The organism is Sphingomonas sp. PP-F2F-A104-K0414 (assembly GCF_004340945.1).
Classification (GTDB): Bacteria; Pseudomonadota; Alphaproteobacteria; order Sphingomonadales; family Sphingomonadaceae; genus Sphingomonas.
This window is the reverse complement of sequence record NZ_SLYD01000007.1, coordinates 169396-227066: the sequence shown is the minus strand read 5'-3', so window position 1 is coordinate 227066 and position 57671 is coordinate 169396. Positions and strand designations below refer to the sequence as shown.

46 protein-coding genes (2 of these 46 only partly in view) are annotated in these 57671 nt (G+C 66.3%); 25 read left to right on the top strand and 21 right to left on the bottom strand.

All coding sequences use genetic code 11. The annotated features are described in order from the left end of the window. Window positions 1–1971, top strand: partial view of a TonB-dependent receptor gene (locus C8J46_RS17150; protein WP_132741647.1) — the 3' portion only. It extends 1170 nt beyond the left edge of the window; the window shows 1971 of its 3141 coding nt (coding positions 1171–3141); its start codon lies off the left edge, out of view; its stop codon occupies window positions 1969–1971. A 94-nt stretch (window positions 1972–2065) separates the two neighbouring features. After that, window positions 2066–3538 carry a sulfotransferase gene (locus tag C8J46_RS17145; protein WP_132741645.1) on the top strand — a complete coding sequence of 491 codons (1473 nt, stop codon included), beginning with the start codon at window positions 2066–2068 and terminating at the stop codon, window positions 3536–3538. Window positions 3539–3647: 109 nt separating this feature from the next. Here C8J46_RS17145 and C8J46_RS17140 read toward each other — a convergent pair whose 3' ends face one another. The 4 genes from C8J46_RS17140 to C8J46_RS20930 are packed head-to-tail and all read right to left on the bottom strand — an operon-like array spanning window position 3648 to window position 7378. Then, the gene (locus C8J46_RS17140; RefSeq protein WP_132741643.1) at window positions 3648–5234 is read right to left on the bottom strand and encodes an alpha-L-arabinofuranosidase C-terminal domain-containing protein; all 1587 of its coding nucleotides are present in this window, start codon (window positions 5232–5234) and stop codon (window positions 3648–3650) included. 7 nt (window positions 5235–5241) lie between these two features. Next, window positions 5242–6168, bottom strand: coding sequence for a Gfo/Idh/MocA family oxidoreductase (locus C8J46_RS17135; protein WP_132741641.1), 927 nt, complete (start codon window positions 6166–6168; stop codon window positions 5242–5244). Window positions 6169–6170: 2 nt separating this feature from the next. After that, the gene (araD1, locus tag C8J46_RS17130; RefSeq protein ID WP_132741714.1) at window positions 6171–7163 is read right to left on the bottom strand and encodes an AraD1 family protein; all 993 of its coding nucleotides are present in this window, start codon (window positions 7161–7163) and stop codon (window positions 6171–6173) included. 56 nt (window positions 7164–7219) lie between these two features. Beyond that, window positions 7220–7378, bottom strand: a complete 159-nt coding sequence (locus C8J46_RS20930) for a hypothetical protein (protein ID WP_165886606.1) — start codon at window positions 7376–7378, stop codon at window positions 7220–7222. 108 nt (window positions 7379–7486) lie between these two features. On the opposite strand from C8J46_RS20930, the gene C8J46_RS17125 reads away from it, so the two are divergent. Both C8J46_RS17125 and C8J46_RS17120 read left to right on the top strand, forming a co-directional pair. Beyond that, window positions 7487–8272: a FadR/GntR family transcriptional regulator gene (locus C8J46_RS17125; RefSeq protein WP_132741639.1), complete on the top strand. Its 786-nt coding sequence runs from the start codon at window positions 7487–7489 to the stop codon at window positions 8270–8272. Between the two features lie 176 nt (window positions 8273–8448). Next, the gene (locus C8J46_RS17120; protein ID WP_132741637.1) at window positions 8449–9801 is read left to right on the top strand and encodes an amidohydrolase family protein; all 1353 of its coding nucleotides are present in this window, start codon (window positions 8449–8451) and stop codon (window positions 9799–9801) included. Between the two features lie 30 nt (window positions 9802–9831). On the opposite strand, the gene C8J46_RS17115 is transcribed toward C8J46_RS17120, so the two are convergent. Beyond that, window positions 9832–10533 (bottom strand): VIT family protein, encoded by a 702-nt coding sequence (locus tag C8J46_RS17115; protein WP_132741635.1) that lies wholly within the window; start codon window positions 10531–10533, stop codon window positions 9832–9834. Beyond that, complete coding sequence (locus C8J46_RS17110; protein ID WP_132741633.1) at window positions 10534–11184, bottom strand: BON domain-containing protein; 651 nt, start codon at window positions 11182–11184, stop codon at window positions 10534–10536. Window positions 11185–11357: 173 nt separating this feature from the next. On the opposite strand from C8J46_RS17110, the gene C8J46_RS17105 reads away from it, so the two are divergent. From C8J46_RS17105 to C8J46_RS17090, 5 genes are all read left to right on the top strand, one after another. Further along, a complete protein-coding gene (locus C8J46_RS17105) occupies window positions 11358–12176 on the top strand; it encodes a universal stress protein (RefSeq protein ID WP_132741631.1) in 819 nt (272 codons plus the stop codon). 3 nt (window positions 12177–12179) lie between these two features. Next, a complete protein-coding gene (locus C8J46_RS21425) occupies window positions 12180–12314 on the top strand; it encodes a hypothetical protein (protein ID WP_279388908.1) in 135 nt (44 codons plus the stop codon). Window positions 12315–12438: 124 nt separating this feature from the next. After that, on the top strand, window positions 12439–14013 hold the full coding sequence (locus tag C8J46_RS17100) for a PAS domain S-box protein (RefSeq protein ID WP_165886605.1): 1575 nt from the start codon (window positions 12439–12441) through the stop codon (window positions 14011–14013). Then, a complete protein-coding gene (locus C8J46_RS17095; protein WP_132741629.1) occupies window positions 14006–14638 on the top strand; it encodes a response regulator in 633 nt (210 codons plus the stop codon). The genes C8J46_RS17100 and C8J46_RS17095 overlap by 8 nt, the downstream gene beginning before the upstream one ends. Before the next feature lie 69 nt (window positions 14639–14707). After that, a complete protein-coding gene (locus C8J46_RS17090; protein WP_132741627.1) occupies window positions 14708–15148 on the top strand; it encodes a hypothetical protein in 441 nt (146 codons plus the stop codon). A gap of 71 nt (window positions 15149–15219) precedes the next feature. On the opposite strand, the gene C8J46_RS17085 is transcribed toward C8J46_RS17090, so the two are convergent. From C8J46_RS17085 to C8J46_RS17070, 4 genes are all read right to left on the bottom strand, one after another. Then, window positions 15220–15504: a hypothetical protein gene (locus C8J46_RS17085; RefSeq protein WP_132741625.1), complete on the bottom strand. Its 285-nt coding sequence runs from the start codon at window positions 15502–15504 to the stop codon at window positions 15220–15222. A 129-nt stretch (window positions 15505–15633) separates the two neighbouring features. Further along, window positions 15634–16674 (bottom strand): acetate kinase, encoded by a 1041-nt coding sequence (locus C8J46_RS17080; RefSeq protein ID WP_132741623.1) that lies wholly within the window; start codon window positions 16672–16674, stop codon window positions 15634–15636. Further along, on the bottom strand, window positions 16662–19058 hold the full coding sequence (locus tag C8J46_RS17075) for a phosphoketolase family protein (RefSeq protein ID WP_243643470.1): 2397 nt from the start codon (window positions 19056–19058) through the stop codon (window positions 16662–16664). The genes C8J46_RS17080 and C8J46_RS17075 overlap by 13 nt, the downstream gene beginning before the upstream one ends. A 115-nt stretch (window positions 19059–19173) precedes the next feature. Then, entirely contained in the window at window positions 19174–19857 is a 684-nt protein-coding gene (locus C8J46_RS17070) for an NAD(P)H-dependent oxidoreductase (protein WP_243643469.1), read from the bottom strand. A gap of 317 nt (window positions 19858–20174) precedes the next feature. Between C8J46_RS17070 and rpsU the strand changes: the two genes are divergently transcribed. Beyond that, window positions 20175–20375 (top strand): 30S ribosomal protein S21, encoded by a 201-nt coding sequence (gene rpsU / locus C8J46_RS17065; RefSeq protein WP_132741706.1) that lies wholly within the window; start codon window positions 20175–20177, stop codon window positions 20373–20375. A gap of 65 nt (window positions 20376–20440) precedes the next feature. Here the strand turns inward: rpsU and C8J46_RS17060 are convergent, their stop codons facing one another. Next, window positions 20441–21367 carry an L-lactate dehydrogenase gene (locus tag C8J46_RS17060; RefSeq protein ID WP_132741621.1) on the bottom strand — a complete coding sequence of 309 codons (927 nt, stop codon included), beginning with the start codon at window positions 21365–21367 and terminating at the stop codon, window positions 20441–20443. Window positions 21368–21618: 251 nt separating this feature from the next. On the opposite strand from C8J46_RS17060, the gene C8J46_RS17055 reads away from it, so the two are divergent. Then, on the top strand, window positions 21619–21984 hold the full coding sequence (locus C8J46_RS17055; protein ID WP_132741704.1) for a DUF4440 domain-containing protein: 366 nt from the start codon (window positions 21619–21621) through the stop codon (window positions 21982–21984). A gap of 29 nt (window positions 21985–22013) precedes the next feature. Here C8J46_RS17055 and C8J46_RS17050 read toward each other — a convergent pair whose 3' ends face one another. The 5 genes from C8J46_RS17050 to C8J46_RS17030 are packed head-to-tail and all read right to left on the bottom strand — an operon-like array spanning window position 22014 to window position 29790. Beyond that, window positions 22014–23507 (bottom strand): mannitol dehydrogenase family protein, encoded by a 1494-nt coding sequence (locus C8J46_RS17050; protein WP_132741619.1) that lies wholly within the window; start codon window positions 23505–23507, stop codon window positions 22014–22016. After that, on the bottom strand, window positions 23504–24916 hold the full coding sequence (gene uxaC, locus C8J46_RS17045; protein WP_132741617.1) for a glucuronate isomerase: 1413 nt from the start codon (window positions 24914–24916) through the stop codon (window positions 23504–23506). The genes C8J46_RS17050 and uxaC overlap by 4 nt, the downstream gene beginning before the upstream one ends. Beyond that, window positions 24913–26202 (bottom strand): MFS transporter, encoded by a 1290-nt coding sequence (locus tag C8J46_RS17040; RefSeq protein ID WP_243643473.1) that lies wholly within the window; start codon window positions 26200–26202, stop codon window positions 24913–24915. The genes uxaC and C8J46_RS17040 overlap by 4 nt, the downstream gene beginning before the upstream one ends. Further along, window positions 26196–27407: a D-mannonate dehydratase ManD gene (gene manD, locus C8J46_RS17035; RefSeq protein WP_132741615.1), complete on the bottom strand. Its 1212-nt coding sequence runs from the start codon at window positions 27405–27407 to the stop codon at window positions 26196–26198. Before manD ends, C8J46_RS17040 begins: the two co-directional genes overlap by 7 nt. Before the next feature lie 10 nt (window positions 27408–27417). Continuing rightward, window positions 27418–29790 (bottom strand): glycoside hydrolase family 3 N-terminal domain-containing protein, encoded by a 2373-nt coding sequence (locus tag C8J46_RS17030; RefSeq protein WP_132741700.1) that lies wholly within the window; start codon window positions 29788–29790, stop codon window positions 27418–27420. A gap of 151 nt (window positions 29791–29941) precedes the next feature. Between C8J46_RS17030 and C8J46_RS17025 the strand changes: the two genes are divergently transcribed. The 4 genes from C8J46_RS17025 to C8J46_RS17010 all read left to right on the top strand — a co-directional run bounded on the left by C8J46_RS17025 (window position 29942) and on the right by C8J46_RS17010 (window position 35701). Further along, the gene (locus C8J46_RS17025; protein ID WP_132741613.1) at window positions 29942–32065 is read left to right on the top strand and encodes an alpha-glucuronidase family glycosyl hydrolase; all 2124 of its coding nucleotides are present in this window, start codon (window positions 29942–29944) and stop codon (window positions 32063–32065) included. Between the two features lie 46 nt (window positions 32066–32111). Continuing rightward, window positions 32112–33125 (top strand): sugar kinase, encoded by a 1014-nt coding sequence (locus C8J46_RS17020; protein ID WP_347812386.1) that lies wholly within the window; start codon window positions 32112–32114, stop codon window positions 33123–33125. Between the two features lie 117 nt (window positions 33126–33242). Further along, window positions 33243–34454: an endo-1,4-beta-xylanase gene (locus C8J46_RS17015; RefSeq protein WP_243643468.1), complete on the top strand. Its 1212-nt coding sequence runs from the start codon at window positions 33243–33245 to the stop codon at window positions 34452–34454. After that, on the top strand, window positions 34451–35701 hold the full coding sequence (locus C8J46_RS17010) for an SGNH/GDSL hydrolase family protein (protein ID WP_132741611.1): 1251 nt from the start codon (window positions 34451–34453) through the stop codon (window positions 35699–35701). The genes C8J46_RS17015 and C8J46_RS17010 overlap by 4 nt, the downstream gene beginning before the upstream one ends. Here the strand turns inward: C8J46_RS17010 and C8J46_RS17005 are convergent, their stop codons facing one another. Together C8J46_RS17005 and C8J46_RS17000 are read right to left on the bottom strand one after the other, a co-directional pair. Next, entirely contained in the window at window positions 35702–38710 is a 3009-nt protein-coding gene (locus C8J46_RS17005) for a glycosyl hydrolase family 28-related protein (protein ID WP_207894209.1), read from the bottom strand. Between the two features lie 148 nt (window positions 38711–38858). Further along, window positions 38859–39128 carry a LuxR C-terminal-related transcriptional regulator gene (locus C8J46_RS17000; RefSeq protein ID WP_243643467.1) on the bottom strand — a complete coding sequence of 90 codons (270 nt, stop codon included), beginning with the start codon at window positions 39126–39128 and terminating at the stop codon, window positions 38859–38861. Window positions 39129–39421: 293 nt separating this feature from the next. Between C8J46_RS17000 and C8J46_RS16995 the strand changes: the two genes are divergently transcribed. Then, complete coding sequence (locus C8J46_RS16995) at window positions 39422–40780, top strand: gluconate:H+ symporter (protein WP_132741609.1); 1359 nt, start codon at window positions 39422–39424, stop codon at window positions 40778–40780. Between the two features lie 43 nt (window positions 40781–40823). Beyond that, complete coding sequence (locus C8J46_RS16990; RefSeq protein WP_132741607.1) at window positions 40824–41501, top strand: FCD domain-containing protein; 678 nt, start codon at window positions 40824–40826, stop codon at window positions 41499–41501. 32 nt (window positions 41502–41533) lie between these two features. Here the strand turns inward: C8J46_RS16990 and C8J46_RS16985 are convergent, their stop codons facing one another. After that, the gene (locus C8J46_RS16985; RefSeq protein WP_132741605.1) at window positions 41534–42061 is read right to left on the bottom strand and encodes a gluconokinase; all 528 of its coding nucleotides are present in this window, start codon (window positions 42059–42061) and stop codon (window positions 41534–41536) included. A 269-nt stretch (window positions 42062–42330) separates the two neighbouring features. On the opposite strand from C8J46_RS16985, the gene C8J46_RS16980 reads away from it, so the two are divergent. The 4 genes from C8J46_RS16980 to C8J46_RS16965 all read left to right on the top strand — a co-directional run bounded on the left by C8J46_RS16980 (window position 42331) and on the right by C8J46_RS16965 (window position 50192). Further along, window positions 42331–45375, top strand: coding sequence for a glycosyl hydrolase family 28-related protein (locus C8J46_RS16980; RefSeq protein WP_132741690.1), 3045 nt, complete (start codon window positions 42331–42333; stop codon window positions 45373–45375). A gap of 166 nt (window positions 45376–45541) precedes the next feature. Beyond that, a complete protein-coding gene (locus C8J46_RS16975; protein ID WP_132741688.1) occupies window positions 45542–48571 on the top strand; it encodes a TonB-dependent receptor in 3030 nt (1009 codons plus the stop codon). A gap of 44 nt (window positions 48572–48615) precedes the next feature. Then, window positions 48616–49722: a Gfo/Idh/MocA family oxidoreductase gene (locus tag C8J46_RS16970; RefSeq protein ID WP_132741603.1), complete on the top strand. Its 1107-nt coding sequence runs from the start codon at window positions 48616–48618 to the stop codon at window positions 49720–49722. After that, window positions 49719–50192: a cupin domain-containing protein gene (locus C8J46_RS16965; RefSeq protein ID WP_132741601.1), complete on the top strand. Its 474-nt coding sequence runs from the start codon at window positions 49719–49721 to the stop codon at window positions 50190–50192. Before C8J46_RS16970 ends, C8J46_RS16965 begins: the two co-directional genes overlap by 4 nt. A 147-nt stretch (window positions 50193–50339) precedes the next feature. Here the strand turns inward: C8J46_RS16965 and C8J46_RS16960 are convergent, their stop codons facing one another. Further along, the gene (locus C8J46_RS16960; RefSeq protein WP_165886604.1) at window positions 50340–51434 is read right to left on the bottom strand and encodes an SMP-30/gluconolactonase/LRE family protein; all 1095 of its coding nucleotides are present in this window, start codon (window positions 51432–51434) and stop codon (window positions 50340–50342) included. A gap of 71 nt (window positions 51435–51505) precedes the next feature. Here C8J46_RS16960 and C8J46_RS16955 point away from each other — a divergent pair, with 71 nt between their 5' ends. The 3 genes from C8J46_RS16955 (at window position 51506) to C8J46_RS16945 (ending at window position 54228) form a co-directional block, all read left to right on the top strand. Further along, window positions 51506–53065, top strand: coding sequence for a cellulase family glycosylhydrolase (locus C8J46_RS16955; protein ID WP_243643465.1), 1560 nt, complete (start codon window positions 51506–51508; stop codon window positions 53063–53065). 88 nt (window positions 53066–53153) lie between these two features. Further along, window positions 53154–53930, top strand: coding sequence for an SDR family oxidoreductase (locus tag C8J46_RS16950; RefSeq protein ID WP_132741599.1), 777 nt, complete (start codon window positions 53154–53156; stop codon window positions 53928–53930). A gap of 10 nt (window positions 53931–53940) precedes the next feature. After that, window positions 53941–54228 (top strand): hypothetical protein, encoded by a 288-nt coding sequence (locus C8J46_RS16945; RefSeq protein WP_132741597.1) that lies wholly within the window; start codon window positions 53941–53943, stop codon window positions 54226–54228. On the opposite strand, the gene C8J46_RS16940 is transcribed toward C8J46_RS16945, so the two are convergent. Further along, complete coding sequence (locus tag C8J46_RS16940) at window positions 54203–55321, bottom strand: ROK family protein (RefSeq protein WP_132741595.1); 1119 nt, start codon at window positions 55319–55321, stop codon at window positions 54203–54205. The two genes, C8J46_RS16945 and C8J46_RS16940, sit on opposite strands and share 26 nt — an antisense overlap. Before the next feature lie 113 nt (window positions 55322–55434). Here C8J46_RS16940 and C8J46_RS16935 point away from each other — a divergent pair, with 113 nt between their 5' ends. Then, window positions 55435–57671, top strand: the 5' portion of a protein-coding gene (locus C8J46_RS16935) for a TonB-dependent receptor (protein WP_132741593.1). 337 nt of this gene lie beyond the right edge of the window; 2237 of the gene's 2574 nt are visible here — the first part of the coding sequence; the start codon lies at window positions 55435–55437; the stop codon falls past the right edge of the window.

Sequence of the window (57671 nt, the reverse complement as noted above, 5' to 3'; positions counted from 1 at the left end):
TACAACACGGTTCGCGCCGCCAACCCGAGCACCGGCGCCCCGGTTATCAGCGCGTATCAGAACACCGTTGTCGAGCGCCTCGGTGGCGAGAATTACGTCGGGCGCTACACGGGCCAGTTCACCAACTGGCTGACGCTGTCGGCGGCCTACGGCAAGAACAAGAACCAGGACATCAGCGGGTCGGCCGACGATGCCTATCCGTTCATCAGCGATACGCGGCCGGGCGGCGGCGTGACCGGCAACCCGCTGAACGCCATCGGTACGTCGAGCGACGAGCGTGAATTTTATCGCGGCGATGTCGAGCTATATTTCAATCTGCTCGGCAAGCATCACATCAAGGGCGGGTACGACCGTGAAAACCTGACCTCGGATACGACCAGCAGCTACACGGGCAACGTCGCCTACACCTATATTCTCGCGCAGGCCGGTGATCCGTTCGCCCCCGCCGGCACGCAATATGTCTCGGCCCGCACGTTCGTGAATGGCGGCATCTTCAAGTCGAAGAACGAGGCCTTCTATATCCAGGATGCATGGTCGTTGTTCGACAACCGGCTGACGCTGAACCTCGGCGTCCGCAACGATCGGTTCGAGAACAAGAACGTCAACGGCGACACCTATTTCAAGTCCGGCAACCAGTGGGCGCCGCGCTTGAGCTTCTCCGGCGATCCGCTCGGCGATGGCCTGACGAAGGTCTATGGTTTCTACGGGCGGTATTTCCTACCGGTGCCAGCCAACACCAACATCCGTCTCGCCGGTGCGGAACTGGATTACACCCGCTATAACGTCCTGAACGGCGTCGGCGATCGGGGATTGCCCAATATCGGCTCGGCGCTTTTGTATGCAGGGGGATCGGCATGCCCCGATACGGGCATCCTGAACTGCGACATTACAGGTGATGGCACCGCTACGCCGACCGATGCAACGGTGTCGCAGAACCTCAAGCCACAGTCGGTCGATGAATTCGTCCTGGGCGTCGAGCGTAATCTCGGCGGCGGCGTACGCGTCGGCATGTTCGGCCAGTATCGCAAGCTGAACGAGTCGCTCGAAGACGTCGCGATCGATGCAGCGGTCAACCAATATTGCGTCGACAACAACATCGGCGGCGTCGGCGAGGCGGCTCGAACGGCATGTTCGTCGATCTATAGCGGCTTCCATCAATATGTGCTGACCAACCCCGGCGCCGCGGCGACGATCCAGTTGTCCGACGTCCTGCCGGGCGAAACCACCGTCCGCACGATCGACTTTACCGGCGAACAACTCGGCTATCCGAAGGCACGCCGTACCTACAAGGCCGTGACGGTCACGTTCGACCGAGACTTCGATGGCGTCTGGAGCCTGAACGGCTCGTACACCTACTCGAAGAACAAAGGGAACATCGAGGGTGGCATCCGTTCGGACAATGGCCAGGAAGACTCCGGCCTGACCACCGCATTCGATCAGCCCGGCCTCACCAACGGCGCCTATGGCTATCTGCCCACCGACAATCGCCACAAGTTCAAGCTGTACGGGTCCTACGCACCAACACCTTGGCTGACGCTGGGTGCCAATTTCTCGGCACAATCGCCGCGGCGGTTCGGTTGCATCGGTCGCGTGCCCACCAACGTCGATGCCTTTGCAGGGGCGTACGGTGCAGCGGGCTTCTATTGCAACGTCAACTCGGACGGCTCGATCCGCACCACGCCATTTGCCGCGGGTGAAGCCGTACCGGATCGTCAGCTGACCCCGCGCGGTTCTGTCATCAAGTCGGATTGGCAGACCACGACGAACATCACCGCGGCGATCAAGGTGCCGTCCGATCTGTTCAGCGGCACGTTCCGTATCGACGTTTTCAACGTGTTCAACGAGAAGGCGGCATTGGACGTCCAGGAACTGGGAACGCAGGCGAACGGTGCGCCCCGCGTCGATTTCGGCACGCCGCTCAGCTATCAGGCGCCGCGTTACATTCGCTTCCAGCTCGGTTTCGACTTCTAGATCGACGATCGATCACGCGACGGAAAAGGGAGTCGGCCTCGGCCGGCTCCTTTTCTGCGTAGGGCAGATATCAATTGCTGGAGGTGTTTTGCCGATGGTCACTACCGCCGATTTCGTCGCTGCGCTCAATCGTCGCGATTGGGGTGCCGCGGTCGATGCCGCCAACGGCCTGCTCGCTGCCAATGCTGCGCTGGGTGATCAATGGCAGGCAGTCGCACGGTTCGCGGTGCGCGTCGCCGAGTGGCCGCTAGCGATCGCCGCGATGCGCCGTTTCGTTGCGCGGAAGCCGGATGATCTCGAGCGGATGCTCCAACTCGCCGACATTCTCGCCAATGCCGGGCGCATCGCGGATGCGATCAGTTTGCTTGCCCCGCTGGTGACCACAGCCCCCCAAGACGCAAGACTGCATCATCTGATGGGAACCGCCTATCTTCAGTTGGGCGACACCGAACAGGGACTGCATCATCTGCACGCCGCCGCCCGCATCTGGCCCGCGTCCGGCATGACCTGGCTTGCGATCGCAAATGCCCGGCGGTTGACGGTTCAGGATCCGGCATGGGCACCCTTGATGGCAGCCGATCGCGCCACCCAAGGCACCCTACCCGCGGCCCGTGGTGCCTATCTCTATGCAGCGGGCAAAGCCTGGGACGATGTCGGCGATCATGACCGGGCGTTCGCGGCGTTCGAACAAGGTGCCAGGCTGCTGAGGCAAGAACGGGCGTGGGATCCCGAACCCGACGAAGTCGAGGCGCGCGCGCTGGTCGGCTCGCTCGATAAGGCATGGCTGGATCGTGCCGCATTGCCCGATCAGGCGTCGACCGGGCCGATATTCGTAACCGGCCTGCCGCGCTCCGGCACGACGCTGATCGACCAGATCCTGGCAAGTCACTCCCGAGTGACGAGCGGCGGGGAGCTTAACCTGCTCGAGATCGCCATGGGCGACGCGGGAGGCACCAGTGCCGAGCGCATCCGGCACCGTTTCCTGGCAAATCCGACCCCCGAACAGGCCTGGGGTCGGATCGGACCAGCGTACGCCCATCTGACGCAACAGCGCGGCATCGAAGGGACGCGTTTCGTCGACAAAAGCCTTGATACGAGCCGATATGCGGGCCTGATCCGCGTTGCGATGCCGGACGCGCGCATCGTGTGGGTTCGCCGCGATCCGATCGATACCGCCTGGTCATGCTTCCGAACCTTTTTCAGCCAAGGGCTAGGCTGGACGTTCAGCCTGGACATGATCGGACGCCACTTCGCCGTCGAGGACATGCTGTTCGATCATTGGCGTAGCACGCTCGGCACTCGTCTGCTGGTCGCGCCGTATGAAGCGCTGGTGGAGGACATCGCCGCCTGGGTGCCGCGGATTGCCGCCCATGTCGGGCTCGCCTTCGAACCCGCGATGCTCGATTTTCATCGATTGAAGCGCCCGGTCGCGACCGCCAGCGTCGCGCAAGTCCGCGAGCCGCTGTATCGACGCGCGATCGGGGCCGCAGTCCCCTACGCAGCGCGGATGACGCCATTCGTCGAAGCCTATGAGCGATCTCGCGCCGCGTTGGCGGCAGTATCGTGATCGCGAGCATCCGCCCACGCCAGATCCCGCCGCACGACCGCCTATTGGCGAAAAACCGATCCGTTCGCTGGGTTTATGCGCCCGCCGGTTGATCCGGCCGGCGTCATGATCACTTCAGCTCGAGCATCACCACCGACATGGGCGGCAGCGTTACCGCGAGCGTTCCACCACGCAATTGCGCGCCGTTGAACGCCGTCGGCGCGACCGCGTTGGGCGCGTCGAAGGTGTTGTGCGCGGTCATCGCCGGCGCGGTCAACACCTGACCGGTGACGGTTTGCGCGGTGACGCCGGGCAGCGCCGCGGAGACGCTCGTCGCCTTGTTCGGATCGAGATTGGCGAGCGCGATCCGCACCACGCCGTCCTTGCCGCGGACGGCCGACGCGCTGACCGACGGCATCGTCCACTGGTCCTTATTGTACCAGGGCGACTTGATGTCGATCGGCAGGACCGTGCCGTCCATGTACGGCTTGTACATCGCGAACACGTGATAGGTCGGCGTCAGCACCATCTTGGCGCCGTCGGTCAGGATCATCGCCTGCAGCACGTTCACCATCTGCGCGATTGCGGTCATCTTCACGCGATCGGCATGCTTGGCAAAGATGTTGAGGTTGATCGCGGTCACCATCGCATCGCGCAACGTGTTCTGCTGGCGCAGGAAGCCGGGGTTGGTGCCGGGATCGGGCGCATACCAGGTGCCCCATTCGTCGACAGCCAGCCACACCTTCTTCTGCGGGTCGTATTTGTCCATCACCGCGCTGTGCTTGGTGAGCATCTCGTCCATCTTCAGCGTCTCGGCGAGCACGTGCGCCCACTCCTCCTCGCCGAACACGGTTGCCGACAGCTTGTGTTCCCAAGGCGCGGCCACCGTGTAGTAATGCATCGACAGCGCATCGACCTGGTCGCCGGCCTCGCGCATCATCGTCTCGGTCCACGCATAGTCGGCCGAGTTCGCCCCACTCGCGATCTTTGTGACCTTCGTGCCCGCCGGCGCCTTGATGAAGGTGGCGTAGCGCCGCGTCACGTCGGCGGCATATTCCGCGCGCATGTTGCCGCCACAGCCCCACAGTTCGTTGCCGATCCCGAAGAACGGCACCGCCCACGGCGCCTTGTGGCCGTTCTTCGCGCGCTCGTCCGCCAGTGTGCCAGCGGGCGAGGTCATATATTCGACCCACTCCGCCATTTCCTGCGGCGTGCCGTTGCCGACATTGCCGGAGATATACGCCTGCGCGCCGATCTGGCCGACCAGATCCATGAACTCGTGCGTACCTACCGCGTTGGGTTCGGTCACGCCGCCCCAGTTGGTGTTGATCTTGACCGGACGCTTGGCCTTGGCGCCGATCCCCTCGCGCCAGTGATATTCGTCGGCGAAACAGCCGCCCGGCCAACGCACCGCCGGTACCGCGATCCCGCGGAGCGCGGTGACGACATCGGTGCGGAAGCCGCGGACGTTGGGGATCTTCGACTTCTCGCCGACCCACAGCCCACTATAAACGCCGGTGCCGAGATGCTCAGCAAACTGCGTGAAGATGTGGCGGTCATAGGTCGGGCCGGGCGTGTCGGCGTGGACGGTCACGGTTGCCGCCGCCGACATTGGCGCGTCCGCTGGCGCTGAGGTCTGTGGGGCGGTCTGTGCGGCACCGATGCCTGCGGTCGACAGCAGCAGCGCGGCAGCGAGGCCCTTGAGAGTCCGGGTCATTTTTGCCTCAATCATCGAAAGCCTCCACGGATGTGCGGGTGCCGCGCAGGAATGCGTCGGCGACGAGTGTGAACGGGGTCGTATCGACTTCGCTTCGGCCGCCGCGGATCAGCGAGGCGAAGCGGGTGTAGAGGCCGGGATATTCCTCGTCGTCGTTATGCACCGTGCCGCTCGGCAGGGTGAGCACCGCGCCGCCCTTGGCGAGGCTGAGCGTACCGGCGTCGGTCTCGACGGTGATGTCCCAGCTCTGCGGGCCGGTCTGGCGCCAATCGAGATCCATGCTGATCGGCGTACCCGCAGCGCTGCGGAAGGTCAGGTCGGCGGCGATCGGCGCGGCGCGGTTGGCGGGCGTCGACAGCGTCGCGGCGGTCAGGAAGAAGGGCTGCGGCAGGATTTCGGTCGCGATCGACAGCGCGTTGATGCCGGGATCGAACACGCCGAGCCCGCCCGGCTCCCAGATCCACGCCTGCCCCGGATGCCAGACGCGAACGTCCTCGCGCCAGACGATCGACACGCGCTCGATCTTACGCTCGGCGAGCCAGGCCTTGGCCGGCGCGACCCCCGCTGCGAACCGCGAATGCCAGCCGGCGAACAGCGTCGTTCCCGTCTCGGCAGCCTGGGCTTCGAGTGCATCGACCTCCGCCAGCGTCGCGCCGGGCGGCTTTTCGAGGAAGACGTGCACGCGCTTAGCGAGCGCCATGGAGGCCAACTCGTAGCGCACCTGTGGCGGCGTGCAGAGCGCGATCGCGTCGATCGCCGGACCATCGGCGAGCAACGCCTCCAGCGATTTGAAGTTGACGACACCCTCGACGCCCGGATCGCGCGGGCTGACGCTGGCGACGAACGCGAAATCGGCGTTTCCGGCGATCGAGGGTAGATGCTGGTCGCGGGCAATCTTGCCCATGCCGACGACTGCGATCTTGATAGCAGCCACGATCAGAGCGCCTTCACGACGACGGGCTGCGGCGCGGCCTTGGTCAGCGTGTTGCGCAAAGGCAGCGTGAACGGCGCCGCCTCGATCTCGAACACATCTCCTTCACGCGTCGTCACGCCGTCAGCGAACGACAGCGTGGCTGTGCCGAAGAAATGGACGTGGACGTCGCCCGGACGGCGGAACAGATCATATTTGAAATGATGCGCCTCGAGGTTGGCAATGCTGTGCGACATGTTCGCCTCGCCCGACAGGAACGGCTTTTCCCACAACAGCGCGCCGTCGCGGTGGATGCGGCTCGCACCCTCGATATGCTGAGGCGGCGTACCGACCAGCAGCTCGGGCCCTAGCGACGCCTGGCGCAACTTCGAATGCGCGAGCCAGAGATAGTTGTGACGCTCGGTGACGTGATCGCTGAACTCGTTGGCGAGACACAGACCAAGGCGGAACGGCGTGCCGTCGGGACCGATCAGGTAGATCCCGGCAAGCTCGGGCTCCTCGCCGCCATCCTCGGCGAAGTCGGGCATCGTCAGTGGCGCGCCGGGTGCGACGAGACCCGAGCCATCGCCCTTGTAGAACCATTCGGGCTGCTGGCCGCGCGTCCCCGCTGCTGGCTTTCCACCCTCGACGCCTTCGAGGAACATCCGCATCGAATCGGTCTGCTTTTCGGCATCCGCGGCGGCGCGGTGCATCTTGTCGCGCCCCTCGGCCGAGCCGAGATGCGTCAGGCCGGTGCCGGTCATGATCAGGTGCGCGGAATCGACATGATCGATCGGCGAGGTGAGGCGACCCGCGGCGAGTTCGGATGCGATGTCGACGCTGTCGCCCGTCCCGCAGGCGGCGACTGCGCCGGCGAGATCGGTGCCAGCTGCGATCGCGCGCTCGGCCAGCGCGCGGACGCTGTCGACCCCGGTGACGAACGCCGCACCGTCATCGGTTCCGGCGATCACCGATCGCGTGCCATCGACGCCAACATGCTGCAACAGGCGCAAAGTCATCACTCTACTCTCCTAAGCGGGACGCCGTTACGACGGTTCGTCCCCGATATTTCGATTCAGTTGGCGGGAACGCCGTCGATGAGCCGCGGTGCGGTGGTGCCGTCACCGCCATGGAGAATTGCACGCGCGACCTCGCCACCGGTCGGCCAGCCGTTCGCGAGGATCCGCCCGGCGGTCGCCGCGTGGACGTGCGCATTCTCGTTGCTGTCGGACATAGCGCCCCTCCCCTATACTCGGACATATTAGCCCCGTTTGGCTTTTGCAATCTTTGTCGTTCCTTGATCGGGGCCGGGCTGTTACGTCTGGCGCTGGGAGCGGGCACGATGACGACAACTGACGGTGTGGACAGTGTTGAAGATGGCGCTGGGATCAGTTCTGGGACCGACGACGTCATCACGCCGCGCGTCGGGCGAGGAACGGGACGCCGGTTGCACGGGGCGGTCGCGCACAAGCTGGGCACCGCGATCCTGTCGGGTGAGTATGCGCCCGGCGATACCTTGTCGGGCGAGGTCGAGTTCTCGAAGACGCTCGACGTCTCGCGCAGCGCCTACCGCGAAGCGGTGCAGGTCCTGACCGCCAAAGGACTGGTCGAAAGCCGTCCGAAGATCGGCACCCGCGTCCTGCCGCGCAGCCGGTGGAACCTGCTCGATCCCGACGTGCTCGCCTGGGCGTTTGCCGGCGAACCCGACATCGCGTTCGTCCGTGGGCTGTTCGAATTGCGCGCGATCGTCGAGCCGGCGGCCGCCGCGCTCGCAGCCGAGCGCCGCGACCGAACCGACCTCAAGCTCATGAAGGATGCGTTGGCGGCGATGCGGCGGCTGACGCTGGCGACCGAAGCCGGTCGCGCTGCCGATCGCGAGTTCCACCATGCCATACTGACCGCGACGCGCAACGATGCGTTGATCGTGTTGAGCGCGAGCATCGGCGCCGCGGTCAACTGGACCACCCAGTTCAAGATGCGCGCGCGCGCCCTGCCCCGCAATCCGATCCCCGATCACATGCTGGTCTATGATGCGATCGCTGCAGGCGATGCTGCCGGCGCCAGCGCGGCGATGCGGACGCTGGTCGATCTGGCACTGGAGGATACGAAGCTGGCGATGGCGCGCTGACACGCGCCGTCGCTCGGGGTCTCTTACCCGTGCATCCCCGCTACGCTGCCGGTCACCCGCAGACCGTATGATAGGAACTTGTCGGACTAGACGTCACCGGCAGCCCAATATCGGCGCGATGCCCCCTTGCCGCCGTGCCGCGCTTCGGCAAGCATGGCGCAACGGGGGAGATGACCATGAAAAAAATACGTCTGATCGGTCTGGCAACGACAGTCTCGGTGGCTAGCGCACTGGCCGCATCGATGGCTATCGCGATACCCGCATGGGGTCAGGCCAAGCCATCGCCGACAACCTATATCCAGGCGGGAACGCTGCTCGATCGACCAGGCCAGGCGCCGCGGGGCAACAGCACGATCATCGTTCGCGACGGCAAGGTCGTCGATGTGCGCGATGGCTTTGTCACGCCCGAACCGGGCGCAACGCTGGTCGATCTGCGGACGGCGTTCGTGCTCCCGGGGCTGGTCGACATGCACGTTCATCTCTGGGGTATCGGCGGCGATCCGATGCGGGCGCGGCTCGAGGCGCTCAACCGCGATCGGTTCGACGACGAGATGACCGCCGTCGCCAACGCCCGGACGACATTGGCCGCAGGCTTCACGTCGGTCCGCGATCTCGGCGGCGACCCGCGCGGCATTCGCGCGCTGCGTGATGCGATCGACGCCGGCACGGTCGAGGGGCCGAGCATCACCAACGCCGGCGAGATGATCTCGGTGACCGGCGGGCATGGCGATGGCGGCAACGGGCTCGCCGAGGAGTTCGCCGACATGGTCCATGCCAGGGAGGTGAACCTGTGCGATGGTCCCGACGATTGTCGCCGCGCCGTGCGGGCACAGGTTGCGCTGGGCGCGCGCGTGATCAAATTCGCCGCGACCGGGGGTGTCTTGTCCAACGTCAGCGGCGGACTGGGCCGGGCGATGACACCGGAGGAAATGCGCGCGATTATCGAGACCGCGCATGCGCTCGGCCGCAAGGTCGCCGCGCATAGTCATGCTGCCGAGGGGACCCGGTCGGCGCTGGAAGCCGGCGTCGATTCGATCGAGCACGGCACGTTCCTCGACGACGAGACGATCCGGCTGTTCAAGACGAAGGGTGCGTATCTGGTGCCGACCGAGATCGCGCCGGTCGCCGCGCTCGCACAGGCGCGCGGCGGCGCATTGCCGCCTGCCACGATCGTCAAGGCCGAGGCCGCCGCCGCCGCCATGGCCGCGAGCCACCGCCGCGCCTATGCGGCCGGGGTCAAGATCGCGTTCGGGACCGATACCGGTGTCTCCAAGCATGGCGACAACGCGACCGAGTTCACGCTGATGGTAAAGAACGGCCTCACCCCGACACAGGCGATCGCGGCAGCCACCGTCGGCGCCGCCGACCTGCTCGGTCGCGACGATATCGGCACGCTCACGCCCGGCAAGACGGCGGATATCATCGCCGTGGCGACCTCGCCGCTGAACGACGTCGCGCAGCTCGAACACGTGACGTTCGTCATGCACCGTGGCGTCGTCGCAAAGCCGGCGATCGGAAGCCTTCGCTAGCATGTAGGCCACGCTGCACCCCGGCGCGGGTTACACCGCGCCACCGATCAGCCGACCGATCAGCGCGGTCACCGCCATCGCGAACGCACCCCAGAACGTGACGCGTACCAACCCGCGCCAGACGACCGCCGCACCGGTCTTCGCGCCGACAGCGCCGAGCACGGCAAGAAACAGCAAGGATCCCGCTGCAACCGCCCTGACAAGCGAGGTGGACGGAACCACGAACACGGTCAGCAACGGCAGCGCCGCACCGACCGTGAAGCTCGCCGCCGACGCGAACGCCGCCTGGACCGGACGCGCCCGCGCACCCGGCGTGATGTCCAGCTCGTCGCGGGCGTGCGCGCCGAGCGCATCCTTCGCCATCAACTGTGCCGCCACCGTTTCCGCGGTGGCGTCATCCACCCCGCGGGCGGCGTAGAGCGCGGCGAGTTCGGCCAATTCGCCGCGCGGGTCATCCGTCAGTTCGCGCCGTTCGCGCGCGAGTTCGGCGGTCTCGGTATCGGCCTGCGCACTGACCGAGACATATTCGCCCGCCGCCATCGACATCGCACCCGCGACCAGACCGGCCGTTCCCGCGATGACGATGGCAGCAACCTGACCACCGGCCGCCGCGACGCCAATGATCAGGCTCGCGGTCGAGACGATCCCGTCATTGGCGCCGAGCACCGCTGCGCGCAGCCAGCCGATCCGATCGGTGACGTGGCGTTCGCGGTGCGACGACAGCGCGCGCACTCAGGCGATCTCGAGCATGTTCTCGACCTTCACCGCGCCCGGCGCCGCCCAGGCGGTGCGCTCGGCGACTATCCGATCGTGCGGGGAGTCGACCGATCCGGTGAGCCGCACCGTGCCGCCATCGACCGACACCTTGATCGTGTCGCCGTCGAAGAACCATGACCGGTGCAGCGCGGTGCGGATGTCGTTACTGACGTCGGTGACGTCGACTCGCGATTTCAGCACGATGTGGTTGATCACGCCGACCACGCCCGCAAGCGTCCGCACCGCCGCCTCGGCCGCATCCTTCTGGAAATGCCAGCGCACCTCGCCGCGCAGGCTCACCCAGCCGTCCTCGACCTGCGCCTTGACGCTGTCGTGCGGCACGGTCGTATCCCAGGAGAGCCGCTCGACGATCGCGCTGGCGATCGCCTCGTCGCCGCGCTTGAAGCGGTCCTCCAGCTGCACCTCGATCTCCTCGGCGACCGCCTTGACGCCGTCGACGCGCGCAGCGGCGCGTTCGGCGGCATATTTCGCCGCATAGCTGCCGGCGTGGCCGCTGAGCGTGACGACGCCATTGTTCGCGGTGACGCCGATATGCCCGGCGGGTACGCTCGGATCCCAGTTGAGTTCGGCGAGCACGGCTTTCTGCAATCTTGCGTCGTGGGACATGACAGGCTCCTGAGAACAGCGCGGAAAAGGCCCGAGCCGATGATCGCGAGCCTATCGATATGGCCGATCACCGACAGCGTCGGGAACTACGCATGCCGCCCGACTGCGTACTTCCCGATCCTTTCCCGCATCCTCCCAAACGCCGAAAGCTCGGCGAAAGAGGGAGACCGCGCATGACCTATTCGACCCTGATGGTGCATCTCGATGGCGGCCGTCCCAACGCCGCCCTGCTCGACGTCGCCGCGACCCTCGCCGACCAGTACGATGCCGCGGTGATCGGCATCGCCGCCTGCCAGCCGGTCCAGATCGGCACGTGCGACGGCTATCTCGGTGGCGAATATGCGGTGATCGAGCGCGATATCGTCGCCGGCGAACTCGCCCGCGCGAAGACCGAGTTTCACGCGCACGAACGGCTCGCGCGGCATGTGCTCGACTGGCGCTCGATCCCGACGCTCGTCAACGTCGCGCATGTCGTCGCCGAGCATGCGCGGTCCGCCGATCTCGTCATCACCAGCGCCGGGCCGGGCTTCGCCGACCTCGCGACGCACGCCGACACCGGCGACCTGATCCTGCGCGCCGGCCGCCCGATACTGGTCGTTCCTGATGGCGCCACCACCGCGCGCTTCGCGACCATCCTGGTCGCGTGGACCGACACGCGCGAATGCCGCCGCGCGATCGCCGATGCGCTGCCGATGCTCCAGGCCGCGGACCGCGTCGTGATCGTCGAAGTCTCAATCGACGCGATCGAGGCGCGGAAGCCGATCGACGATGTCGCTGCCTGGCTCGCGCGCCACGGCGTCGACGCGGACAAGATCGTCGCGCGGATGAAGCACACCAGCATCGACACGCTCGCCACAATCGCCGACGAGATCGAGGCCGACCTCGTCGTCGCGGGCGCCTATGGCCACAGCCGGATCCGCGAATGGGCGTTCGGCGGCGTCACCCGCGACCTGCTGCTGCGCGACCGGCGCTGCACGTTGCTGTCGCACTGAGCCATGACGGGCCACGCGATCCGCAAGTATTTCGGCCCGGTCGTAACCGCAAACCGAAGGATAGTCGTCGGCGGCACGATCCTGTCGATCGTCGCGATCATCGAAGGACTATTAGCATATAGCGGATCCTTGGCTTAACATGCGTCATGTTCCGAACGCGGGCGTCGAAGTCTTGCCCCCCGACGGATCGGATCAGTGTGTCGAACAAGGCCCGCGTCTCGATGATTTGCCTTTGCGCCCCCCGAGCCACCGCACCGCCCGCATGATCGCGTCGCAGTCGCCGCACGAGACCGACCCCCAGGCGGTGGCGCGCGGCGATGCGATGCTGGCGGAGGAACTCGGGCTGCTGATCGACGGCGCGACCACCTACGCAATCTACATGCTCGACCGCAGCGGCCGCGTCACGATCTGGAACCGCGGTGCGGAACGGATCAAGGGCTGGGCCGAGGCGGAGATCATCGGCCGCGATTTCGCGATCTTCTACCCCGCCGACGATATCGCCGCAGGCAAACCCGCCGCCGACCTCGCCCGCGCGCACTGCGATGGCCGGGTCGAGGAAGAAAGCTGGCGGGTCCGCAAGGACGGCTCCGAATTCCTCGCGCACGTCACGATCACCGCGCTCCACGACGACGCCGGCGCGCTGCGCGGGTTCGGCAAGGTGATCCGCGACATCACGCATGAAAAGGCCGCCGAGGCCGCGATCGTGCGGCGCGAACATCACCTCCGCTCGATTCTCAACACCGTTCCCGACGCGATGATCGTGATGAACGAGAACGGCATCGTCGCCTCGTTCAGCGCCGCCGCCGAACTCGTCTTCGGCTATGCGGCGAGCGAAGTGATCGGCCAGAACGTCGCGATGCTGATGCCGCAGACCGAGGCGCGCGACCACGATGCGCACCTCCGGAAGTACCGCCAAACCGGCGAGCGCCACGTGATCGGTAATGTCCGCCTCGAACGCGCGATGCGCAAAGGCGGCGAGACGTTCCCGATCGAACTCGCGGTCGGCGAGGCGTCGATCGGCGGCGAACGGATCTTCACGGGCTTCATCCGCGATCTCACCAACCGCCACGCGACCGAACGCCGGTTGCAGGAACTCCAGTCTGAGCTCATCCACGTCTCCCGCGTCAGCGCGATGGGGACGATGGCGTCGACGCTGGCGCACGAGATCAACCAACCGCTGACCGCGATCGCCAACTACCTCGAAGCGACGCACGCGATGATCGCCGACGGCGACGATCCGGTACTGGCCCCGCTCCTGGCCGACGTCGCGGAAGCGCTGGAACTGGCGGCGGCACAGTCGCTCAGGGCCGGCACGATCGTCCGCCGGCTGCGCGCGTTCGTCGATGGCGGCGATACCGGGTTCCGCGACGAAGCGCTCGACCTGCTCGTCGAGGAAGCGACCAGTCTCGGTCTGCTCGGCGCGCACGAGGCGGGCATCACTGTCGTCAACAGGGCATCGCCAAGCCCGGCCCTGGTCCGCGTCGACCGCATCCAGATCCAGCAGGTACTGGTCAACCTCATCCGCAACGCGATCCAGTCGATGGCCGCCTCGCCGATCCGGACGCTATCGATCGCCACCGCGTCCGAGCGCGAGGGGTGGATGCAGATCACCGTCGCCGACACCGGCACGGGCATCGACACCGACGTCCGCGCGCGCCTGTTCGAAGCGTTCGCCACCACCAAGGAGGACGGCATGGGGCTCGGCCTGTCGATCTGCCGGACGATCGTCGAGGCGCATGGCGGGCGGATCTGGGCGGACGGCGTGCCGAGCGGCGGCACCGCGTTCCACTTCACCGTACCGCTCGCCACGCTTCAGGAAGGCGACACCGATGTCTGATCCACTCCGCACAGTGCACATCGTCGACGACGACGAAGCGATCCGGCAGTCGGTCGGCTTCCTGTTGCGCAAGGCGGGCTATGCCGTCGAAACCTATCCCACCGGCACGCACTTCCTGAAAGCCGTCACGCGCGAAACGCGCGGCTGCGTGCTGCTCGACGTCCGGATGCCCGATCTCGACGGGTTCGCGGTGCAGGCGCGCTTGGCGCAGACCGGCATCACGCTGCCCGTGATCATGCTGACCGGCCACGGCGACGTGACGCTCGCGGTCCGCGCGATCAAGGCCGGCGCGATCGAGTTTCTCGAAAAGCCGTTCGAACGCAGTGCCTTGCTCGCAGCGATCGAAACCGCGCTCGCCCACGCCGCCCGGTCCGACCGCGAACACCTCGCCGCCGCCGACGCGCTCGTCCGGCTCGCTGCACTCACCCCGCGCGAGCGCGACGTGCTCGACGGGATGGTGCTCGGCCGCCCCAACAAGCTGATCGCCTACGACCTCGCCATCGCCACCCGCACCGTCGAAGTCCACCGCGCAAATCTGATGGAGAAACTCGCCGCGCGCAGCCTGTCGGACGTCCTGCGCATCGCGTTTTCGGCGGGCCTTGGCGAGACCGCCGAACCCGCCTGACGCCCTCGTCTTCTACGTACAGACACGGCGACGGAGGGGTGTCATCGAAGGTCAGGACAAGGATATTCGATGACCGACCACCCGATCCAATCCCCTGCCCCACCCCATTTCGGAATCGGCGTTTCGCTGGTCGACGGCGACCCGGTGATACGCCGCGCGCGGCAGATCATGCTGCTATCCGAACGCTACGACGTCCGTTCCTACGCGACCGGCGCGGCACTGCTTGCCGATCCCCGCTCGCGCGACGTCCCCTGCATCGTCGTCGATGTCGCATGCGGAGTCGATGGTGATGGGGGCAGCGGCATGGAGACGCTCCACGCCATGCGCGCATCGGGCTGGCGGGGGAAGGCGATCCTGCTCGATGGTACCGTCCCGCCGCCCGCGCTGATCCACGCCGCCGAACGCCACGGCGACCGCATCCTCGACCGCACCACCGGCGACGCCCCCCTCCTCACCGCGATCGCCGCCTCGATCGACCGCGGCTGGTCCACCTGGAATGCCGAAGGGTGAGACGACGGAAAGGCGGTGGGATGCCCACCGGCCTTTCCTTGCTTCACGTCAAGACGCACGTCGCTCGCGCACTAGCAGGCGAGCTTTAGCGTCAGGCGAGGCCGGGCCGTCACCTTGCGCAGCGTCGGTGGCGTCACCGCGCGCTCGACACGCAACACACGCCGCGGGATCGCAGCCACCGGTTCGGCGATCAAGCACGGCAGCGTGGCAGCGAGTGCCGCCAGCGTCTCGCCATACAGACGGGCAAGCGTTTCATGCGCGACCCGCGCGCACGGCCCCGCAGCGGCATCGGCCATCGCTCGCGTGGCGTTGAGGCGGCGCTGGAAATAGAGCATCTCGGTATGGATAGCGTTCATGGCGAAGTCCCCGCCGGCTCGTCCTCGCTGCCGCACGATGCGGGTGTCGAAGGGCTGATCCGTATCAAGACAGTAGCGCGGGCAAGCGAAGGCGTCGGGACTCGGAAAGCACGTACTTCGCGGTATTCGTCAGCCCAGCGCGGCGGCGTGGAACGCGATCCGCGCATCCTCCTGCGACGGCATTATGCGGATATCGAGCTCTGCCACCCAGGCAAGACCCGCGCGGATCGCCCGACCGGTCGCCGCATCGTTCTCGCCGATGCCGCCGGTCAGCACGACCCTGTCCACACCGCCGAGTGAGACAATCATCGCCGCGATTTGCTTGCACACCGACCTTTCGAACATCCGGATTGCGAGGTCGGCGTCACCCGTCGCGGCAGCCCGCAGTATCCGCATGTCACCCGACAGTCCCGATACGCCAGCCATCCCCGATGCGTGATCGACCAGCGTCGCCAGCGCGCTACCGTCCAGTCCGGTCTCACGCAGGAGATACAGCAGCACGCCCGGATCGAGATCGCCCGTCCGCGTCGCCATCATCACGCCGCCAGACGGGGTCAGCCCCATGCTGGTGTCGATCGATCGGCCATCGCGCACTGCGGTCACGCTCGCGCCATTGCCGAGATGCGCGATCACCAGCCGCGCGGGGATTTTGTCACCGAGCTGATAGACGATCGACTCGCAGGAGAGGCCGTGGAAGCCGTATCGCCGGACGCCGCCGGCCCGGTATTCCTTGGCGATCGGCAATGTCTTCGCAACGTCCGGCATCCCCGCATGGAACGCCGTGTCGAAGCACGCGACTTGCGGCACCCCCGGATAGCGCGCACCCGCGGCCCGGATCAGCGCCAGCGACGCCGGCCCATGCAAAGGCGCGAACGCGCACGCCGCCTCCAGATCCGCCATCATCGCAGCGTCGATCCGGCAATGCGCGTCGCGGTGCGGGCCACCATGGACGATCCGGTGGCCGATCACAGTCGGCGTCGGCCCTGCATGCAACGCCGTCTCGATCGTGTCGAAGAACCGCGCGTGATCGTCGCCATGATGCTCGGCCGTCTCGATCGTCCCGCCGACCAGCAGGACCGGCTCGGTGTCCACCGCGTACAGCCCGTATTTCAGCGACGACGATCCGCTATTGAGCGCCAGAACTACCGCGCCCCCCTCTATCGCGACCATTGCCAGTCGCGCACCTCCGGCAGATCGTCGCCCTGCTCGGCGATGTACAACTTGTGCCGCTCCATCGTCGTCCAATACCGCGCCGTCTCGCGCGGCACATGGTCGCGGAAGCGCGGGATCCGCTCGATCGCGTCGAGCGCAAGCCGGTACCGGTCGAGATCGTTCAGCACGACCATGTCGAACGGCGTCGTCGTCGTCCCCATTTCCTTATACCCGCGGACATGGATATTCGCGTGATTGGCGCGCCGATAGGTCAGCTTGTGGATCATCGCCGGATAGCCGTGGAACGCAAAGATCACCGGCGTGTCCTTCGTGAACAGCGCATCGAACTCGCGCTCGTCGAGCCCGTGAAGATGTTCCGACCGCGGCTGCAGGCTCATCAGGTCGACCACGTTCACCACCCGGATGCGAATGTCCGGCACGTACTCCCTCAACAGCGTCACCGCCGCGAGCGTCTCCAGCGTCGGCACGTCGCCCGCACACGCCATCACTACGTCCGGGTCTGCATCGTCGCCCGCCCAGTCCCAGATCCCAGCGCCCGCGGTACAATGCCGCACCGCCGCGTCGATCCCGAGCCATTGCCACTCCGGCTGCTTCCCCGCGACGATCACGTTCACATAGCCGCGACTGCGCAGGCAGTGGTCGCCGACCGACAACAGGCAGTTCGCATCGGGCGGCAGATAGATCCGCGCGACGTCCGCGGTCTTGTTCGCGACGTGATCGATGAACCCCGGATCCTGATGCGACAGCCCGTTGTGGTCCTGCCGCCAGACATGCGAGGTCAGCAGGTAATTGAGCGACGCGATCGGCCGCCGCCACGGGATCGTCCTGGTCGTCTTCAGCCACTTGGCATGCTGGTTGACCATCGAGTCGACGATGTGGACGAACGCCTCGTAACACGAGAACAGCCCGTGCCGCCCGGTCAACAGATACCCTTCGAGCCAGCCCTGACACAGATGCTCGCTCAGCACCTCCATCACGCGGCCGTCGGGCCCGAGATGCTCGTCGACCGCCTCGATCTCCGCCATCCAAACTTTCCCCGACACGTCGTACACGTCGGCCAGCCGGTTCGACGCGGTCTCGTCCGGCCCGAACAGCCGGAAGTTCACCGTCGGCAGGTTGAGCTTCATTACGTCGCGTAGATACCGCCCGAGCACTCGCGTCGCCTCCGCCTTCACCTTGCCCGGCGCGTCCACCGGCACCGCAAAACCCCGGAAATCGGGCAGTGACAGCGGCACCATCAACTCGCCGCCGTTAGCATGCGGGTTCGATCCCATCCGCCGATGCCCGGTCGGTGCGAGCGATGCGTATTCCTCCAGGAACTTGCCGTTCGCGTCGAACAACTCCTCCGGCCGATAACTCCGCATCCACGCTTCGAGCTGACGCAGATGCTCGGGATCCTTGAAGTCCGCGATCGGCACCTGGTGCGCGCGCCAGGTGCCCTCGACCGGCTTGCCGTCGACGAACTTCGGCCCGGTCCAGCCTTTCGGCGTGCGGAACACGATCATCGGCCAACGCGGTCGCTCGGGCGTAACGCCCTCGATCCGCGCCGCCGCCTGGATCGCCTGGATCTTCGCCAGTGCCTTGTCGAGCGCCGCGGCGAGCTGTTGGTGGACCGCCGCCGGATCACTGCCGCCGACATAATAGGGCTCATGTCCATAGCCGCGCAGCAACGCGTCGAGCTCATGCCCATCGATCCGCGCGAGGATCGTCGGGTTGGCGATCTTGAAGCCGTTGAGATGCAGGATCGGCAGCACCGCGCCATCGCGCGCGGGGTTGAGGAACTTGTTCGAATGCCAGCTCGCCGCCAGCGCGCCCGTCTCGGCCTCGCCGTCGCCGACCACGCACGCGACGATCAGGTCCAGATTGTCGAACGCCGCGCCATACGCATGCGCCAGCGAATAGCCGAGCTCGCCGCCTTCGTGGATAGACCCCGGCGTCTCGGGTGCGACATGGCTCGGGATGCCACCCGGCCACGAGAACTGCCGGAACAGCCGGTGCATGCCGCTCCGGCTCCGCTCGATCGCGGGATAGCGCTCGGTGTACGAACCCTCCAGATAGGTGTTGGCCACCAGCCCCGGGCCGCCATGCCCCGGCCCGATGATATTGATCATGTCGAGATCATGCGCGACGATCAGCCGGTTGAGATGGACGTACAGGAAATTCAGCCCCGGCGTCGTACCCCAGTGGCCGAGCAGCCGCGGCTTCACGTCGGCGATCGTCAGCGGCCGATCGAGCAACGCATTGTCACGCAGATAGATCTGCCCGACCGACAGATAGTTCGCCGCCCGCCAATAGGCATCCATCCGCCGCAACACGTCGGGGGACAGCGGATGTGTCTTGGTCGGCGCCGCAACGGACGATGGCATCGCTAATACGGTCATGCTCGACGCTCCTTTTTTACCATCGGACACGTCGAGCCGCTGATCGCGATCGGCGTGGATATGACGCCGGCGTGCATCACGCGGGTCATGCGGTTTCCTTCGAAATACGCCATGGTCAGCGCGCCATCTGCGCGACGAGACCGGGGTCGGACAGCAGAGCCTCGTCGCCGAACGCGACTTGCGCACAGGTGCGACGCGCCTGTGCCGAAACCTCTTCGAGATACCCGCGGGCAAGGTGCGGGCTCAGACCCGGCACGATATGCGCGAACCGCCGATGCTCCTGCGACCGCATTCCGAAGGCATGGACGATATACTGGTCGAAAACGCTGTTCAGCCCTTGCCCCTGGCCCTGTTCGTCGAGCCAGATCTTGCTGGCCGCCGATGTCGAAAAGCTCAGCAGGCGCCTGCCGCCCAGCAAGCTGGTCCGCGCCCGGCCTTGCAGCGCGTCGGGGTGCACGCCCGCGCCGAACACCCGTTCGACATACCCCTTGAGCATCGCCGGCGGCGTGCCGAACCAGATCGGGTAGATCAGCACGAACACGTCGCAGCCCTCGATAGCCGCGATCTCGTCGAGCACGTCCTGGCGGTAGGTCGCGATACGATCCGTCGGTCGCTCTGCCGCCGTCAGCACCGGATCGAAGCCCATCGCATACAGGTCGCGGAGCACGACCCCCTGCCCCGTCGCGCGGACCGCGTCGCGGTAGGTATGCGCGATCGCATGATTGAAACTCGACGGATCGGGATGGCACACGATCACCGCGTGCCTGCGGTCGGTTGGCATTCGTTCGTCGACGATCATCGCAACGTCCTTGCAGAAAAGCTTTCCGCGCGCCGTCCGCCCCGCAGCAGCGGATGGCTTCGACGTCGGGGGTCCCGCATGGCCTATCGATTCACCGCCAGCCCGGTGACCCTCGGGAACTACGCAGGGCGCGGCGTTTATCCCCGGCATCCCGCCCTGGAACGCGACCAGTATCGGGCATCGGCTCAAGCTGGATCGTGCCGCATTGTAGCGATCAGCGCATGGCTATGCATTTCCGGGCTTGGCTTATACTCGTCGGCGCCATAAAGCGGCGGCGACTCACCATTGCGCCACTGCGCGCCGAAAGCCTTTCTACCATGCAGATCATCGTTCGCGACAACAACGTCGACCAGGCCCTCCGCGCTTTGAAGAAGAAGTTGCAGCGCGAGGGCGTCTATCGTGAAATGAAGTTGCGCCGGCATTACGAAAAGCCGTCTGAGAAGCGTGCGCGTGAACACGCTGCCGCCGTCAGCCGCACACGCAAGGCAGACCGCAAGCGCGCCGAGCGCGACAACTAAGTCACGCCGACGGCGCGACGTCTATTTGAGATAGCGCCGGCAGGGTCGCGTCGATCGACGCGGCCCTATTTGCATTCGGATAGCGTGCGGCGCAGCGCGTCGGCCGACGCATGCAGCGCGGCCGTCTCCTCGGTCGTCAAGTCGGGCGTCAGGATACGCATGATCCCGGCCGCGCCGACGAGGCATGGCAAGCTCAGATACAGGTCTGAAATCCCGAACTGACCATCGAGCTTGGCCGACACCGGCAGTATGATATGTTCGTCACGCTGGATCGCCTCGCAGATCCGGACGATCGCGGTCGCGACGCCGAACGATGTGTGTCCCTTGCCGTGACTGATGGTATAGCCGGCACGCACCACCTCGTGCGCGACCGAAGCCCGATCGAACGCTGCCCCATCCAGATACGCGTCGAGATCCAGGCCGCCGATTCGAACGCTGGAATAGGCCATGACTTCGCTGTCGCCATGTTCGCCCAGAACCAGGCCTTCGACCGCGCCGGGAGCGATCGCGAGTTGGTCCGCCACGCGCTTCCTGAAACGATTGCTGTCGAGCAGCGTGCCTGTGCCGATCACCCGCGCCGCCGGCAATCCGGAGGTCGCCTGCGCCACCTGCGCCATGGCGTCGGCGGGATTGGATGCGACGACCAGAATGCCCTCGAACCCCGCCGCCATCGCCGCGTCGACGCACGTGCGTACGATCACCGCGCTTTTGCCGGCAACCGACGTCCGGGCCTCTCCATCGGCCGTCGCGGCTCCGGCGGTGATCACGAGGATGCTTGCGTCCCTGGCATCGGCATAGTCGCCCGCCCAGATCCGCGCCGGCCGCGCGATCGCGTTGGCGTCGGCAATGTCGGTCGCTTCGGCGGTTGCGCGATCGCTATCGGTATCGATCAGCACGATCTCGGCGAACAACCCGCGGAGCATCAGCGCATAGGCGGTCGTAGCGCCAACGTTACCGGCACCGACGATAGCGATACGGGATGAAACAGGCATTGGTGAACTCCACATTCGGGGCGCCGCGCAGACTCTCGGCGCAGATTATCGGAGCAAACTATCAGCGGCGACACGCTGGTCTTGCCTGCGCCAACCATCGATCGAATGACATGGACGCATAGGCGCGTTCTCGATCGGGCGAATATCGCCGATCCGCAGCGCCGCTTTCGCTAAAGACGTCACGTTATCATCAGCTTCGCGGAACGTTTTGGAGTCCCTGGCGCTCCCCTATCAGCAAAGGAGACGCAATGATGGACGACACCAGGATCTGGGAATTCGAGGAGAGCCTGTGGACCGGCGACGCGGCCCATTATCACGCGTTGATCGACGACGAGTGCGTCATGGTCTTGCCGGAACAGCCGTTCGTCCTCACCGGCGCGCAGGCGATCGAGGCCGTCGCCGATACACCGCGGTGGTCGAGCGTGACATTCAGCGAACAACAGATCATGCGCCCGCAGGAGGGACTGATCGCGATCGCCTACAAGGCCGAAGCCCGCCGTGAGGGCGCCGACGGCTATACCGCCTATTGCACCACGACGATGCGCCGGCTTGAGCATGAGGAATGGCGCGTGGTGCAGCATCAGCAGACGCCCGCACTCAAGGCATCCGTCGCCTGACAGCCGCGTCAGGATCCGGACGGTCTAGGTCAGGGCGAGGTGATTTCCTCGCCCTTTCCACGCGGAGCGAGGCTGCCAAGAACCGCTTCGATCGCCGATATTGCGCCCGAGTTTTCGAGGTTTGCCAGGTTTGCCACGATCGCGTTCCGTAAATTCCGGTCGGGCCTGAACGACAGCAAAGCCAGCAGCGCATCGACCCGCTCCTGGGTCGTCGTCGCGTCGCGAACCGCTTTTCCGAGCCGATCACCGATCGGATCGTCGATCGTGAAGCCCTCCCCCGTATCCGTAACGCCCGACTGCCACCGCATCCAGGCCGCGACGGCCAGCGCCAGGGCGTCGACCGATAACCCGACTGCACGACGGTCCGCGATTGGCGCGAGCAGCCGTTGTGGCAGCTTCTGCGAGCCATCCATCGCGATCTGGCGGGTGCGATGCTGGAGGGCAGGGTTGGCGAAGCGCGCCATCAACGCCGCCCGGTATTGCACGACATCGAGCGCGGCGGGGGGATCGAGCGTCGTGGCGCTCTCGTCCCACAGCGCTTCGACGAACGCGCGCGCCGCGGGCCGCGCGACGACCTCGTGGACGAAGTCGAAACCGGCGAGCCCGCCGAGATAGGCGATCGCCGAATGCGCGCCGTTGAGCAGCCGCAGCTTGGCATCCTCCCACGGCGCCACCGCGTCGGTAAGTTGGACGCCGAACGCCGCCAGATCGGGCCGTTCGCCGGCGAAGCGATCCTCGATCACCCACTGGGTGAACGGCTCCGCCTTCACCATCGCGTGGTCCTCGACCCCCAGCGTCCCGGCCAGCGCGGCGATATCGGCAGGCGTGGTCGCGGGCACGATCCGGTCGACCATCGTCTGCGGGAACGTCACGGTGGCAGCGATCCAGTCGCGCAGGTCCGCATCGTGCGCCGCCGCCATCGCCAGCACCGCGTCGCGCAACAGCGTGCCGTTGTGCGGCAGATTGTCGCACGAGAGGATCGTCAGCGGGCCGGTGCCCGCCGCATGGCGCGCCGCGAGCCCGGCGACGAAGAACCCGGGTGCGGTCCGCGGCGCGTCGAGCGAGGCCAGATCGTGCGCGACATCGGCATCGCCGGCCTGCAATTTGCCCGTCGCGCGGTCGAGCTTGTAGCCTTTTTCGGTGATCGTCAGCGTCACGATATGCGTGTGCGCCGACGCCAGCGCGGCAACCACCGCGGCCGGATCCTCCGGCGCAACGAGCAAGTCCATGACCGCGCCGATGACCTGCAAGCGCTCCCCTTCGCCGTCACGGACGACGAGCGTGTAGAGACCATCCTGCGGCGCCAGCTGGTCGCGGACGCCCGCGGATCGCAGCGATACGCCGGTGATGCCCCAGCGCAGATCGCCGGCTGCCAGCGCTTGCTCGAACACCGCCGCCTGATGCGCGCGGTGGAATGCGCCAATGCCGAGATGCACCACGCCGCGCTTGACGCGCGACCGGTCGTAGGTCGGACGTGCAACGGCGGCGGGCAACCGGTCAAACGTGGCGGTAGACAGCCTCACAGCCGGTACGCCTGTTTGACGAGATCATAAGCGAGCGCGCGGGCGACCTCATGCGCTTCGTCCTCTTCGAGCCGGTGTTCGGCGACCAGTTTGGCAAGGAACGCGCAGTCCATCCTGCGCGCAACGTCGTGCCGCGCGGGGATCGAGAGGAAGGCGCGGGTGTCGTCGTTGAAGCCGACCGTGTTGTAGAAGCCGGCGGTCTCCGTTGCGCGTTCGCGGAAGCGGCGCATACCCTCGGGACTATCGTGGAACCACCAGGGCGGCCCAAGCCGCAACGACGGGTAGTGGCCGGCGAGCGGGGCGAGTTCGCGGGAGTAGGTATCCTCGTCGAGCGTGAACAGGATCAGCGTCAGCGCCGGGTCGTTGCCGAACCGGTCGAGCAGTGGTTTCAGCGCGCGGACGAACTCGCCGGGCAGCGGGATGTCGCCACCCTTGTCGCGGCCGAAACGCGCGAGCACCGAGGCGTTGTGGCTACGCGATACGGCAGGGTGCAACTGCATCACCATGCCGTCCTCGACCGACATCGCCGCCATCTCGGTCAGCATCTGTGCGCGGAAGAGTTCGGACTCCGCGGCGGTCGGCTGCGCCATGACGCGGGCGTAGAGCGCCTCGGCTTCGGCGGGTGTCAGATCCGCGGTCGCCGCCGACGGGTGGCCGTGATCGGTCGAGGTGGCCCCGGCATCGCGGAAGCGCGCGCGGTGGAAACGGTGCGCGGCAAGATAGCCCGCATAGCTGCCGACATCTTCGTTAGCGGTCTCGCCGAAGCGGCGGACGTTGGCGGCGAAGCCCGGCGTCTCCGGATCGACGACGGGATCGGGGCGATAGGCGGTGACGACGCGGCCGTTCCAGTCGCTCGCGCGGATCGCGGCATGGTGCTCGAGCGGGTCGAGCGGGCTTTCGGTCGTCGCGATCAGCTCGATACCAAACCGGTCGAACAGCGCGCGCGGGCGGAAGGCTGGCGTCTTCAGCGCGGCGTCGATCGTGTCGTAATACAGGTCGGCGGTCGCGGGTTCGAGGCGGACGTCGATCCCGAATGCCTCGGCGAACACCCAGTCGAGCCACATCCGCGACGGCGTGCCGCGGAACAGGTAGTAATTCTCCGCGAAGATCTTCCAGATCGCGCGTGGATCGGTTTCGGTTGGGCTGCCATCCACCGTTGGTACGCCGAGTGCGTCGAGCGGCACGCCCTGGCTGTAGAGCATGCGAAACACATAGTGATCGGGGACGATCAGCAGCGAGGCGGGGTCGCTGAACGCCTCGTTCCGCGCGAACCATGCCGGATCGGTATGGCCGTGCGGGCTGACGATCGGCAGGTCCTTCACGCCCGCATGCAGCGCGCGGGCGATGTCGCGAGTGCGGCCTTCGCTGGGGAACAGGCGGTCGGGGTGGAGGCGTAGCGGATGGGTCATGCGAGGCGTTCCGGATCGACGGGAGTATAGTGCGGTACGAGCAGGTGGATAACCAGCAACGCGACGAGATAGGCGCAGCCGGCGACCGCGAAGATCGGCCCATAGCTGCCGACGCCCGCCAGGATCGTGCCCGCGAACTTGGCCATCAGCATGCCGCCGCATGCGCCCGCCAGCCCGCCGAGACCGATCACCGATCCGCCCATGCCGCGTGGGAACAGGTCGCCGGGGATCGCGTACACGTTGGCGGAAAAGCCCTGGTGGCATGCGCAGGCCAAGCCGATCGCCGCGACCGCCCACCAGAGTCCCGGTGCCTGCGCGGCAAAAATGATCGGCAATGCGAACAGCGCGCACGCGAACAACGCCGTTTTCCGCGCGCGGTTAGGGGTCGCCCCCTTCGCCAACAGCCGCGACGAGAACCAGCCGCCCGCGACCGATCCGACATCGGCGAGCACATACACCGCCACCAGCGGCGGCCCGAAATCGAGCATCTTCACGCCGTATTGCCGGTTGAAGAAATCGGGCAGCCAGAACAGGAAAGTCCACCACACCGGATCGATCAGGAACCGGCCGAGCATATACGCCCAGGTCTGCCGCAACCGCAGCAGCGTGCGCCAGCGGACCGGCTTGGCCGCGGGGACGGGATCGGCCTCGATCCACGCCAGTTCCTCAGGCGTGACGCGCGGGTGCTTGCGCGGCGAACGGTAGAAGGCGAGCCAGGCGACCAGCCAGATCACTGTTAGCGCGCCGGTCGCGATAAACGCCATCCGCCAGCCAAACGTCACCGCGATCACCGGCACGATCAACGGCGTGAGGATCGCCCCGACGTTCGAGCCCGCGTTGAAGATGCCGATCGCCAGCGCACGCTCGCGTTGCGGGAACCATTCGTTGGCCGCGGCGAGTGCGGCCGGGAACGCCCCAGCCTCGCCGATCGCGAGGGGGATACGCGCGAAGATCATCATGCCGGCGCTAGTGAACAGCGCATGCGCGACATGACCGATCGTCCACAGCGTCACCGCGACCGCATAGCCGATCTTGGCGCCGACCCGGTCGACGAACCGCCCGAACAGGACATAGGCAATGCCGTACGCCGCCTGGAACGCGATCGCGAGATCGGCATAGCCCTGTTCGCTCCAGTTGTAGCGCGCCTGAAGTTCGGGTTTGAGCACCGGCAACACGAGCCGGTCGATATAGCTGAGCGCGACCGCGGCGAACAAAAGCGCGCAGACGATCCACCGCACTTTCCCGCGCGGTTTCTCGGCTGCCGGGGTGGCGATAGCGTTCACCAGTTGCACAGCGTGCCATCCTCGAGACGCGCGACCGGAAGATAGGCGCGCTTATAGTCGTAGGTCGCGGCAAGATCCTCGTCGATGTCGACGCCCAGCCCCGGCGCCTCGCCCGGATGCATCATGCCGTCGTCGAAGCTGTACGCATGCGGGAAGACCGCATCGGTCTCATCGGTGTGCGGCATATGCTCCTGCACGCCGAAATTAGGCACCGACAGCCCGAAATGCAGCGCCGCCGCCATCGCTACCGGCGACAGATCGGTCGCACCGTGGCACCCGGTACGGATCTGATACAGGTCGGCAAACGAGGCGATCCGGCGCAGGTGCGTGAGGCCGCCCGCATGGACGACGGTCGCGCGGATATAATCGATCAGCTGGTTCTGGATCAGGTCCTTGGCGTCCCAGATCGAATTGAACACCTCGCCCACCGCGATCGGTGTCGTCGTGTGGTGGCGGATAAGCTTGAACGCCTCCTGGTTCTCGGCCGGCGTCGGGTCCTCGATCCAGAAAAGGTTGTAAGGCTCGAGCGCCTTGCCCAGCCGGCCCGCCTCGATCGGCGTCAGGCGGTGGTGAATATCGTGCAGCAGGTGCACGTCCCAGCCCATCGCCTCGCGCGCGGCCTTGAACAGTTCGGGGACGACGCGGAGATATTTCTCGGTCGACCACACGCTCTCACTCGGCAGGTCGGCATCCGCGGGTTCGTAGCGCGCGCCGTGCTTGGCGACGCCGTAGGTCGAGGCGAGCCCCGGTACGCCGCATTGCAGCCGGATCGCCTTGTAGCCCTTCGCCTGCTCGGCCTTGGCAACCGCGATCGTGTCCTCGATCGTCGTGCCGTTGGCGTGCGCATAGACCATGCACGCATCGCGCGCCGCCCCGCCGAGCAACTGGTACACCGGCATCCCCGCAAGCTTGCCCTTGATGTCCCAGAGCGCGGTATCGACCGCAGCGATCGCCGCCATCGTCACCGGGCCGCGCCGCCAGTACGCGCCCTTGTAGAGATACTGCCAGACATCCTCGATCCGGTGTGCGTCGCGGCCGATCAGGCACGGCACGACGTGATCGGTCAGGTAGCTCGCGACGCTCAACTCGCGGCCGTTGAGCGTGGCGTCGCCGAGCCCGGTGGTGCCGTCGTCGCATTCGATCTTCAGCGTGACGAAATTGCGCCCCGGACAGGTGACGATGACGCGGGCGGAAACGATCTTGGGCATCGCGGATCCTTCAGGCGATTTCGAGGATGGCGGATTTCAACTGTGCCGAACTCGGGCCGGCCATGACCGTGAACAGGCCGGGCTCGACGACCTCGCGCATGTCGACGTCCCACAGCGCGAACGCGTCGGGGCCAAGCGTGAAGCGCAACGTCCGCCGCTCGCCGGGCGCCAGCGTCACGCGCTCGAACCCCTTCAGCTCCATCACCGGCCGGGCGACCGACGACACCTGGTCGCGGACGTACACCTGGACGACCTCGTCGCCAGCACGTTGCCCGATATTGGCGACGTCGACCTCGACCCCGACGCTGCCGGCGATACCGATCTTTGCCGCCAACAACCGCGGTGCGCTGATGTCGAAGCGCGTGTAGCTGAGCCCGTGCCCGAACGGGAACAGCGGCGCCGTCTCTGCGAACAGATAGCCGCGCTGCGTCGACGGCTTGCGGTTGTAATAGAACGGCACCTGCCCGACTTCGCGGACCACGGTGACGGGCAACTTGGCGCCCGGATTGATCCGCCCGAACAGCGCCTCGGCCATCGCGGTGCCGCCCTCCTGCCCCGGATACCAGCATTCGAGCACGGCGTTCGCCTTCGCGATCACGTTCGGCCAGCTCGGCGGACGGCCGTTGATCGCGGCGATCACGATCGGCTTGTCCAGCGCATGCAATGCGTCGAACAGCGCGTTCTGCTCGCCCAACAGATCGAGCGTGGTGCGGTCGCCCAGGTGATTCGCCGAGAACCCCTCGCGACTGGTCTGCTCGGTATCGCCGATCGCCAGAATGATCGTGTCCGCCCCGCGCGCGACCTCGACCGCCTCGGCGATCAGCGCGCGGTTCTTGGCGGGGTCGGCGAGCAGCACCTCGTCCTGCGACCGGTCCTCGCTCTGCGTGATGAACACCCCCTGCGCATGGACAATTGTCGCGCCGCCGCCGACCAGCGCGCGCACGCCATCGAGCAGCGACACCGTCTGGCGTGGCGGCGCGGAATAGCCGCCGAGCCGCGCGATCGCCGCATTCGGGCCGATCACGGCGATCCTGCCCTTTGGCGCGAGTGGCAGCGTGCCGTCGTTGGTCAAAAGGCACATCGATTTGCGCGCGGCCTCCAGCGCGACGCCGCGTGCTTCCGCGTTACCGGTCAGGCGAGCGGCGGCGCGTGGATCGACCGCCGAGTCCTCGAACAGCCCAGCACGAAACTTCAACGCCAACATCCGCGCGCACGCCGCGTCGACCTGCGCGATCGGCACCGTCCCCGCACGCACCTGCGCGGGCAATGTCCGGAACGCCATCCCGTCCGGCAGCGCGCTATCGACGCCCGCCGCCAACGCAAGCCGCGCCGCCCCGCTCAAGTCGCGCGCGACGTGGTGGATCGTGTCGAGTTCCTCGATCGCGCCGTAATCGCTGACGATCGCGCCCGAAAAGCCCCATTCGCCGCGCAGCACGTCGCCGAGCAACCAGTGGTTCGCATGGCTCGGCACGCCGTCGATCTCGTTGTACGACGGCATCACAGCGCCGATCCCGGTCCGCGTGACGACCGCGCGGAACGGCGGGAAGAAGCTCTCGCGCAGTTCGCGCTCGCCGATCGGTGCGGGGCCGATATTGTTGCCCGCCTGGGGCTGGCCGTGGCCGGTCATGTGCTTCAGCGTCGCGAAGACCTTGCCGGGGGCGAGCGTCGTGCTGTCGCCCTGCAGGCCCTCGACCGCGGCGACGCCCATTTCGCCGCACAGATACGGGTCCTCGCCGAACGTCTCCTCGATCCGGCCCCAGCGCGGATCGCGGGCGATATCGACGACCGGCGACAGCGAGAGGTGGCTGCCGTGCGCGCGCACCTCGCGTCCGATGATCACTTGCGCGCGCCGCATCAGGTCACGGTCGAAGCTGCCTGCCATACCGATCGCCTGCGGGAACATCGTCGCGTCGGGCGCCATATAGCCGTGCAGCGATTCCTCGTGGAAGATCACCGGGATGCCGAGCCGCGTGCCGCGCGCCCAGCGCTGGACCGCGTTGACGAACGCGATCGTCGATGCCGAGCCGCGGAATCGTGCACCGGTGCCGCCTGCCACCGCCGCCACCGATGGCCCGCCGCGCAAATCCGACGGCCGCGTCACCTGCCCGAAGCCCGCCGGATACGCCGCGGTCGCCCGCGCAGGATCGAACGTCAGTCCGCCAGCGGTCATCACCTCCGCCTTGGTCGCCCATAGCGAAATGGTCTGGCCAACTTTCTCCTCGAGCGTCATCCGCGCCATCAGATCGCGGACCCGAAGGTCGACTGGCGCGCGCGCATCACGGTAGATCGGGGGCGCCGCCGCGGCCTGCGCGACACCGGGCACGAGCCCCATGATCGAAACCGAGCCGAGCAACCCGAAAAGGTCGCGCCGTGTCGGCGTCATGGGCGGTACGATCCCTGCTGTCTCCGTATCGGCCACGATTATCTCCTAATATGAAACGCGGCATTGCTGTCGAAGCCGTCGTCGTGATAGCGATAACATGGCTGATCATCCGCGATCCTGTCAATGTAGCGCGGAACGGCGGGAGAGGATTATGACGCAATTCGGCCGATGGATCGGTAAGTTCGCGCTGCTGTTCGGCGCGGTAATTGGTTTGACCGGACCGGCGCAGGCCGAAGACGGTTACGACCTCTGGCTGCGCTATCACGTCCCCGCGGCAGCGCCCACGCGCGGTATCCCGACGATCGAAGCGCGCGGCGATACGCCAACGCTGCGCGTGGCCGCCGAAGAATTGCGCCGCGGCGCGGGCCTGTTCGGGACGAGCACGCCGCCGATCCTGCTGGCCACCGCCAAGGACCGCGACGTCGCGGCGCTCCGCTTGCCCCTGGCCGCGCTCGGCGACGAAGGATACCGGGTCGGCCAAGTCACGCTCGGCAGCCGCCGCGTCCTCCTCGTCACCGCCAACACCGATCGCGGCGTGCTCTACGGCAGCTTCGCGCTGCTGCGGCACCTCCAGACCGGTGGCAGCCTCGACCGCATCGCGCTGACCTCGAGCCCCCGCGTGAAACTGCGCGTGCTCAACCATTGGGACAATCTCGATGGCGTGGTCGAGCGCGGCTATGCCGGCGTGTCGCTGTGGGACTGGTGGACGCTCCCCGATTTCCGCGATCCGCGCTACACCGATTACGCGCGCGCCAACGCATCGATCGGGATCAACGGCACCGTCCTCAACAACGTCAACGCGAAGGCCGACAGCCTGACCGCGCCGTATATCGCGAAGGCGGCGGCGCTTGCCGACGTGTTCCGCCCGTACGGGATCAAGGTGTACCTCTCCGCGCGCTTCTCGGCCCCGATCGAGATCGGTGGCTTGAAGACCGCCGACCCGCTCGACCCGCAGGTCGCGGCGTGGTGGAAGGCGAAGACCGACGAGATCTATCGCAGCATTCCCGATTTCGGCGGTTTCCTGGTCAAGGCCAACAGTGAGGGCCAGCCCGGTCCGCGCGACTATCACCGCAGCCACGCCGACGGCGCCAACATGCTCGCCGCCGCGGTCGCGCCGCATGGCGGGATCGTGATGTGGCGTGCGTTCGTCTATGCCGAGACCGACCCCGACGACCGCGCGAAACAGGCGTACACCGAGTTCAAGCCGCTCGACGGCAAGTTCGCGAGCAACGTCATCGTCCAGGTCAAGAACGGCGCGATCGACTTCCAGCCGCGCGAGCCGTTCCACCCGCTGTTCGGGGCGATGCCGAAGACCCCGCTGATGATCGAATTCCAGATCACCAAGGAGTATCTCGGCTTCGCGACGCACCTCGCCTATCTCGGACCGATGTTCGCCGAGACGCTTGGCAGCAAGACCATGCGGACGCCGGGCGAGACCGTTGCCTATGTCGTCGATGGATCGGTCGAAGGTCATACGCTGACGGGCATGGCCGGTGTTGCGAACATCGGGCGCGACCGCGACTGGGCGGGCTCGACGTTCAACCAGGCGAACTGGTACGCATTCGGGCGGATGGCGTGGGATCCGACGCTTGGCGCCGCACCCGTCGCGCGCGAATGGGCGGCGATGACGTTCGCGCCCTCCCCGAAGATCGTCGATCCGGTGGTCGCGATGATGATGGGATCGCGGGAAGCCGTGGTCGACTACATGACGCCCTTGGGGCTCGCGCATGTCATGGCGACCGGGCATCACTACGGCCCTGCCCCCTGGGTCGCGGACCTCAAGCGCCCCGAATGGAACCCGGTCTATTACCACCGCGCCGACAAGGCCGGGATCGGTTTCGACCGGACCAGGACGGGTAGCAACGCGGTCGCGCAATATGCTCCTGCCCTCGCCCGCACGCTCGCCGACCCGGCGACCACGCCGGAGCGCGAGCTGCTGTGGTTCCACCATGTCGCGTGGGATCGGCGGATGGCGTCGGGTCGGACATTATGGGCGGAGATGGTCCATGATTATGATTCCGGCGTCGGCTATGTCGGCGACATGCAGCGGCAATGGGATGCCTTGAAACCATCGATCGACGCCGAGCGCTGGGCGAAGACCGCGACCTATCTCGCGGTCCAGCAGCGTGAGGCCAGATGGTGGCGCGACGCGAGCCTTGCCTATTGGATGTCGGTCAACGGCCTGCCGCTGCCGGCGGGTGCCACGGCGCCTGCGCACGATCTGGCATGGTACAAGGCGCAACGCTTTCCCTATGCCCCCGGCAACCCGCAATGATTCCCCGGCCGCCTGTCCACGCAGCGGCCAAGCAAGAGGCTGATCGATGATGCGCGCCGACGGGCCGATACTGTGTTTCGGTGAACTGCTGCTCAGGCTCTCCCCGCCGGGGCACGGCCCCTTGTTCAGGGAGTCGCGACTGGACGCGAATTTCGGCGGCGCGGAGGCCAATGTCGCCGTCGCGCTCGCGCGTCTTGGCAGGAGCAGCGGCGTCATTTCCGCGGTGCCCGACGATGTCGTTGGCGATGCCGCGATCGATGCGCTCCGCCGGTCCGGCGTCGATGTGTCGCGGATCGCGCGCGGCGACGGACGACTCGGCCTGTATTACCTCGCACCCGGTGCAGGGCTGCGTGCGTCGGCGATCGTCTACGACCGTCAGAACAGCGTGTTCGCGACCAGGGCAGCGACCGCCTATGACTGGCCGGCGCTGCTGGCCGGCGCGGCGCGGCTGCATCTGTCGGGAATCAATCCGGCGATCGGTTCCGCGATGGCGGACATCTGTCTGGCAGCGATGACCGCCGCGCGCGCGATCGGCGTACCGGTGTCGTTCGACGGCAATTACCGCGCGAGCATGTGGGCGAAATGGTGTGCGGACCCCGCCGAGATCCTTCTTCCGCTCATCGATTGCGCCGATCTGTTGTTCGGCAATTACCGCGACATCGCATTGCTGCTGCGGCGTCCGCTCGATGGCAGCACGCCAAAGGGCCGACGGGATGCGGCATTGGCGGCGTTCGACCGGTTCCCAAACCTGCGCCACATCGCATCCATGTCCCGCGAGGTCCGTGACGCCGGATGCAACGTCTTGCGCGCCCGAATCGATACGCCGACCGAGATCATCGAGACCGACGCGATCGAGGTCTCTGGCATCGTCGACCGGATCGGCACCGGGGACGCGTTTGCCGCGGGTGTTCTCGCCGAGCTTGGAGAGGGTGCGGAACTGGCAGCGCAAACCGGGCTGGCGCTGGCGGTCTTGAAACATGCCACCCCGGGCGACCAGAGCGAGACCACCCCGCGCGACCTGGCGACGTTCCGCGAGGGCGGGTTCGACGTCCGGCGTTGATCGACGCGGGCAGCACGTCACCAGAGCCCGGCGTCGAAAATTCCCGATGCCCCCGTTGACAGCATCTCCAAGCGCGCAAATGATATCGCTATCATAATGATAAAATAGGAGAGTTCAGTGGATATCACGCGACGCGACGGGCTGGCGATGTTGGGCGGTCTCGCCGTCGCTGCGGGCACTGCGGGGGGGGCTTTGGCGCAAACTGGGGCCGCGATCCCGTCGCTGGACGGCGGTGTCGCCAGCTTGCAGTCGATCGCTGCGGCCAAGGGGATGCGACTTGGGTCGTGCTTTGCGTGGGGACGCCCCGGCGCGGATCGCGGATCGTTCGCCAACCCCGCTTACGCCGCGCTGCTGACGCGCGATTGCGGGCTGCTGGTGCCGGAGAACGAGATGAAGTGGCAGGCGATCCGACCAAGCGCGACCCGCTTCGACTTCGCCCATATGGATGCGATGATGGCCTGGGCGAAGGCCAACCGGCTGCCGGTGCGCGGTCATAATCTGCTGTGGCATCAGCCGAAATGGATGCCACGCTGGGAAGAGAACCATGATTTCGGCGCGAACCCGGCACAGGCGGCGGAGCGTCTGCTGGTCGAGCATATCACCACAGTCTGCCGCCGCTATGGCACGCAGATTGGCAGCTACGACGTCGTCAACGAAGCGGTGAATCCGGCGGATTCGACGCTGTACCAGACGGCCCTGTCCCGCGCGCTGGGCGGTCCCGAGGCGACGATCGATCTCGCTTTCCACACCGCACGCGCCGCCGCGCCACATGCGCAACTTGTCTATAACGACTATATGAGCTGGGAACCCGGCAACGCCAAACACCGGGCCGGCGTGCTGAATTTGCTCGAGGGATTCAAGCGACGCGGCGTGCCCGTCGACGCGCTTGGGGTGCAGTCTCACCTCGTCACGCAGGGCGCCGATACGCGCGCGGCGATCACCGCGCTTGAGGGCGAATGGCGTCGCTTCCTCGATGCGGTGACCGCGATGGGGTATGGCCTCGTGATCACCGAACTCGACGTTCGCGACAACAATCTGCCGGGCGACATCGCCGCGCGCGATCGCGCGGTGGCGGATTTCACACGCGGGTATCTCGATCTCATGCTGTCCTATCCGTCGGTCCGCGACGTGCTGCTATGGGGCATGTCCGATCGCTACAGCTGGATCGAAGGTTTCGAGCCTCGCCCCGACAAGGCCCGCCGCCGCCCCTGCCCCTATGACGACCGGTTCGTCGCCAAGCCGATGCGTGCGGCGATCGCGGGCGCACTTGCCGCCGCCCCGATGCGAGCGACGTCGAAGACGGTTGCCCGCGAAGGGTCGCGCCGATGAGCCGCTGGGCGATAGCGCTTCTGCCAGCCGCCCTGCTCGCGGCCAGTGCGGGCGCGCGGGATACGGACCACACTGCGCCTGCGCGTCATTGGATCGCGAGTTGGGGCTCGTCGCAGATGATCGCGGACGGCGACAATGCGTTGCCCGCGGATCGCGCACGCGCGGTCACGCTGCGTCAGGTGATCCGGCTGTCGGCAGGGGGCAATCGCCTCCGTGTCCGCCTGTCCAATGCGTTCGGAACGCGGCCGCTCACCATCGCTGCGGGGCACGTCGCGCGCAGTTCGGCGCCTCAGACTGGCGAGATCGTCGGCGGGGTGCGACTGACCTTTGCCGGCCATGCCGATGCCGTCATCCCCGCCGGTGCCGAACTCTATTCGGATCCCGTCGCGATGCCGCTCGCGGCCGGGGCCGATCTCGCCGTCAGCCTGTATCTGCCCGAGGCCGCGGTTCCACAGACCGGCCATCCGGGCGCGCGCGCGATCAGCTTCGCGCTCGCGGGCAATCATGTCGCCGATGCACGCCTGGCAGGCGCTACGCAAACCCCGCATTGGTACGCACTCGCCGATGTCGAAGTAGCGGGTCCGGCGAATGCAGGGACGATCGTCGCGATCGGGGACTCGATCACCGACGGCTATGGCGTCAAGCCAAACCGCAATACGCGGTGGACCGACATTCTCGCCGAACGGTTGCGGCGCACGCCCGCCACCCGCGGTACCGGCGTCGTCAATGCCGGGATCGGCGGCAACCGTATCCTGCTCGACGGGCTGGGTCCCAATCTCATGGCGCGGTTCGACCGCGACGTCATCGCGCGCAACGGCGTGCGCTGGGCGATCCTGCTCGAAGGCGTCAACGATTTGGGCGTACTCACGCGGGAGGCGCCAGCGACACCCGCCCAGCACACCGCGCTCGTGACGCAGATCATCACCGCCTACACCGAACTCGTGACGCGCGCGCATGCGCACGACATCAAGGTGATCGGGGCGACGATCACGCCGTTCGGCGGAAACGACTATTACCACCCGGGACCAGCATCGGAAGCGGATCGTCAGGCCATCAACACGTTCATCCGCACATCCGGCCTGTTCGATGCGGTAATCGATTTCGATCGTGTCATGCGCGACCCGGCGCAACCGGCCAGGCTGGATCCCGCCGTCGATTCAGGCGACCACCTTCACCCATCCGAAGCCGGCTATCGGCGGATGGGCGAGGCGGTCCCGTTGGCCTTGTTCGGTAGCGGGCGGCGCTGATCAGATCGCAACCGCGTACAAGGCGTGATGCGTCAGGATGAAGAGCGTATGATGGTCGTCGCCACCGATGACGAGCTGCAAAGGGCGTTCCGGCGTGTCGATGCGCCGTCGCAACGTGCCGTCGGCGGCGTAGACGAACACCTGGCCGTTGGCGACGTAGAGTTGCCCGGCGGCATCGCGGACCGCGCTTTCGCCACCCCGGTCGGCGACGATCTTGAGGTCGGTGACACGCCCCTGATCGCCGACCAGACCGTCATAGGTCCGGTTTTCCGACGCGTTGGTCAGGACGATTCGCGCGCCGGGAGCGGCGGACACCAGTCCGTACGCATCGAGCGTGTCGGACCAGCGCCACCCCTGGTGGTCGTCGGGTCCCTGGTTCCAGACCCGGAACGCAGGCAGCGCAAGCGATCCATCGGGTGAGCGATATTCCTCGGGCTTGGGCTCTGCCATCTTGGTCGCGAACATGTCCGCCATGGTCGGGAACTGATAGGTCGTGGGATCGATACGGTCTGCGAATTCGCCGTTCGCCCAGACATTGACCGGGAGCAAAGTCGCTGCCCCTTTTCCCCCGGCAGCAGGCGTAGGTGCGATCACCTGAACAGCCGCGGGCTTGGCGGGATCGAGGCTATACACGGTACCGTCGCGCCCTGCCGAGGATAGCACGAGCAGATGCCCCGACCGATCGACCGCGAGATTGACCGGATCGAGCGGCGCGTCGGCGACGATCGAGAGCCCTTCGGCCTTGGTCCAGCCATGGATCCGCTGGAAATGCCGGTCGATGAAATAGAGTTTGCCGTGCGCATCGACGGAGCCGCCGGCGATCGAGTAAAAGCCGTCCGCCAGTTTCTTGACGTCGGTCGACACCGGGATGGCGGAGGCAAGCGCGGCGCTTGTGACCGCAGGCGGCACGTCCAGGCGCGCAAACTCACGTTCGCGCACCTCCTGGCGCCGCGTGATGTCCTTGATCGCGGTCTCGAACGGGTATTTGCTGGCGCGGAGATACGTGCCGCAGCCCTTCGCATCGCAGCTCGCAAACCCGCTTTCGGCGTTCACGTGGACGTTGCGAAACCGGATATCGCCCGAATCATACAACTTTACCGCGGCATCCATCGGCTTGATCGAGCGGGTGACGCGGTAGGCATGGTAATTGGCGAACAGGATGTTGCGCGAATGTCGGATCTCGGTCGAGATCGCATCGACCCCGTCGCGCACCTCCTGCTCGGTTTGCGGCGCGAGGAATTCCCAATTCTCGACATGGTCGAGGACGATTTCCGCGCTGTAATGATGCTCGGCCGACAGCTGGTACACACGTCCCGGCGTCTTGGTGTTCGATACGTGGAAGCCCGAGGACGCGAGAGTGTTGGGCGACCAGATCGCCGCGAACGTCCCGCCGCCGCCATCGGTCACCCAGATGCTCGGCGACTGTCCGTCGAACCGCGCGCGAGGATCGCCAAAGCCGATCGGGCTTCCCTTGGTCAGCGCGGTACCGCCGCCGCCCTGGATCTTCACGTCGTTGACCATCGAAGCGGCGCCGGCGCGCCACAGCAATGCGGACGCGCGCGGATTGACGCCGCCGGTCCACAGGCCAAGTCCGGAGACGATCGCATTGCCGCCCCGGGCGCTCTCGACCAGTGCCTTGGGCGGGCCAACCCCGGCATAGCCCGCCGCCTGATCGACAAGGTAGATGTGAGTGAGGCCTGGATGCAGCGCGATCAAGACGGTATCACTGCGCAACTTCACCGTGTCGGACATACGGTAGCGGCCGGTCGGGAAATACAGCACGCGGTGCGTGTCGATCGCGCGTTGCAGTGCCGCCGTGTCGTCGGTGGTGTCGTCGCCCTTCACGCCCAGATCGCGGACGTTCGCCCAGTCGCGGACCGGCGGCAGCGCACGGATCGCCGGCGTCGCGCGGACCGGAACGCGGGCCAGCGGCGCCATCGTGACGTCGGTCGCATATGCGCCGATCGTGCCGAGCGCCGGCAGCTTCAGCCCGTACGAGAAATCCGCAACCCGGTAGCGTGGCCCGGCTCCCGCGACCGTCTTGCCGCTGTCGCGGAAACGGACGAAGGTCGGCGTATTGACCCCGACGGCATTGTCGAAACCGATTTGCGTGAAGACGCTGTTCTCGGCCGAAACGACGACTCCGGTGCGCGTGACGTTCTCGAACCGGACGTCCTTGCCCCACAACGAGTCGGAATGGCCGCGATCGATCTCGATGCCGACCGGCGTATCGCGGATCGCGACGTTGACGAGCGTCAGGTCGACCTCGTGCTCGCGGATCGCGGCGTCGCGCTGGCCCTGGAATTCGGAGTCGATCAGCGTGAACTGCCACGCGGGCGAGGTCTTCTCCGAGATGATCCCGTAGCGACCGCCGAAGAACCGCAGATCCTCGAATTCATTGCCCGCCTGATAGACCCCGGCAAGCCCGGAGCCGATGTGGAAATCGACGTGGCGCAGATAGCCGTGCTGTGCGACCCGGAAGCGCACCGCGACCGCCCCCGCATTGCCGTCGCCGATCCGAAAATCGATATTCGACAGCGCGGAATAGAAAGTACTCGAGGTCGCATCGAAGATCGCCGGGTCGAACGGCACGCTGGTGGGCGGCGGCACCGGCGCCTTGCCGACCCGGTATTGATCCTCGCCGGTGAAACTCAGCATCGCGGCGACGCCCGATGCATACCCTGCACTATTGTCGGCGAGGACGATCTCGGGACGCGTGGGGCCGATGCCGAAGATCCGGACCGCCGAGCGGACGAAGATCGTCCGACTGATCCGGTACCGCCCCGACGGCACGAACACGATGCCACCCTGGCCGCCGGCTGCGGCCGCATCGATCGCCTGTTGCAGCGCTACGCTGTCATCGGCGCGCCCGTCGCCAACGCCCTTGACCGTTATCGCGCGCGGATCGTCGGGACGGGTGAGATAGACCGAATTCGTCTTCGCGAATGCCGCGACGGGGGACAGCACGGGCAGCAATACCGCACCACTCAGCAGCCATTTCATGGTCATGTCGATCCTATCCCCGATGACGGGCCGTAGTTGCGGATAACGATTTTGCGGTCGCCGGCCCGGTAGCGGGATTGTCCGCTCACAAGTCGAACCCGGTCGCCGGATGCGCGCACGCGCACGCGCGCGCTCGACTTGTGGCGCAGGTCGATCAGGCGGGGTGCAGCACCAGGGTCTGCGCGACGATCGCCACTTGCGTGCGATTGCGCACGTTCAGTTTGCGCATCAACGCGGTCATGTGCGCCTTTACCGTCGCCTCGGCGATCCCGAGATCATAGGCGATCTGCTTGTTGAGCAGTCCCGAATGGACGCCGCGCAGGACCTTGATCTGGGTCGGGGTGAGTTGCGGAGGGCGCGTCGCCAGTGCCGGAGCGGCATTGCCGCGCAGGGATCGGTAATCGTCCCGAACAGTCGCTTCCATGATCATCCTCCACTGTTTCGGCTGTGACGCCGCCGTCTTCTCCCGCAGTCTGACGCCGCGGTAACAAGCTCGTAGTTTTCGATCCGCCGCTCCGCTTTATACAGATTCGGTTGGACAGGTTTATACTATGCTCCGCTGTTCATCGCCGTATCAAGCCTTTTCTGTTGGCAGATCGCAAATACCTGTCCTACAGATCGGGTCTACTCGACAGGTGAACACACCGTCGGATCGCAGGGAAGGATGCCGATGTCGCCACCATGCACGCGTCTCGTAGGACCCAGGGATCTTCGCCGATGATCGGCGGCGACCTGAGGCTGATCATTGCCGCGCTATCGGGAATCCTGCTTGCCGTGGTGATGATCGTCCGCGGACGACTACATCCCTTTATCGGCCTGTTGTGCGGCGCCTTCACGGTCGGTTTGCTGGCGGGGCTGCCGCTGCCGGACGTCGCGAAGGCGGTCCAGAAGGGCGTTGGCGACATCATCGGCGGCACCGGTCTGGTCGTCGCGCTGGGGCTGTCATTAGGGGCAATGCTGCATCTGTCCGGCGCCGCCGCGTCGCTTGCCAAGGGCGCGCTGAACCTGACCGGCACCCGCGCTGCGCCATGGGCGACGCTCGGCATCGCGATCGTCATCGGACTGCCGCTGTTCTTCGAGACCGGGCTGGTCCTGCTACTGCCGATCGTCGTTGCGGCTGCGGAGGAAATGTCCGCGATGACCGCGGGAACCAGCGATGCCGCACGCGATCAGGCCAAGCTGCGGCTGATCATGCCTGCGCTGGCGGGGCTAGGCGTGGTGCATGCGCTGGTGCCACCGCATCCCGGCCCGCTGCTTGCGGTCGAGGCACTCGGCGCGAACCTCGGGCTGACGATGCTCTACGGAATCCTCATCGCGATCCCGACGGCGATCGTCGCCGGACCGTTGCTGGCGAAATTCACCACCCGCGGCGTGCGGCTGGCAACGCCGGTGCTGCGCGACACCGGACTGGCGATCGCCACGCCCTCGCGGCTGCTGTCGCTGGTGATCGTGCTGTTGCCGGTCGTGCTGATCGCAACCGGCGAACTGGGCCAGATGATCCCGACGCTGAAGGGCGCGCCCGGCCTGGTCGCGGCGAGCAATCCGGTCGTCGCGCTGCTCCTGACGAACCTGCTTGCGCTGCCGCTGCTGTTCGGGCGGCGGCTGCGCGAGGCGGCGATCCAGAATGCGGTGTGGCATGAGACGATGGGCGCGGCTGGCGCGATCCTGCTGGCGATCGGCGCCGGTGGTGCGCTGAAACAGGTGCTGGTGACCGCAGGCCTGTCCGATCTGCTCGCGCGGACGGTGATGATGTACGCGATCTCGCCGTTGCTGCTCGGCTGGCTGGTGGCGGTCGCGATCCGGCTCGCCGCGGGCTCGGCGACGGTGGCGACGATCACCGCGGTCGGCATCATGCCCGGCGTCGTCGCCAGCTCGGGGGTATCGCCCGAACTGGTCGTGTTGGCGATCGGCGCAGGGTCGGTATTCTTCAGCCACGTCAACGATCCGGGCTTCTGGCTGGTCAAGAGCTATGTCGGGACCAGTACCGCGGACACGTTCCGCACCTGGTCGCTGCTCGAGACCGCGATCTCGGTGGTCGGCCTCGCGCTGGTGATGGCGCTGAGCTATGTCGTCTGACGATGCCGGGATCAGGGTATATGCCACTGCAGGAAGTGCGGTCGTGACCGAATTACGGCTGGCCGATCGCGCCTATACGGCGATCGTCCGGATCATCACCGACGACAAGCTTGCGGTCGGCGATCGGCTGCCCTCCGAAGCGCAACTCGCCGCCACCTTCGGGATGTCACGGACGATCGTCCGCGAGGCGCTGGCCCGGCTGGCGTCGGACGGAATCACCCAGGCGCGGCGCGGTGCGGGGTCGTACGTCAAGCGCCGCCCTTCCGAACGGCTCGGCACGCACATGCCGATGGATGCGCTGGCGACGACGCTCGGCACCTACGAAGTGCGGTTCGTGCTGGAGGCGGAGGCCGCGCGGCTCGCGGCATCGCGCCGATCGCATCATCAGCTCGAGGCGATCGAACGGGCGCTGGAGGCGTTGCGCAGCGCGTTGCTGTCGAACGCGCCCGCGCATGACGAGGACTGGGTGCTCCACCGCGCGATCGTCGAGGCGACCGCCAACGCCGCGTTCCTGCTGGTGTTCGACCATCTCCACGAGGAGGTGATGCGGATCCTGCGTGCCGGCGTCGATATCTCCCGCTCGCGCCCGCCCGAGGTCATCGGAGCGATGATGGACGAGCATGACGCGATCGTCGAGGCGATCCGCGCGGAAGATGCGGACGGCGCCGCGCTCGCGATGCGCTGGCATTTGTCACAGGGGCGCAAGCGGCTGATGCCGTGATGCGGTACCTGTCGGTTCGTTCGGTGCGCAGGTCAGCCGCGCCGTTGCTCCTGCAGGGGCGTCGTGATCCCTAGCCAGGCCAGCACCTCTGTCGCCAGCGCATCCGGCGTCCGGCTCGCATCGAGGATCAGCGCGTTTTCATCCGCTGCCGGCCGCTCGAGCGTAGCGAGTTGGCTGTCTAGCAGGCTTGCCGGCATATAATGTCCAGACCGCGCGGCAAGCCGACGCGCGATCTCCGCGGGCATCGTATCGAGCAGTACGAACGACAGCGGTACGGCAGAGGTCGCGGACAGACGCTCCCGGTAACTGCGTTTCAGGGCGGAACAGGCGGCCACCGCGAGGCCACCCTGCTCGGTCCGAGCCCCCAGCGCCGCGTCGCCGAGCGCAGCCCCGAGGCGGTCGAGCCACGGCCAGCGGTCGGCATCGTCGAGCGGATGCCCCGACTGCATCTTGGCGATGCTTGCCGGCGTGTGAAACATATCGCCTTCGAGCAGCGGACAGTGAAGCCTCTCCGCCAAAGACGCCGCCAGCGTCGATTTACCGCTGCCGCTGACGCCCATGACGACAATGCCCCTGCCAAGAATGGCCCTGCCAAGGCTGTCATGCGGATTTCCGGAAGTATCTCGCTCTGCTTGCACCACGCGCCCTCGTCGACTGTCCCGCTACGACGCTATCGGACGGCGCAACGGGCTTGGCCATTACGACCTTTGTCGCAGTCGTCCTAGCCGACGCGACCGCCTATCGGGCATGATGTGCCGAAACTTCACGCGCACGCCGAAAGGGACCGATGATGACGGCCAGACCTGCGATCATGCCCTTTCCGACACTCATGCCCCTGCCGCGCGTTGCAGCGGCGCTGCTGCTCGCGAGCGTTTCCACAAGCGCCCTCGCCGTGCCGTCGCGATCGGTCTACGCGACCGCCCCTAGCGATCCGCGCGCGATCACCGTCGTCGCCCGCGGCGACGGAGTCACCGATGACGGCCCGGCGATCCAGCGCGCGATCGATGCCGCCGCGGCGACGACCAAGGGCAGCGGCGCCGGCGGCCTCGTCTTCCTTCCCGCCGGGCGTTACCGGATTACCCGCACCCTGTATCTGCGTCCCGGCGTCCGCCTGTTCGGGGTCGGTAAGACGCGTCCGGTGCTCGTGCTGGCCAGCGCGACGCCCGGCTTTCAGCGTGGCGCGGGCAGCATGGTCATGTTCACCGGCAACTTGCCGCCACCGCCGGGCGCGCCCCCCGCCCCACCCGTGGCGGTCCCGCCACCGACCAGCGTTCCGTTCGCGCCCGATATCGCAGATGCGAATTCGGGCACCTTCTATTCGGCGCTGTCCAATATCGACTTCATGATCGGCGACGGCAATCCCGCTGCCACCGCGGTCCGCGCGCATGCGGCACAGCATGCGTTTCTGAGCCATATCGATTTCCACCTCGGCTCGGCGCTCGCGGGGATCTACCAGGTCGGCAATCTCGGCCAGGACCTGCGCTTTTATGGTGGGCGGTACGGGATCCTGACCGAAAAGACCTCCCCCGCCTGGCAGTACACGCTGCTCGACTCGGTCTTCGACGGCCAGCGCGACGCCGGTATCCGCGAACACGAAGCGGGGCTCACTCTGGTCAACACGGTGTTCCGCAACACGCCCGTCGGGATCGACATCGACCGCGGCTATGGCGACTGGCTGTGGGGCAAGGACGTCCGGTTCGATGGCGTGACCAAGGCCGGGATCATCATCAGCAACGAAGGCAGCGCCTATACGCAGATCGGTTTCGACAATGCCGTGGCCAACGCGACACCAGTGTTCGCGCAGTTTCGCGACAGCGGTCGGACATTGGCAGGCTCGACGGCACGATACCGGGTCGGCGAATTCACCGCCGGACTGACCCTGCCCGCACTGGGTACCACGGGGCGTTTTGCGACACGGTTCGATCCGAAGCCGCTGTCCTCGTCTGCGCCGTCGCGCAAACCGGCGATCCGTGCATTGCCGCCGGTCTCGGCCTGGACGAGCGTCAAGGATCTCGGTGCCCGCGGTGACGATGCCAGCGACGATACCGCGGTGCTCCAGCGCTCGATCGATACGCACCGCGTGTTGTATTTCCCCGCCGGCTTCTACCGCGTCACCGATACGCTGAAGCTGCGCGCCGACACTGTCCTGATCGGCCTCCACCCCAGCCTGACGCAGATCGTGCTCGCGGAGGACAGCCCCGCCTATCGCGGCGTCGGTAGCGCCCGTGCCTTGATCGAAAGCGCGAAAGGCGGCGCGGCGATCGTTTCCGGGCTCGGGCTGTCGACCGGTGGACGCAATCCGCGCGCGACCGCCTTGCTATGGCGCGCCGGCGAACAGTCGCTGGTCGACGACGTCAAGTTCGGCGGCGGGCATGGCAGCTTTCGCGCCGACGGCACGCGCTTCGATCCCTACAACGCGACGCATACCGCCGACCTCGATCCGGCCAAGCGCTGGGACGGGCAATATGCGAGCCTGTGGGTGACGGATGGCGGCGGCGGCACGTTCAATGGTGTGTGGACGCCGAACACCTACGCGCAGGCCGGGCTCCACGTCTCGAACACGAGCACGCCGGGCTATGTGTACCAGATGTCGGCCGAGCATCACCGGCGGGCGGAGATCGTCCTCGACGGCGTCCGCAACTGGCAGTTCCTCGCCCCGCAGACCGAGGAGGAAGCCGGTGAAAGCCGCGCCGCGGTCGCGCTGGAGGTGCGCAATTCGCGCGACATCCTGTTCGCCAACCTCCATGCCTACCGCGTGACGCGGTCGCTCGAACCGGCACCCGCGGCGGTGACTGTGTACGGATCGACCGACATTCGTTTCCGCAATGTCCATGTGAATGCCGAAAGCGGCTTCTCGACGTGCGACGCGAACGGCTGCGGGACCTATCTGCGTGCGAGCAAATATCCGTACGAGAATGCGATCGTCGACATCACGCAGGGTCGCGTGATGCGCGAACGTGAGTTTGCCGTGCTCGACGTCACGACCGCACCAATCCCCGCCGCCGCGCCGCCCTTGGCAGACGTCCGCAAGGTTGCGGACGGCTTCTACTCGTTGGGCGGCGGCGCGGTCGTTGCGAAGGGCAAGCTGTACTTCGTCGATCGCCAGTTCCACCGGATCCATGGCTGGTCCGAGACGGAGGGTCTGTCGATCGTCGCGGATGCGCCGCTCGATCCCGTCAATCTCGCGGTGGACCGTTCGGGGGGCTTGCTGGTGCTGTCCTCGGCGGGCCCGGCCGCGACGGTATACGGCCTCCGACCCGAGGCTCCGCAGGCGATCAAGGTCATCACGCCGACGCCGGTCGGGCCCCACGCCAACGCGCGGGTCGTGCTCCCCGGGAGCGTATGGAACAATGGCGAGTTCCGCGATCAATATGACTCGACGCGCGATCACTTCACGACCCTGGCGGAGATGTTTGCGCGCGATGTCGGGGTCGCCAAACCGCTCGAATACGTATCGGCCGATGGCAGTCTGGCCCTGCCCGCCTACCGGGTCTGGCAACAGGGGCCGGCCGATCATCTCGGGTGGCGCTTTTCCGATACGCTCGACACCTACGGGCTGGTCACGGGACGCGTCGGCGAGCGTCTGTACCTGGTCAACGGATCGGAGGATCGAACCTATAGCGGGCTGCTTGGGAGCGGCGGCGCGATCACCGACCTGAGACCGTTCGCCTCGCGTGGCGGCGAAAGCGTCGCGGCAGGGCCGGACGGTCGCGTCTACGTCGCCAATGGTCAGGTCTTCGTCTACGCGGCGGACGGCCGCGAGCAGGGACGGATCGACGTGGCCGACCGCCCACTGCAATTGCTGTTCGGCGGCGAGGACGGCCGCACGCTGTTCATCCTGACGCATCACGCGCTCTATACCGCCCGCCCCTGAGCCCCGCCCTTCCCTCGCGACCCTGTGCTCCGTCGATAGGGCGCGGATTGCGACCTTGGTCGTAGATGCCGCGCCGGTCGCGATGCGGTAGACCCCGGTAGACACGATGGACTGACAAGCCGGATCACCGGCACGTACCGTGGGCACAGGGGATGGATCGATGACAATGGCGACGCGCGACCGACTGTCGTTTGGACGATTTGATGGTATCGCTACCAGCCTGGTCGCGCTGGCGACTGTGCTGGCCTGTACGCCTGTATCGGCCCAGACCGTCGCACCGCCGCCTGCCCCGGTCAGTGACCAGGCCGAGCCGACACTCGATCCGGTTGCGCCGCAAGCCTCCCCCGCCAGCCCCGCCGGTGACGCGCAGGCCCCCGCCTCGGTTAACGACATCGTCGTCACCGGCACGCGCATCACGTCGAGCGGCTTCAACGCGCCGACGCCGACGACGGTGATCGGCGAGGAGCAGATCCTCAAGAACGCGCAACCCAACATCTTCACGACGGTGGCGCAATTGCCCTCACTGCAGGGCTCGACCGGTGCCACCACGGGCACCTTCAGCACGTCGAGCGGATCGCAAGGGTTGAGCTCGTTCTCGCTGCGCGGCCTCGGCACGATCCGCACGCTGACCTTGCTCGACGGCCAGCGCGTCGTCGGCGCCAACGTCACCGGCGTGCCGGATATCAGCCAGTTTCCGCAATTGCTGATCAAGCGCGTCGACATCGTCACCGGCGGCTCTTCCGCATCCTATGGTTCGGACGCGGTCGGCGGCGTGATCAACTTCATCACCGACACCAAGTTCACCGGGTTCAAGGCCAACGTCCAGACCGGCGTGACCACATACGGCGATGACGGCCAGGTGCTGTTCCAGGCGGCGGTCGGCAAGAGTTTCGCGAACGACAAGCTCCACGTCATCCTGAGCGGGGAATATTCGAAGGAGCAGGGCGTCGGCCCCGGCAATTTCGGCGAGGATCTCGCCGGCAGCCGCGACTGGTACCGCGCGACGACCTTGGTCGACACCGGCATCCGCAACAACGGCTCGCCGCAGCTTCTCTACCGCGACCACGGCCAGGCCTATCAATACACCAAATACGGGCTGATCAGCGCCGGGCCGCTGCAAGGCACGGCGTTCGACGTCAACGGCCAGCCGTTCGCGTTCAATTACGGCTCGAACGGCGTGCCGGCGAAGAACGCGGCGGGCAACGTCACCGGCTGTTATGTCGGCTTCTGCGTCGGCGGCGACCAGTCGGGGCATGTCGGATCGGGCACCTCGCTGCAATCCGCGATCCAGCGCCTCAACGGCTATACGCGCATCAGCTACGACGTCGCGCCCGACATGGAGGTCTACATGACCGCCAACGTCGCGCAGGTGAAGACGCACAACCAGCCCAATCCTGGCGCATCCAAGACCGGGCTGACCATCCAGTGCGCAAACCCGTATCTGCCCGCGTCGATCTCGGCAGCCTGTGCGGCGAACGGCATCACCAATTTCCAGTACGGCCTCAGCAACGCGATCCTGCCGAACATCCAGGTCAACACCGATCGTCGTCAGTATCGCTTCGTCGGGGGCTTGAAGGGCAAGTCCGATCTGCTGGGTACCAGCTGGACCTATGACGCATCGTACGAGCACGGCATCAACATCACCGACATCAACGTCGACAATGTCAGCCTGACCGGACGCTACAACCAAGCGATCAACGCAACCCGGATCAACGGCCAGATCGTCTGCGCCGATGCGGCCGCGCGCGCCGCCGGGTGTCAGCCGATCAACATCTTCGGCGGCACCACGCCGTCGGCGGCGGCGCTGGCGTACATCACGCCGGCCGCTGGACCGTTCCAGCATACCAAGCAGACCCAGGATGCCGCCGCGGGCAGCATCTCGGGCGAGCCGATCACCCTGTGGGCAGGTCCGCTCGCGCTGGCGGCAGGCATCGAATGGCGCCGTGAGTTCTACCGCGTCAACGCCGATCCGTACGGCGCGGGCGTTTCCGACGTCAGCCCGAATTCGACGCTGTATCCGTCCGATCCGAACCTCAATTCGACGATCGGCAGCAATTGGTACGCGGGCAATTACAAGAACGGGACGGGCAAATACACGGTTCTCGAGAGCTTCCTCGAGATGAACCTGCCGATCCTAGATTCCAAGACGCTGGGCCGGGCGAACGTCAACGCCGCGGGACGCGCCACGCGCTATTCGACCTCGGGCGTGGTCTACGCCTGGAAGGTCGGCGGCACGTGGGAGACGCCGCTCGACGGCTTCCGCCTGCGCGCGGTGACGTCGCGCGACGTCCGCGCACCGAACCTGTCGGAGCTGTTCGCCGCGCCGACCACCACGACCGTCCCCAACTTCACAGATCCGTTCCGCAACACGCAAGTGCTGATCATCCAGAACACGATCGGCAATTCGGCGCTCCGCCCCGAGATCGCGCGCAGCACCGAGGCGGGCATCGTCCTGTCGCGGCCAACATGGTTGCCGGGGCTCAGCCTGTCGTTCGACTATTACACGATCAAGCTGAAGGACGTCGTCTCCAGCCTGACCGCGGCGCAGATCGTCAATCTCTGCTTCCAGGGCAATACGGACACCTGCAGCGCGTTCAATCTTCAGAACACCGCCGGGCCGAACTTCGTCAACGTGCAGTCCTTCAACCTGGCGTCGATCAAGACCAACGGCTTCGATATCGAGGGCAGCTATCAGTGGCGCAAACCACTCGGGATCGACGGCAATTTCACGGTCCGGGCGCTTGCCACCCACGTCATGAAGTACGTGACCGATCCCGGCCTGCCCGGTACCATTCCGGTGGATACGGCGGGTGCCAATTCGGGTGCGACCCCCGACTGGAAATGGCTCGCAACCGAAAGCTACGACAATGATCAGTTCAGTCTCACGCTGCAGCAGCGCTGGTTCAGCGATGGCGTGATCGGCCATCAATATGTCGTCTGTCAGCCCGGCAACTGCCCGGTATCGACCGCGAACAACCCGACGATCGACTATAATAAGATGAAGGGCGCGTTCTACTTCGACGTCGGCGGCGCGCTGAACGTCACCAAGCAGGTCAGCATGTTCTTCAAGGTCGACAATCTGTTCGATCACGATCCCGAACCGTCGCCACAGACCAATACGGGGCTCGACGTGAACCCGGCATTGTACGACACATTGGGCCGGTTCTACCGGATCGGCGTGCGCGCGCGGTTCTGACGGGTCCGGATCGCCTATCCTTCCAAACGCCGGGACGCTCTTTCATGGATTTTGCACGACGCGATATCATCCTGTCCGCCGCCGCACTGGCGCTGAGTTCGGCGGCGTGCGGCGCAGGGCGGCCCGACCGCAAGCTCGGCTATGCGATCGTCGGGCTCGGCTCGTACGGGCTCGACGTCATCATACCCCAGTTCGCCAATTGCACGCACAGCCGGCTAGCCGCCGTGGTCAGCGGCGATCCCTTCAAGGCGAAGCGGGTCGCCTCCGAGCACGGCCTGCCCGCCAGCGCGGTCTATTCCTACGCCAATTTCGACTCGATCCGAAACAATCCGGATGTCGACATCGTCTATGTCTGCCTGCCCAATGCGCTGCACGCCGAGTACACGATCCGCGCGGCGAAGGCGGGCAAGCACGTGATGTGCGAAAAGCCGATGGCGGTTTCGGTCGCGGAATGCGAGGCGATGATCGCCGCGTGCAAGACCGCGAACCGCAAGCTGATGATCGGCTATCGCTGCCATTTCGAGGCCTATAATCTCGAGGCGATGCGATTGGCGCATACCGGTGCGGCGGGGAAAATCCGTTATGTCCGGTCCGAGCACGGCTTCGTCCAGCGCGATCCGTCGAAATGGCGGCTCAAGCGCGCGCTGTCGGGCGGCGGGTCGCTAATGGACATGGGCATCTACAGCCTCCAGGCGGCGCGCTACATGACCGGTGAGGAACCGATCGCGGTGACCGCGCGCGAATCCACCGACCGACGCGATCCCCGCTTTACCGAGGTCGAGGACATGATCGACTGGACGCTGGAATTCCCCTCGGGCGCGATCGCCGGGTGCCAGTCGATGTACAGCGCCAACCAGAACCACATCCTGTTGATGGGTGACGCCGGCCGGATCGAGCTCGAGCCGGCGACGCGCTATGATGGCAACCAGATGTGGGTCGGCAAGGACGGCCGCGAGCGCGCGGTCACGCCGCCGCCCGGCCCCGGCAAGACGCAGTTCGCGGGGCAACTCGATCACCTCGTCGACTGCGTCCGCACCGGGCGCGAACCGATCGTGTCGGGCGAAGAGGGCCTGCGCGACATGCGTATCGTCGAGGCGATCTACCGTTCCGCGCGCGAAGGGCGGACCATCCGCCTGGACGGTCGCGCATGATCGCGCGTCTCGTGGCCGTTGCCCTCGCCCTCGTGTCGGTTGCTGCAACGGCGCAGACCACGGATCCCACTGCCTTCGCATCGGGTGCCGAAGTGACCTCGCAGGTCGCGGCGATGGCGAAAGCGATGAAACCCGGACAGGGCTTTGCGTGGCAGCCCTTGGTGCGCGACGGCGAAACGGTGGCCGCGCTCGAATATTGGAAGACGCCAGGACGCCCGGCAGTGCATCCGGATCAGGCCGAATACGCGATCGTCATCGCCGGCGCCGGAACGCTGATATCGGGCGGCACGCTAGAGGCGGCGAAACCCGTCAAGCCCGACCTCACCGAAGGCGACCGCATCGTCGGCGGCACCACGCGGACGTTGAAGCCGGGCGACGTCATGCTGATCCCGGCGGGCGTACCGCACTGGTTCGGCATCACCGGCGGCCGCCTCGTACTGCTCGGCACGAAGCTGACTGCGAGACGGTGAGGGACCTTCTAATCCTCCCCCGCCAGGGGGAGGTGGCAGGCGCAGCTTGACGGAGGGGGAGGTAAGGCATGTCTTCGGTTGCGTCGGCCTCCCCCTCCGCCGCTTCGCGCCACCCCCCCTGGCGGGGGAGGATTCGGACGGTCTGACTCACCCCCACCAACCGCGGCGCAGCGGCACGCGCAGGACACGGTCGTTCGCAGTCAGGTACAGCGCCCTCCCACGCTCGCCGAACGCGCAGTTCGCGATCGGCGCCCCGGTCGAGATCAGCCCCAACGGTTCGGCCTCGTGCGTCAGGATCATCATCCCGCCCGGCACCGAGCACACCAGCGTGCCATCGCGTGCCACCTTCATGCCATCAGGCAGCCCCGCGCCACCCCGCGCCTGCATCGGTTTCGCATCAAGCCAGACCCGCGCGTTACCGGGCCGCCCCGCGGAATCCAGGTCATAGACCATGATCCGTGGCGCGGTTTCGTCCGATACCGATACGTAGAGCCGCCGCTCGTCGGGTGACAGCGCGATGCCGTTGGGGCGCGTCAGGCCGCCGTCGAGCAGTTCGACACCACCGTCCCGCGTCCAGCGATAGACGCCGTTGACCGTCATCTCCTTGTCCGGCGAGGCGTCGCCGTCGACCAGTCCATAAGGCGGATCGGTGAAGTAGATCGCACCGTCGCGCGCGACGTGCAGGTCGTTCGGGCTGTTGAAGCGCTTGCCGCGATACCGGTCGATCATCACCTCGCGACGGCGCGTGACCAGATCGACGCGGTCGATCGAGCGGCCGCCGCTGTTGGCGATCAGAAGCTTGCCCGCCCGATCGAGCGCAAGACCATTGGCGCCCGGCTCTCGGACGCGTTTGGGATCGGTTCCACCGGCGCCGGACGGATCGAGGAACGGCGTCGCACGACCGCCCTTGCGCCAGCGCCGGACGATATTGGCCGCGGGATCGGAGAACAATAGATACGCTCCCGAGTCTTGGCCGGCCTCGACCCACAACGGCCCCTCTGCCCAGCGAATCCCGGTGGCGATCGTCTCGATGACCGCGTTCGGCGCGATCATGCGGTCGAGTGCCGGCGACAGACGGACGATCCGCGGGACGACTGCGCGCGCCTCCGCAGCGCTAGCCGTCGCGGCGCGCGCGGAGCCGAGCAGCGCCAGTCCACCGATCATGACGCTGCGACGATCCAGCGCGATGCCGTTACGCACTTCGGCCGACGAACGACTCTGTCCGGTTGGTTCCCACGTCATGCCGTCATCCTCCGCGTTGCACTTGGTAGCGCTATCGCCCAAGATGCGACGATAAAAGCGAGAGGATCACTGTGTCGATACCGAAATGGGGATACGCCACGGCGTTCGGAGTCAGCGTCATTCTCGCCAGCCCGGTCTTCGCGGCCACCGCGCGTACGATCGCGGTCGACGTACAGGCACCGACGACGCCCCGCGACCGCATGGCCGAGCTTTCCATCGGCGCCGATTTTCCCGGCACGCTGCAACGCGAGGACAGTCTGGCGCAGCTGGGGCTCGTTCAGAAAGACCTGCGCTTCCGCTATATCCGCTTCCACAATGTCTTCGCGGACCAGCTGGGCGTGTACCGCGAGGTGAACGGCAAGCCGGTCTATGATTGGCGCAAGCTTGATCGGCTCTACGACCGGTTGCTCGGCATGGGGCTCAAGCCGTTCGTCGAACTCGGCTTTACCCCCGATGCGATGAAGACGTCCGACCAGACGATCTTCTACTGGAAGGGCAACACCTCGCATCCGCAGCCCGAGAAATGGACCGCGCTGGTCGATGCGTTCACGCGTCACATGATCGACCGCTATGGCGCCAAGGAAGTCCGCAGCTGGTATTTCGAATTCTGGAACGAACCCAATCTCGCCGGCTTCTGGGAAGGCGCCGATCAAGCCGCGTATTTCGACTATTACAAACGCACCGTGCGCGCGATCAAGGCGATCGACCCGGCGCTGCGCGTCGGCGGACCGGCGACCGCAGGCGCTGGCTGGGTGCCCGAATTTCTCGCTTATGCGAAAGCCAATGCGCTCCCGGTCGATTTCGTCAGCACGCATACCTACGGCGTCGAGGGCGGCTTTCTCGACGAGAAGGGCGAAGGCGACAACAAGCTGTCGCGCGATCCCGATGCCGTCGTGAAGGACGTCCGCGCGGTGCGCGCGCAGATCGACGCCGCCGGCCGCCCCGGACTGCCGCTGTTCTTCACCGAATGGAGCACCAGCTACAATCCGCGCGATCCGATCCACGACGATTATCTCGGCGCGGCCTATGTGCTCTCGAAGCTGCGACGCACCGAGGGGCTGGCGCAGGGCATGAGCTACTGGACGTTCAGCGACCTGTTCGAGGAACCAGGGCCGCAGGCCAAGCCGTTCGAGGGCGGCTTCGGGCTGATGACGCCGCAAGGCGTGCGCAAAGCGACGTGGTTCGCCTATAAATACCTCGCCGAGCTAGGCGACCGTGAAGTGCCGACCGGCGACGCCCAGAGCATCGCCGCGATCAAGGGCCGAACGATCCAGCTGCTCGCATGGCGCGACGTCCTGCCCGATCAGCCCGTGAGCAATCGCCCGTTCTTCACCAAAATCCGCGTTCCCGCCGCCGCGGCGCCGCTCGATATCACGCTCGGCAACCTGAAGCCGGGATCGTACCGCGTCACGGTACGCCGCACCGGCTTTCGCCAGAACGACGCGTATACCGCGTATCTCGAAATGGGCAGGCCAGCGGCGCTGACCGGGGCACAGCTTGCGCAGTTGCAGGCAGCGACGCGGGATTTGCCGACCACCAGTACGCTTCGGGTCCGCGCCGATGGCAAGGCGACGATCGACCTGCCGATGCGCGATCACGATGTCGTGATGATCGAGCTGACACCGGCCTGAACCGAGCGCGATCCGGCAAGAGCAGTCGGACACTTTCGTCGCGTTCGAGGATTGGAGCACCACCCCGCACAGACCACAGGACACCGTCATGCGCATTGATCTTACCGGCAAGACCGCGCTCGTCACCGGCTCTACCGAAGGCATCGGCTTCGGCATCGCGCAAGGGCTCGCACGGGCGGGCGCGACCGTCATCGTCAATGGCCGTACGCAGGCGAAGGTCGATGCCGCGGTCGAGAAGATCGGCGGCAATGCGCGCGGGGTGGCCGCAGACCTCGGCAACGCCGACGGTCATGACGTGCTCGTCGCCGCGGTGCCGCACGCCGATATCGTCGTCAGCAACCTCGGCATCTTCCAACCCGCCGACTTTTTCGACGTCGACGACGCGACGTGGGACCGGCACTGGCAGGTCAACGTGATGGCCGGCGTTCGATTGGCACGTGCATACCTGCCCGGCATGGCGGCGAACGGCTGGGGACGCCTCGTGTTGCTGTCGTCCGAATCCGCCTTCAACATTCCCGTCGAGATGATCCACTACGGCGTCAGCAAGACCGCCGATGTCGCGCTCGCACGCGGCCTCGCCAAGCGGATGGCGGGCACCGGCGTGACGGTGAATTCGGTGCTGCCCGGCCCGACCTTGTCCGAAGGCGTCGAGGCGATGCTCGAGGACGAGCGCGCCAAGACCGGCAAGCCGATCGACGAGGTCGCCGCGACGTTCGTGCAGACGCATCGACCAAGCTCGATCATCCGCCGTGCCGCCACGGTCGAGGAGGTCGCGAACATGGTCGTCTATCTGGCCTCGCCGCTTGCCTCCGCCACCACGGGTGCGGCGATGCGCGTCGATGGCGGCGTGATCGACACGCTCTGACACGGCACCGGTGGGTCCGTTTCTCGCTGCGCTCGACCGGTTACCGACCGGCTATAGCGAGGGTCTGTTCGCTGGCCGTCGCTGGGGCGTCACGGTCGATCTTTCGGCGGATCGTCGGCGGTGCTGGGTCTGGGGCGAACACCTGGGCGGCAACGCACGGATCAGTTTCAACCTTTACAGGTTGGCGGACCGGCCCCTGCTACGCCCCTGCGAGATGCCCGCCGAAACCGTGATCGCCTTCATACTCGTCTACACGCCCGATCCGGTGCGGCTCACGCCACCGCCGTCGCGTGGATAGGCAGGAGTGCCGCACCGATCGTCGCGGCGGCACCCTCCAGCGTGGACACCGAGATGATCGGCACGCCGCTGACATGATCGCCGATGTGCATCGCGCCGAAGTCGATATGCTCGACGAGCGCACGCAGGATGCGGTTCGGCAGCGGGCTTGAGATCACGAACTCGCCCGGATCGATCCACGCCAGCCCCCAGTTTATGATCGGTGCGATCTGGCTGGCGGCACGGCGCACCCAGGCATCGACGACATCTTCGTACCCCGCGACCACCGCCTCGAAATCGACCAGCGAGTGGATATCGCAACCGGCTTCACGCAACGTCATCAACAAGTCGAGCGTCGAGGGGCGTGGCCGGTCGTTGGGATAGAGGCAGCCGATCTCCCCCGCGCTCGCCATCGCGCCGCGCAGGATCCGGCCCTCGACGATGATCCCCGCGCCGATCCCATGGCCGAGCAGGATCACCACCGCGGTCGAGCAGCGCCGCATCAGCCCGCCGACATAATATTCCGCCAGCGCGGCGGTGTTGGCATCGTTCTCGATCCAGATCCGGTGGCCGATATGCTCCTCGAACAGCGTCTTCAGATCGATCCCGCGCCATGCCCCAAGGCTGTCGACGGTCCAGCGCCGGTTCCCCTCGGGCGATAGCGACGACCCGGGCACGCCGATCCCAACCCCGAGCAGCCGCCGTCCGAGCAGGCGGTTCTCTATCGCCATGGCGTGCATCGCCGAGGTTACGCGCGCGGCGAACACGCGCGGATTGGGATCGTCGAACGGTTGCGAGCTGTGCGCGATCACCCCGCCCGAATAGTCGACGAGCGCCACCTCCATCAGCCCGCGGTGGAGCATCGCACCGACCGCATAGCCGGCGTCGGGCGATATCCGCAGCGGCACGGCGGGCCGACCGGGCGTCACCGGCTCCGAACTCGGACATTCCTCGATCAGTCCGTGCGCGAGCAGGTTGCTCGACAGCCGCGTCAGCTTCGACGCGCTCATCGCGAGATCGGCGGCAAGCTGCTTGCGCGATCGCCCACCGACCGAGCGCAGGACCTGCATGATCCGCCGCTCGTCATCGTCCAGTCTCAGCTTGGCATAGGCCATTGCCTGCTCCCTCGCTGATCCCGATAGTCGATTAGTTTATTTCGTGAAATTAATTAAAATCGTCATATTCCACGTCCAGCGGCGTGGCAACGAACAGGGTTGGGGACGAACAGATGACCAAATTTGGCTTGCGCACGGGTTGCGCTCTTCTCGCGTTGAGCATCGCCGCGCAGTCGCCGGCGTGGGCCCAGACCGCCCCCGCCACGCCGCCTGCGGCCACGCCGCCTGCCGCCACGCCCCCGGCCGATGCAGTTCCGGCTGATACAGTCCCGGAAGCATCCGCGCCCGACGCCGCAGCGCCTGACGCCGGCGGCGGCGACATCATCGTCACCGGCTCGGCCCGCCAGCAACGCCGCTTCGACGTATCCTACGCGGTAAATTCGCTGAGCAACGCCGACATCCAGAAGCTCGCGCCGATCAACTTCGCTGACCTGCTCGGCAAGCTGCCCGGGTTCGCGGTCGAGAATACCGGCGGCGAGGTCCAGAACATCATCCGCCTGCGCGGCCTGCCGAGCGACGGTGGCCTCGTCACCTTCCAGCAGGACGGCCTGCCGCTGTTCCACGAAAATGACGGCAACTTCTTCCGCGGCGACAGCATCAACCGCTTCGACCTGATGACGCAGCGCGTCGAGGTCGTGCGCGGCGGCCCTGCCCCGGTTTATGCGAGCTATGCCGCGGCGATCGTCAACAACATCACCGTGTCGGGCACCGACACGACGCGCGGCAAGGCGCAGGTCACGCTCGGCGATACCGGGCTCTACCGGCTCGATGCGTACCAGGCGGGCCCGATCGACGAGTCGACCTATTACGCGATTGGCGGATTCCTGCGCCGCCACGACGGCTACCGCGACAACGGCTTTCCGAACGATCGCGGTGGCCAGGTCCGCGCCAACATCAAGCACGACTTCAGCAACGGCTCGCTGCGGGTATCGGGCAATTACCTCAACGACCACAACGTGTTCTATTTGCCGATCCCGACCGCCGACCCGCGCAATCCGAGCAAGTCGCTCAACCAGTATATCGACTTCTTCAGCGGCACGATGAACTCGCCTGCGCTGCGCAACGCGAACATCCGTTTCCGCGAGGCCGACGGCACGACGCGCAACGTCGACGCAGATCTCGGCAATGGTCGTCACACGCAGTTCGGCAATGTCGGCGTGCAGTACGACGCGGATTACGACGGCTGGAAGGTCGCTGCGAAAGGCGGCGTCAGCGTCGGCAAGCTCCATTTCAACGCGCTGTATTCGACCAGCAATCCCTCGGACGCCAACGCCTATGCCGCCAGCAACCTCGGCGCGGCACGGACCGCGTTCGGCGCGGGCGTGACCCGGCTCGGCTATGCGATCGCGGGCACCAACGGCGCCGAAGTCTATGACCCCAACGCCGCATCCGGCCTCGTCGTCCCCGCGCAGTTCCGCGACGTCGTCTCGAAATATTATTCGACGCAGGGCGACCTCAGCGTCACGCGCTCGATCGCAACCGGCTTCGGCACGCACGATCTCCGCGTCGGAGTGTATGGCAGCCTGTACGGCGAGACCAACGAGGTCGCGTATCAGGACTATCTGCTCGAGGTGAAGGGCAAGCCGCGGACGCTCGATCTGATCGCGTACAACGCCGCGGGCCAGGCGGTCGGTTCGATCACCGACAACGGCGTGCTGCGCTATACGACCACGCTCAACCGCGGCAACACCGACGCGAAGATGTACGCGCTCTACGCCAACGACACTTGGGAACTGACCAAGGGCCTGACCCTGGACGGCGGCGTCCGTCACGAACGGTACAGCTTCAACGGCTATGCCTTCGCGACCACCTCCGCAAACCTTGGCGACCCGACCACGCTCGCCGACAACGCGGTCCGGGCATTCACCGGGCAGATCATCAATTCGAAGCTGAGCCCGAGCATCACCAACTGGACCGGCGGAATCAACTACGACGTCACGCAGCATCTCGGCGCGTACGCCCGCGCATCGCATCTCGAAACGCCGCCGTCCACGCAGGTCACCTACCAGATCAACCCGACGATCATCACCTCGAAGGCGAACCAGTACGAGGTCGGCCTGAAGGCCGCATTCGGCCGGTCGTATCTGTACCTGATCGGCTTCTACACGCGCTACAATCCGCTCAATGCATCGTTCGTCGCGCTCGACCCGGTCACCGGCCGCAACGATCAGTCGGTGCCGTTCGTCGGCAAGGCGGAGATCAAGGGCATCGAGATCGACGGCAACCTCGCGCTGCCGCACGGTTTCGCGGTGACCGGCGCGCTGACGATCAGCGACCCGCAGTATAAGAGCCTCGTCAACGCCAACGGCGCGAGCGCGGGCGACGTCGAGGGCAACCAGATCGTCCGCGA

Excerpts from the sequence above, each read along its gene's own strand:
- C8J46_RS17145 (WP_132741645.1), top strand. The coding sequence starts at position 2,066 with ATGGTCACTACCGCCGATTTCGTCGCTGCGCTCAATCGTCGCGATTGG.
- C8J46_RS17140 (WP_132741643.1), bottom strand. The coding sequence starts at position 5,234 with ATGACCCGGACTCTCAAGGGCCTCGCTGCCGCGCTGCTGCTGTCGACC.
- araD1 (WP_132741714.1), bottom strand. The coding sequence starts at position 7,163 with ATGACTTTGCGCCTGTTGCAGCATGTTGGCGTCGATGGCACGCGATCG.
- C8J46_RS20930 (WP_165886606.1), bottom strand. The coding sequence starts at position 7,378 with ATGTCCGACAGCAACGAGAATGCGCACGTCCACGCGGCGACCGCCGGG.
- C8J46_RS17125 (WP_132741639.1), top strand. The coding sequence starts at position 7,487 with ATGACGACAACTGACGGTGTGGACAGTGTTGAAGATGGCGCTGGGATC.
- C8J46_RS17120 (WP_132741637.1), top strand. The coding sequence starts at position 8,449 with ATGAAAAAAATACGTCTGATCGGTCTGGCAACGACAGTCTCGGTGGCT.
- C8J46_RS17110 (WP_132741633.1), bottom strand. The coding sequence starts at position 11,184 with ATGTCCCACGACGCAAGATTGCAGAAAGCCGTGCTCGCCGAACTCAAC.
- C8J46_RS17105 (WP_132741631.1), top strand. The coding sequence starts at position 11,358 with ATGACCTATTCGACCCTGATGGTGCATCTCGATGGCGGCCGTCCCAAC.
- C8J46_RS21425 (WP_279388908.1), top strand. The coding sequence starts at position 12,180 with ATGACGGGCCACGCGATCCGCAAGTATTTCGGCCCGGTCGTAACCGCA.
- C8J46_RS17100 (WP_165886605.1), top strand. The coding sequence starts at position 12,439 with ATGATCGCGTCGCAGTCGCCGCACGAGACCGACCCCCAGGCGGTGGCG.
- C8J46_RS17095 (WP_132741629.1), top strand. The coding sequence starts at position 14,006 with ATGTCTGATCCACTCCGCACAGTGCACATCGTCGACGACGACGAAGCG.
- C8J46_RS17090 (WP_132741627.1), top strand. The coding sequence starts at position 14,708 with ATGACCGACCACCCGATCCAATCCCCTGCCCCACCCCATTTCGGAATC.
- C8J46_RS17085 (WP_132741625.1), bottom strand. The coding sequence starts at position 15,504 with ATGAACGCTATCCATACCGAGATGCTCTATTTCCAGCGCCGCCTCAAC.
- C8J46_RS17080 (WP_132741623.1), bottom strand. The coding sequence starts at position 16,674 with ATGGTCGCGATAGAGGGGGGCGCGGTAGTTCTGGCGCTCAATAGCGGA.
- C8J46_RS17075 (WP_243643470.1), bottom strand. The coding sequence starts at position 19,058 with ATGACCGTATTAGCGATGCCATCGTCCGTTGCGGCGCCGACCAAGACA.
- C8J46_RS17070 (WP_243643469.1), bottom strand. The coding sequence starts at position 19,857 with ATGATCGTCGACGAACGAATGCCAACCGACCGCAGGCACGCGGTGATC.
- rpsU (WP_132741706.1), top strand. The coding sequence starts at position 20,175 with ATGCAGATCATCGTTCGCGACAACAACGTCGACCAGGCCCTCCGCGCT.
- C8J46_RS17060 (WP_132741621.1), bottom strand. The coding sequence starts at position 21,367 with ATGCCTGTTTCATCCCGTATCGCTATCGTCGGTGCCGGTAACGTTGGC.
- C8J46_RS17055 (WP_132741704.1), top strand. The coding sequence starts at position 21,619 with ATGGACGACACCAGGATCTGGGAATTCGAGGAGAGCCTGTGGACCGGC.
- uxaC (WP_132741617.1), bottom strand. The coding sequence starts at position 24,916 with ATGACCCATCCGCTACGCCTCCACCCCGACCGCCTGTTCCCCAGCGAA.
- manD (WP_132741615.1), bottom strand. The coding sequence starts at position 27,407 with ATGCCCAAGATCGTTTCCGCCCGCGTCATCGTCACCTGTCCGGGGCGC.
- C8J46_RS17030 (WP_132741700.1), bottom strand. The coding sequence starts at position 29,790 with ATGACGCCGACACGGCGCGACCTTTTCGGGTTGCTCGGCTCGGTTTCG.
- C8J46_RS17025 (WP_132741613.1), top strand. The coding sequence starts at position 29,942 with ATGACGCAATTCGGCCGATGGATCGGTAAGTTCGCGCTGCTGTTCGGC.
- C8J46_RS17020 (WP_347812386.1), top strand. The coding sequence starts at position 32,112 with ATGATGCGCGCCGACGGGCCGATACTGTGTTTCGGTGAACTGCTGCTC.
- C8J46_RS17010 (WP_132741611.1), top strand. The coding sequence starts at position 34,451 with ATGAGCCGCTGGGCGATAGCGCTTCTGCCAGCCGCCCTGCTCGCGGCC.
- C8J46_RS17005 (WP_207894209.1), bottom strand. The coding sequence starts at position 38,710 with ATGACCATGAAATGGCTGCTGAGTGGTGCGGTATTGCTGCCCGTGCTG.
- C8J46_RS17000 (WP_243643467.1), bottom strand. The coding sequence starts at position 39,128 with ATGGAAGCGACTGTTCGGGACGATTACCGATCCCTGCGCGGCAATGCC.
- C8J46_RS16995 (WP_132741609.1), top strand. The coding sequence starts at position 39,422 with ATGATCGGCGGCGACCTGAGGCTGATCATTGCCGCGCTATCGGGAATC.
- C8J46_RS16985 (WP_132741605.1), bottom strand. The coding sequence starts at position 42,061 with ATGGGCGTCAGCGGCAGCGGTAAATCGACGCTGGCGGCGTCTTTGGCG.
- C8J46_RS16980 (WP_132741690.1), top strand. The coding sequence starts at position 42,331 with ATGCCCCTGCCGCGCGTTGCAGCGGCGCTGCTGCTCGCGAGCGTTTCC.
- C8J46_RS16975 (WP_132741688.1), top strand. The coding sequence starts at position 45,542 with ATGGCGACGCGCGACCGACTGTCGTTTGGACGATTTGATGGTATCGCT.
- C8J46_RS16970 (WP_132741603.1), top strand. The coding sequence starts at position 48,616 with ATGGATTTTGCACGACGCGATATCATCCTGTCCGCCGCCGCACTGGCG.
- C8J46_RS16965 (WP_132741601.1), top strand. The coding sequence starts at position 49,719 with ATGATCGCGCGTCTCGTGGCCGTTGCCCTCGCCCTCGTGTCGGTTGCT.
- C8J46_RS16960 (WP_165886604.1), bottom strand. The coding sequence starts at position 51,434 with ATGACGTGGGAACCAACCGGACAGAGTCGTTCGTCGGCCGAAGTGCGT.
- C8J46_RS16950 (WP_132741599.1), top strand. The coding sequence starts at position 53,154 with ATGCGCATTGATCTTACCGGCAAGACCGCGCTCGTCACCGGCTCTACC.
- C8J46_RS16940 (WP_132741595.1), bottom strand. The coding sequence starts at position 55,321 with ATGGCCTATGCCAAGCTGAGACTGGACGATGACGAGCGGCGGATCATG.